The 57,671-nt window shown below is 56.4% G+C and carries 53 protein-coding genes (2 of these 53 only partly in view); 24 read left to right on the top strand and 29 right to left on the bottom strand.

Features of this window, described 5'->3' with window-relative positions:
* Both pstB and phoU read left to right on the top strand, forming a co-directional pair.
* A protein-coding gene (pstB, locus tag WHS88_02495) for a phosphate ABC transporter ATP-binding protein PstB (GenBank protein MEJ5259040.1) crosses the window boundary here: on the top strand, positions 1-247 show its end. It extends 608 nt beyond the left edge of the window; the window shows 247 of its 855 coding nt (coding positions 609-855); its start codon lies beyond the left edge, outside the window; its stop codon occupies positions 245-247.
* A 17-nt stretch (positions 248-264) separates the two neighbouring features.
* Complete coding sequence (phoU, locus tag WHS88_02490) at positions 265-930, top strand: phosphate signaling complex protein PhoU (protein MEJ5259039.1); 666 nt, start codon at positions 265-267, stop codon at positions 928-930.
* Between the two features lie 18 nt (positions 931-948).
* On the opposite strand, the gene WHS88_02485 is transcribed toward phoU, so the two are convergent.
* The 8 genes from WHS88_02485 to WHS88_02450 form a co-directional block, all read right to left on the bottom strand.
* Positions 949-2,718, bottom strand: coding sequence for a glycoside hydrolase family 44 protein (locus tag WHS88_02485; GenBank protein MEJ5259038.1), 1,770 nt, complete (start codon positions 2,716-2,718; stop codon positions 949-951).
* Between the two features lie 23 nt (positions 2,719-2,741).
* On the bottom strand, positions 2,742-4,640 hold the full coding sequence (locus WHS88_02480; GenBank protein ID MEJ5259037.1) for a cellulase family glycosylhydrolase: 1,899 nt from the start codon (positions 4,638-4,640) through the stop codon (positions 2,742-2,744).
* A gap of 109 nt (positions 4,641-4,749) precedes the next feature.
* A complete protein-coding gene (locus tag WHS88_02475; GenBank protein ID MEJ5259036.1) occupies positions 4,750-5,376 on the bottom strand; it encodes a PEP-CTERM sorting domain-containing protein in 627 nt (208 codons plus the stop codon).
* Positions 5,377-5,543: 167 nt separating this feature from the next.
* Positions 5,544-6,920 carry a hypothetical protein gene (locus tag WHS88_02470; protein ID MEJ5259035.1) on the bottom strand — a complete coding sequence of 459 codons (1,377 nt, stop codon included), beginning with the start codon at positions 6,918-6,920 and terminating at the stop codon, positions 5,544-5,546.
* 441 nt (positions 6,921-7,361) lie between these two features.
* A complete protein-coding gene (locus tag WHS88_02465) occupies positions 7,362-8,567 on the bottom strand; it encodes a glycosidase (GenBank protein MEJ5259034.1) in 1,206 nt (401 codons plus the stop codon).
* On the bottom strand, positions 8,564-9,799 hold the full coding sequence (locus WHS88_02460; protein ID MEJ5259033.1) for an AGE family epimerase/isomerase: 1,236 nt from the start codon (positions 9,797-9,799) through the stop codon (positions 8,564-8,566). The genes WHS88_02465 and WHS88_02460 overlap by 4 nt, the downstream gene beginning before the upstream one ends.
* 12 nt (positions 9,800-9,811) lie before the next feature.
* Positions 9,812-11,632: a sodium:solute symporter family protein gene (locus WHS88_02455; protein ID MEJ5259032.1), complete on the bottom strand. Its 1,821-nt coding sequence runs from the start codon at positions 11,630-11,632 to the stop codon at positions 9,812-9,814.
* 179 nt (positions 11,633-11,811) lie between these two features.
* Entirely contained in the window at positions 11,812-12,684 is an 873-nt protein-coding gene (locus WHS88_02450) for a type II secretion system protein (GenBank protein MEJ5259031.1), read from the bottom strand.
* Between the two features lie 379 nt (positions 12,685-13,063).
* Here WHS88_02450 and WHS88_02445 point away from each other — a divergent pair, with 379 nt between their 5' ends.
* Both WHS88_02445 and WHS88_02440 read left to right on the top strand, forming a co-directional pair.
* Positions 13,064-14,098 (top strand): LacI family DNA-binding transcriptional regulator, encoded by a 1,035-nt coding sequence (locus tag WHS88_02445; GenBank protein MEJ5259030.1) that lies wholly within the window; start codon positions 13,064-13,066, stop codon positions 14,096-14,098.
* A gap of 71 nt (positions 14,099-14,169) precedes the next feature.
* Positions 14,170-15,348 carry a glycoside hydrolase family 27 protein gene (locus WHS88_02440; protein MEJ5259029.1) on the top strand — a complete coding sequence of 393 codons (1,179 nt, stop codon included), beginning with the start codon at positions 14,170-14,172 and terminating at the stop codon, positions 15,346-15,348.
* A gap of 27 nt (positions 15,349-15,375) precedes the next feature.
* On the opposite strand, the gene WHS88_02435 is transcribed toward WHS88_02440, so the two are convergent.
* Entirely contained in the window at positions 15,376-16,254 is an 879-nt protein-coding gene (locus WHS88_02435) for a prepilin-type N-terminal cleavage/methylation domain-containing protein (protein MEJ5259028.1), read from the bottom strand.
* Positions 16,255-16,470: 216 nt separating this feature from the next.
* Between WHS88_02435 and WHS88_02430 the strand changes: the two genes are divergently transcribed.
* The 9 genes from WHS88_02430 (at position 16,471) to plsY (ending at position 25,601) form a co-directional block, all read left to right on the top strand.
* Positions 16,471-16,866 carry a class II SORL domain-containing protein gene (locus WHS88_02430; GenBank protein MEJ5259027.1) on the top strand — a complete coding sequence of 132 codons (396 nt, stop codon included), beginning with the start codon at positions 16,471-16,473 and terminating at the stop codon, positions 16,864-16,866.
* A gap of 176 nt (positions 16,867-17,042) precedes the next feature.
* Positions 17,043-18,125, top strand: coding sequence for an isocitrate/isopropylmalate dehydrogenase family protein (locus WHS88_02425; GenBank protein ID MEJ5259026.1), 1,083 nt, complete (start codon positions 17,043-17,045; stop codon positions 18,123-18,125).
* A gap of 24 nt (positions 18,126-18,149) precedes the next feature.
* Positions 18,150-19,226, top strand: a complete 1,077-nt coding sequence (gene lpxK / locus WHS88_02420; GenBank protein ID MEJ5259025.1) for a tetraacyldisaccharide 4'-kinase — start codon at positions 18,150-18,152, stop codon at positions 19,224-19,226.
* Complete coding sequence (gene rfaE2 / locus WHS88_02415; protein MEJ5259024.1) at positions 19,223-20,743, top strand: D-glycero-beta-D-manno-heptose 1-phosphate adenylyltransferase; 1,521 nt, start codon at positions 19,223-19,225, stop codon at positions 20,741-20,743. The genes lpxK and rfaE2 overlap by 4 nt, the downstream gene beginning before the upstream one ends.
* Positions 20,730-21,836, top strand: coding sequence for an HAD-IIIA family hydrolase (locus WHS88_02410; protein MEJ5259023.1), 1,107 nt, complete (start codon positions 20,730-20,732; stop codon positions 21,834-21,836). The genes rfaE2 and WHS88_02410 overlap by 14 nt, the downstream gene beginning before the upstream one ends.
* 27 nt (positions 21,837-21,863) lie before the next feature.
* Entirely contained in the window at positions 21,864-22,895 is a 1,032-nt protein-coding gene (locus tag WHS88_02405; GenBank protein MEJ5259022.1) for a glycosyltransferase family 9 protein, read from the top strand.
* Positions 22,892-23,740, top strand: coding sequence for a lipopolysaccharide kinase InaA family protein (locus WHS88_02400; GenBank protein ID MEJ5259021.1), 849 nt, complete (start codon positions 22,892-22,894; stop codon positions 23,738-23,740). The genes WHS88_02405 and WHS88_02400 overlap by 4 nt, the downstream gene beginning before the upstream one ends.
* Before the next feature lie 5 nt (positions 23,741-23,745).
* A complete protein-coding gene (locus WHS88_02395) occupies positions 23,746-24,942 on the top strand; it encodes a glycosyltransferase family 4 protein (GenBank protein MEJ5259020.1) in 1,197 nt (398 codons plus the stop codon).
* Positions 24,939-25,601 carry a glycerol-3-phosphate 1-O-acyltransferase PlsY gene (gene plsY / locus WHS88_02390; protein ID MEJ5259019.1) on the top strand — a complete coding sequence of 221 codons (663 nt, stop codon included), beginning with the start codon at positions 24,939-24,941 and terminating at the stop codon, positions 25,599-25,601. The genes WHS88_02395 and plsY overlap by 4 nt, the downstream gene beginning before the upstream one ends.
* On the opposite strand, the gene WHS88_02385 is transcribed toward plsY, so the two are convergent.
* The 5 genes from WHS88_02385 to WHS88_02365 are packed head-to-tail and all read right to left on the bottom strand — an operon-like array spanning position 25,586 to position 29,357.
* Positions 25,586-26,839 carry a valine--pyruvate transaminase gene (locus tag WHS88_02385; protein ID MEJ5259018.1) on the bottom strand — a complete coding sequence of 418 codons (1,254 nt, stop codon included), beginning with the start codon at positions 26,837-26,839 and terminating at the stop codon, positions 25,586-25,588. The two genes, plsY and WHS88_02385, sit on opposite strands and share 16 nt — an antisense overlap.
* A 5-nt stretch (positions 26,840-26,844) precedes the next feature.
* Positions 26,845-27,606 carry a DUF72 domain-containing protein gene (locus tag WHS88_02380; GenBank protein MEJ5259017.1) on the bottom strand — a complete coding sequence of 254 codons (762 nt, stop codon included), beginning with the start codon at positions 27,604-27,606 and terminating at the stop codon, positions 26,845-26,847.
* Between the two features lie 50 nt (positions 27,607-27,656).
* On the bottom strand, positions 27,657-28,187 hold the full coding sequence (gene tsaA / locus WHS88_02375) for a tRNA (N6-threonylcarbamoyladenosine(37)-N6)-methyltransferase TrmO (GenBank protein MEJ5259016.1): 531 nt from the start codon (positions 28,185-28,187) through the stop codon (positions 27,657-27,659).
* Positions 28,141-28,638 carry a peptidylprolyl isomerase gene (locus tag WHS88_02370; GenBank protein MEJ5259015.1) on the bottom strand — a complete coding sequence of 166 codons (498 nt, stop codon included), beginning with the start codon at positions 28,636-28,638 and terminating at the stop codon, positions 28,141-28,143. The genes tsaA and WHS88_02370 overlap by 47 nt, the downstream gene beginning before the upstream one ends.
* Before the next feature lie 14 nt (positions 28,639-28,652).
* Entirely contained in the window at positions 28,653-29,357 is a 705-nt protein-coding gene (locus WHS88_02365; protein MEJ5259014.1) for a peptidylprolyl isomerase, read from the bottom strand.
* 251 nt (positions 29,358-29,608) lie between these two features.
* On the opposite strand from WHS88_02365, the gene hydG reads away from it, so the two are divergent.
* The 4 genes from hydG to hydE are packed head-to-tail and all read left to right on the top strand — an operon-like array spanning position 29,609 to position 33,622.
* Positions 29,609-31,012 (top strand): [FeFe] hydrogenase H-cluster radical SAM maturase HydG, encoded by a 1,404-nt coding sequence (gene hydG / locus WHS88_02360; GenBank protein MEJ5259013.1) that lies wholly within the window; start codon positions 29,609-29,611, stop codon positions 31,010-31,012.
* 12 nt (positions 31,013-31,024) lie between these two features.
* Complete coding sequence (gene hydF, locus WHS88_02355) at positions 31,025-32,308, top strand: [FeFe] hydrogenase H-cluster maturation GTPase HydF (protein ID MEJ5259012.1); 1,284 nt, start codon at positions 31,025-31,027, stop codon at positions 32,306-32,308.
* A complete protein-coding gene (locus WHS88_02350) occupies positions 32,266-32,541 on the top strand; it encodes a DUF2798 domain-containing protein (protein MEJ5259011.1) in 276 nt (91 codons plus the stop codon). The genes hydF and WHS88_02350 overlap by 43 nt, the downstream gene beginning before the upstream one ends.
* Complete coding sequence (gene hydE / locus WHS88_02345; protein MEJ5259010.1) at positions 32,516-33,622, top strand: [FeFe] hydrogenase H-cluster radical SAM maturase HydE; 1,107 nt, start codon at positions 32,516-32,518, stop codon at positions 33,620-33,622. Before WHS88_02350 ends, hydE begins: the two co-directional genes overlap by 26 nt.
* Here the strand turns inward: hydE and WHS88_02340 are convergent.
* Genes WHS88_02340 through WHS88_02320 form a run of 5 tightly spaced genes read right to left on the bottom strand, consistent with a single transcriptional unit; the run spans position 33,580 to position 39,019 of the window.
* Positions 33,580-35,034: a sulfatase-like hydrolase/transferase gene (locus tag WHS88_02340; protein ID MEJ5259009.1), complete on the bottom strand. Its 1,455-nt coding sequence runs from the start codon at positions 35,032-35,034 to the stop codon at positions 33,580-33,582. The genes hydE and WHS88_02340 overlap by 43 nt on opposite strands.
* Positions 35,031-36,470, bottom strand: coding sequence for a hypothetical protein (locus WHS88_02335; protein ID MEJ5259008.1), 1,440 nt, complete (start codon positions 36,468-36,470; stop codon positions 35,031-35,033). Before WHS88_02335 ends, WHS88_02340 begins: the two co-directional genes overlap by 4 nt.
* A 14-nt stretch (positions 36,471-36,484) precedes the next feature.
* On the bottom strand, positions 36,485-36,694 hold the full coding sequence (locus tag WHS88_02330) for a DUF5989 family protein (GenBank protein ID MEJ5259007.1): 210 nt from the start codon (positions 36,692-36,694) through the stop codon (positions 36,485-36,487).
* 24 nt (positions 36,695-36,718) lie between these two features.
* Positions 36,719-37,138: an SxtJ family membrane protein gene (locus WHS88_02325; protein MEJ5259006.1), complete on the bottom strand. Its 420-nt coding sequence runs from the start codon at positions 37,136-37,138 to the stop codon at positions 36,719-36,721.
* 18 nt (positions 37,139-37,156) lie between these two features.
* Entirely contained in the window at positions 37,157-39,019 is a 1,863-nt protein-coding gene (locus WHS88_02320) for a carbamoyltransferase (GenBank protein MEJ5259005.1), read from the bottom strand.
* 338 nt (positions 39,020-39,357) lie between these two features.
* Between WHS88_02320 and WHS88_02315 the strand changes: the two genes are divergently transcribed.
* The 5 genes from WHS88_02315 (at position 39,358) to WHS88_02295 (ending at position 45,243) form a co-directional block, all read left to right on the top strand.
* Positions 39,358-40,071, top strand: coding sequence for a DUF1638 domain-containing protein (locus WHS88_02315; GenBank protein ID MEJ5259004.1), 714 nt, complete (start codon positions 39,358-39,360; stop codon positions 40,069-40,071).
* Entirely contained in the window at positions 40,068-41,057 is a 990-nt protein-coding gene (locus WHS88_02310; GenBank protein ID MEJ5259003.1) for a metallophosphoesterase, read from the top strand. The genes WHS88_02315 and WHS88_02310 overlap by 4 nt, the downstream gene beginning before the upstream one ends.
* The gene (locus WHS88_02305; protein ID MEJ5259002.1) at positions 41,054-41,629 is read left to right on the top strand and encodes a manganese efflux pump MntP family protein; all 576 of its coding nucleotides are present in this window, start codon (positions 41,054-41,056) and stop codon (positions 41,627-41,629) included. The genes WHS88_02310 and WHS88_02305 overlap by 4 nt, the downstream gene beginning before the upstream one ends.
* 57 nt (positions 41,630-41,686) lie before the next feature.
* The gene (gene thiE, locus WHS88_02300; GenBank protein MEJ5259001.1) at positions 41,687-42,766 is read left to right on the top strand and encodes a thiamine phosphate synthase; all 1,080 of its coding nucleotides are present in this window, start codon (positions 41,687-41,689) and stop codon (positions 42,764-42,766) included.
* Positions 42,767-43,068: 302 nt separating this feature from the next.
* The gene (locus tag WHS88_02295; protein MEJ5259000.1) at positions 43,069-45,243 is read left to right on the top strand and encodes a DUF4954 family protein; all 2,175 of its coding nucleotides are present in this window, start codon (positions 43,069-43,071) and stop codon (positions 45,241-45,243) included.
* On the opposite strand, the gene WHS88_02290 is transcribed toward WHS88_02295, so the two are convergent.
* Positions 45,244-45,699, bottom strand: coding sequence for a RidA family protein (locus WHS88_02290; protein MEJ5258999.1), 456 nt, complete (start codon positions 45,697-45,699; stop codon positions 45,244-45,246).
* A gap of 144 nt (positions 45,700-45,843) precedes the next feature.
* Here WHS88_02290 and WHS88_02285 point away from each other — a divergent pair, with 144 nt between their 5' ends.
* Positions 45,844-46,830 carry a bifunctional riboflavin kinase/FAD synthetase gene (locus tag WHS88_02285; GenBank protein MEJ5258998.1) on the top strand — a complete coding sequence of 329 codons (987 nt, stop codon included), beginning with the start codon at positions 45,844-45,846 and terminating at the stop codon, positions 46,828-46,830.
* Here WHS88_02285 and ribD read toward each other — a convergent pair.
* The 5 genes from ribD to WHS88_02260 all read right to left on the bottom strand — a co-directional run bounded on the left by ribD (position 46,816) and on the right by WHS88_02260 (position 51,209).
* Entirely contained in the window at positions 46,816-47,928 is a 1,113-nt protein-coding gene (gene ribD, locus WHS88_02280) for a bifunctional diaminohydroxyphosphoribosylaminopyrimidine deaminase/5-amino-6-(5-phosphoribosylamino)uracil reductase RibD (GenBank protein ID MEJ5258997.1), read from the bottom strand. The genes WHS88_02285 and ribD overlap by 15 nt on opposite strands.
* A gap of 21 nt (positions 47,929-47,949) precedes the next feature.
* Positions 47,950-48,957, bottom strand: coding sequence for an N-acetyl-gamma-glutamyl-phosphate reductase (gene argC / locus WHS88_02275; GenBank protein ID MEJ5258996.1), 1,008 nt, complete (start codon positions 48,955-48,957; stop codon positions 47,950-47,952).
* A 129-nt stretch (positions 48,958-49,086) separates the two neighbouring features.
* Positions 49,087-49,575 carry a 30S ribosomal protein S9 gene (rpsI, locus tag WHS88_02270; protein ID MEJ5258995.1) on the bottom strand — a complete coding sequence of 163 codons (489 nt, stop codon included), beginning with the start codon at positions 49,573-49,575 and terminating at the stop codon, positions 49,087-49,089.
* Positions 49,576-49,594: 19 nt separating this feature from the next.
* On the bottom strand, positions 49,595-50,023 hold the full coding sequence (gene rplM / locus WHS88_02265) for a 50S ribosomal protein L13 (GenBank protein MEJ5258994.1): 429 nt from the start codon (positions 50,021-50,023) through the stop codon (positions 49,595-49,597).
* Between the two features lie 130 nt (positions 50,024-50,153).
* Positions 50,154-51,209, bottom strand: coding sequence for a sigma-54 dependent transcriptional regulator (locus WHS88_02260; protein MEJ5258993.1), 1,056 nt, complete (start codon positions 51,207-51,209; stop codon positions 50,154-50,156).
* A 364-nt stretch (positions 51,210-51,573) separates the two neighbouring features.
* Between WHS88_02260 and pheT the strand changes: the two genes are divergently transcribed.
* Complete coding sequence (pheT, locus tag WHS88_02255) at positions 51,574-53,595, top strand: phenylalanine--tRNA ligase subunit beta (protein ID MEJ5258992.1); 2,022 nt, start codon at positions 51,574-51,576, stop codon at positions 53,593-53,595.
* Positions 53,596-53,599: 4 nt separating this feature from the next.
* On the opposite strand, the gene WHS88_02250 is transcribed toward pheT, so the two are convergent.
* The 4 genes in view from WHS88_02250 to WHS88_02235 are tightly spaced (at most 23 nt apart) and all read right to left on the bottom strand, a layout consistent with a single transcriptional unit that may run on beyond the window.
* Positions 53,600-54,241, bottom strand: coding sequence for an SGNH/GDSL hydrolase family protein (locus WHS88_02250; protein ID MEJ5258991.1), 642 nt, complete (start codon positions 54,239-54,241; stop codon positions 53,600-53,602).
* A 23-nt stretch (positions 54,242-54,264) separates the two neighbouring features.
* The gene (locus tag WHS88_02245; protein ID MEJ5258990.1) at positions 54,265-55,533 is read right to left on the bottom strand and encodes an ABC transporter permease; all 1,269 of its coding nucleotides are present in this window, start codon (positions 55,531-55,533) and stop codon (positions 54,265-54,267) included.
* Entirely contained in the window at positions 55,530-56,249 is a 720-nt protein-coding gene (locus tag WHS88_02240) for an ABC transporter ATP-binding protein (GenBank protein ID MEJ5258989.1), read from the bottom strand. Before WHS88_02240 ends, WHS88_02245 begins: the two co-directional genes overlap by 4 nt.
* A protein-coding gene (locus WHS88_02235; protein ID MEJ5258988.1) for an efflux RND transporter periplasmic adaptor subunit crosses the window boundary here: on the bottom strand, positions 56,246-57,671 show its 3' portion. 434 nt of this gene lie beyond the right edge of the window; 1,426 of the gene's 1,860 nt are visible here — the last part of the coding sequence; the start codon falls outside the window, past its right edge; its stop codon occupies positions 56,246-56,248. Before WHS88_02235 ends, WHS88_02240 begins: the two co-directional genes overlap by 4 nt.

Genomic DNA, 57,671 nt, shown 5'->3' with positions numbered 1-57,671 from the left:
GATGGACGAACCCTGCTCCGCCCTTGACCCGCTGGCGACCGCCCGAATTGAAGAACTCATTGCTTCTCTGAAAGGCACGTACACCATCGTGATTGTCACACACAATATGCAGCAGGCGGCACGCGTCAGCGACCGCACCGCCTTTTTCTGCCTGGGCAAACTCATCGAATACGGCCGGACCGATGTGCTCTTTACCAACCCCGCCAAAAAAGAAACCGAAGACTACATCACAGGGCGATTTGGATAAACGAAAGGAATTCGGATATGTCCGTTCATCTCAAACGGGAGATTGAGAATCTCAAGCAAATGCTTCTGGAGCAGTGCTCACGGGTCGAAGAACATCTCTGGAAAGCCGTCAAAGCCGTCGAAACCTGGGATGGAACGCTGGCCCGGCAGGTTGTTGACCGGGATACGGAGATTGACCGCAAGGAAGTCGATATTGAGGAAGAATGCCTGAAAATGCTGGCGCTCTATCAGCCCGTCGCCATCGACCTGCGATACATCATTACGGCCCTGAAAATCAACAATGACCTGGAGCGCATCGGCGACCTGGCCGTCAACATTGCGGAGCGGGCGGAATATCTGTCCTCGCAGGAACAGATTCAAATCCCGCCGAATCTGGAAGAAATGGCCGAAAAAAGCCAGTTTATGGTCCGCCGAAGCATCGACGCCCTGGTCAATCTGGACTGCCGAATCGCCCACCACGTCTGCCTGAGCGATGACGAAGTGGACGCCCTTCACAAACAAATGTATGCGTACATTCAGGACCGCATCCGCTCACATCCGGAACAGATGGAATTGCTGATGCATCTGCTTTCGGTTTCGCGGCATCTGGAACGCATTGCCGACCACGCCACGAATATCGCTGAAGATGTGATTTACCTCGTGGAAGGGCACATCATCCGCCACAAAAAGCAGGACCATCGATAAGGCCAAGAAAGGTCCGGGTTAGTGCAGCCAGCTGTCGGCTAAAAACCGCCAGTCGGCCCCGTCGATTACACCGTCCCGATTGAAATCGCCGCAGCTGCTTTGCGGTCCCAGCCCTTCTGCGAGCCACTGCCCGCAGAACAGGGCCAAATCCTCCAGCCCGACCTGACAATCCCCTGACAAATCCGCCAAAGGCCGCTCGGACTGAAGCACAAAATGGCATGCCGTTAGAGGCGGAATGCTGTAGGAAAACGCATTATTGACAATCGCGGAAACAGGTGTCCGCTCCGTAATGGAGGTGCTGGAGCCGTCAAAGGCCCACACACGACCGGAGGTATAAAGGCAGGGACTGTTGATGACGAAACTTCCGCTGATGGGTTCCGTCAGATGTTTATTCAAAACAATCAAATGAAGACGGTTGTTGAGTCCGGAAAACATCGATGCATAAATGGAACTGTTGACCTTATCCGACATCGAGGCGGATACCTTCACATCGCCGAACGTTGAGCCGTTGCCGTCATAATTGCGGTACAGATTAAACGCTGCGTTGGTATAAACTCCGTTGGCACCCCAGTACGCCGCCAGATACACACCGTATTTCCCGAATATTCCCAGCACATCCGCCTGAGCAATGCCGCCGGAGATATGGTTTTCGCCGCCGTAATTGTATTCTGTAAACGCCAGTTTGGTTCCCGGATAATACGTCTGAATGGAATTGAAAATCTTCGGCAGCAGGGGCAGATAACTGCTGAACCACTGACCAATCCAGCTGTTTTCAATATATCCGCTGTCCCACAGCGTTCGCGGCGCCTGCATTCGCGTGACATAATTGGTCTCCGTTGCCGCAAAATCGGTAATTCGTACATTGTTATTGTCGCGTGCTTCCGGATACCAATGCAAATCCAGCACATCCAAAAGCCGCCGGCCGGCCGATGTGCCGGCGTTTTTCATCTGAACCAGATAGTAATCGATGAACCAGGAGTAACTGCCCTTGACGCTGTTCCAGTCAGGGGCATCCTGCAGATGCAAAAACGCGGCAAAGCCATACAGGACCGGCCCGGTAATCTGTGCATACGGGTCCACATCCTTAACCGCCGACGCCAGGGCCGTACTTCTGTTAATCAGCTCCACACAGCCCACCTTATTGGGATGAATCCGGGGATGCGTATAAGCCCACAGGGCCGGCTCATTGTCCAGCGAATAAAACTTCACCCCTGTCGGAGTGTTGGCATTCCCGAAGGTTGTCACCAGATAATTGACAAACTCATCCATATACACGAAGTTGTCCGTCGTACTGGGGCTTCCCGCCGGTACACAAAACGGGGCATTTTTCTTATAGACCACTTCTTTCCAGCGGGAGGAGGGGGCCGTTTGGGCTTCCGTGACCGTCCCCCAGTCATCCGCCGCTACATAGCCGGCCATCTGCAGGGTCAACACCGATGCGCGTCCGGCTTGGATATCGGCCTGTCGAAAATCCGCATAGACCTTGCCGGGTATCAGCTGCTGATTCCACGGCAGATAAGCGGACATATACCGGTCGCTCGAATGATACCAGTCGCTGCCTGCATTGGAGAAATTGTTCTCCCAGTTATACCCCGTCGTGCGGTTTCCTCCCATTCGCCGTACCGTCAGATTCCCGCAGGTAACATGGTCGAAGTTGGCCCCGTAAATATAGGGACTGATCATCGCCCGCCCGCTTTCCGTGTTGATAGAATACTGAACCGAAATAGCCCCCCAGGCCGCTGCTGAAACCACACAGACCCCCCCAAAAAACCACTCTAACGGTCTCATCATCATCCTCCGCTCAACTGTTTTCAATTCCCCCAGTCGGACGACACGTCCGCCATCTCCGACATCTGATAGGGATTCAGCCATCCTGCCGCCAAAACCGCCAAATCCTCCAGATTGACCTGACAATCCTGATTCAGGTCACCGTACGCACAGAGAGAAGACGGTATAATCAGCTCCAGATAGTCAAAATACATCCAGCCCCAATATTTTTCAATCGCAAGAGTATTCTGCCCAGCATTCAGCGAAACCGGAATCGTTTTGGTCAGCCAGGTCTGCGTCTGAGCGTCATCAAAGACCACCGTTCCGGATGGGACACCATTGACACGCAAATATTGAGTTTTGGGGGTACCGTAAAAAAGATTATATCGGAAAACGGCCTGATATGAACCGGCAGACGGGACTTCGACCGTCCAGGTGATGGTGCCGGAGTCTCTCATATCCAGATAGGCACCGCCGCCGGCTGCTGTCGAACTTCGACGGGTAACTTCGCCGGTATAAACCGCGTTTTCCGCTTCATATCGAACTGTCTGCGGAACCGGACTGCCTCCGACATTCAGGACAGCCGGCGAGGAATACGTCCAGCGTCCGCTGTTGTCAACAGCTTTGACTTTCAGGGTATAAGTGCCGGCCGGAATGTCGGCCCAGAAAAACTCATAAGGACTCGATGCATCCTCACCCAGTTTGACGGTTCCCCGATAAAATTCGACTTTGGCAATGGCCCCATCCGGGTCCAAGGCCTCCGCCCGCAGCGTCAGATTTCTTCCGGAAGGGATTCGAACCGTCCCGGCAGGCCAAAGCAGAGAACAAGTCGGCGGAAGCCCCGTCCCTTCACTGGGCTGGTCGTCATTTCGCTTCTGATAGAGTCTGTTCTTCAAAAAACAGCCCATTTCCTCTTCGCCGCAGCGCAAGGTCCAATTTGGATAAAAAATCGACGGCCGCCAGTCATAACTGGCCACCCAGGCAGTCTGGCTGATTTTCAGCCCGTCCGCCCAGTCCAGCAGGGGCTGTCCGTACGTCGTAATCGAACCGGTCAGTCCCGTTCCGCCGGCGGCGCTGAAGCCCCATTCGGTCATAAAGACCGGATACACCGCCGCACAGGTCTGTACATGGTTTATGTACCACTGCGGATTGCCCCAGGTTCCGTCCAGATGTCCGGGATACAAATGCGAGACATACGCGATATTCTGCCCGCCGACCGGGTCGCTGACCGGATGGGTCGCTGCCGGCCCGATGATTTGCGAATAGCTCGGACCGGCCACCAGAATCAGGTTATTCGGAGCATAACTGCGGACAATATCAATCCAGGTCTGCATATCCGCCCGCACGCTCAGCCAGCGGTTCAAATCGGAGCTGCCCGGATTGATGGGCTCATTGAACAGTTCAAAAATCACATGGCTGTCATTGGCAAAACGGGGCGCCATATAGGCCCAGAAGGCCGAAGCCATTGGAACATGGTCATACGTATTGGCGATGTAGTGCAGATCGATAATCACATACAAATCTTTGGTTCGGCAGTAATCCACAACCGACCGAAGGAGGTTGTTGTAAAAGTGGTCGCTGCCGGGCACGAAGGTCCACGGGCTGGCAAAATCATCCTCATCCGACGGATAAATCGGAAGCCGAATGACCCGCGGATACCAGCCCGGCGAACCGCCCTGCGTATCCGTTTGATTCGTGAGCCGGTTAATCATATTGATAACGCCGCCATACCACAGCTGTGTGGCCCCCAGGTCCATCAAACTGACGCCTCGCAGCACCACGATATTGCCGGCCGGGTCTTTGAGAACATTGCCGTCCGCCCGCAGCCAAGGGGTGGCGGCGTACAGCGGCATCCCGTTCAACCCCAGTAGAAACCAGAAAGCCAAATAGAAAAGAATCCTATCTAAAGTTCCGATAATCCGGCGGACGGTCTTTGGGACCATAACACCCCCTTCGTCTGTATAGACAGATAGAAAGAAAGGGCCGGCGGGAAATCTTTCCGACCCTTTCTTTTTCTTTCAGCCGCATTCTGCCGCTTGATACCGGGCTTTTTCAGCGCCGTCTGCGGATTGTCAGCACCCCGCCCAGCCCCAGCAGAGCCATCGTGGTCGGCTCCGGAATCAGCTGGATATTGTCAATATAGAAATTCCCGGCGCCGTCCACAGGATTCTGCTGGAAAGAAATTACAATCTGGAACCAGTTCAGGGCGTTGTAGCTGGGAATTTCCAGCCGATACGTCTTGAAGGCATCGCCCGCCCAGGGCCCCCAGTCGGTCGAGGTCGGCAGTCCCGTCAGACGGTCCACGGCCGTCGCCGTCGTCCACTCCTGCCAGCCGCTGTCGCTGTTGAATGCAATCTTATCGGCAACCTTGGTCCAGTTATTGCCCGTCCACTCATTGGCATACATCGTCACATCGAATGTCAGAATCACGTTGTTCAGCTGTCCCGGGGCCGCAGGCGCACTCCAGAGCATCTTCCAGTATCCGCCGTCTGAAAGTTTTACGGCTACGCTGTTGTCCCCCCGCGTAACGGTTCCCGGCACCGAACCGATGGTGAATGTTGCTCCGCCTTCCCAGCTCGGTCCCCAGTTGTCCATTCCGGTTTCAAAGTCGCCGATGACAACGGCCTGGCTGACGGAGACAATCCCCATCGCAAACATCATCAGTAAACATTTCTTCATCTTATCCTTCTCCTTTCTGAAAACCTTATTGAATTCGAACTATTCTCAACTGACGTAAACACCCTCACACACTCTCACACGCACACTTTCTTAAAAACCATGAATCAAAAACACAGAAGGCGAGGGTCCTGCCTTTTTATCAGCAAGACCCTCGCAACATATTCTCCTTAATCACATGCCTCAAAGATGTTCGAGCAGCCCAGCCAGTTGACCGCCACTTCCGCCAGGTCATACAAATCCACCTTGCAGTCGCGGTTATTTCCGCCGGCGCCGTTCGGCCCGGCAATATCGCCGTAGAAATAATAACCGCCGGCTTCAATCGTTGCCCGGCACGAATCCGTATTCAGCGTCACCCGAACCGTATCAGAGGAGGTAAACTGCCCGTCATCCACCGTCAGCCGGAATTCGTACGGTTCCGCAGAACCTTCCTCTGTCGTATTCGCCAGTTCCGTCAGAGTTACAGTCGTTACGGCCGCATTCGGATTCGTAATCGTTACCGCAGGTCCCGCCGTCTGCTCCCACAGATAACTGAGCGGCCCCGGCTGACCGTCATCCGTCGAAGCACTTCCGTTCAGCGTCAGTACCACGCTCGGATTGCCGCCCAGCCACAGATATTGATCCGCTCCGGCATTTGCCGTCGGAGGTACATTCGTCGAAGCCGTGAATGTCCAGAACGCAAGAGGAATCGTGTTCGGGTCGCTTTCGATAACCCAAGTGTATTTGACCCCATCGGTCAGAGACGGCATCGGACAGCTGCTGGTGGCTCCCGGATTGATTTCTGTATAGATGTTTGTCAGGAGGTTTTTGTACGTGTCCGGTGAAAGGATTGTATTGGGGTCATTCGGATTCTCCACGGGCGCGCCGAACCAGACTTTCACCCAGTTCAGCGAATCCGTCGCATTCGTCCACGACAGTTCCGTATCATACCCAATCACCGCTACGCCGTTGTTCGCCGGATGCGGGTCATGCGGTTCATCGACAAATCGAACCGCATCAATATAATAGGGGCCTGCCGTTGAGCAGTTGAAAGACAGATTAATCTGGAAATAAGTCGCTCCCGTCAAATTATAGTTGGAAATATCAATCGTCACCGTGCGGAACATATCCCCATCCCAGGCACCCCAGTCCACCGGTGCCGGCTCGCCCGTCAGACGGTTGGTCCAGTTTGCCGTGGTGGTTGTATATTCCACCCATCCGCCGCCCGGAGCATTGCTCTGCAGGGCAATCTTCTCGCAGAACCGCGTCCACGGCTGAGTCGGCCAATCCGCCGCAAAGCAGGTAATATCAATCTGGAGTTTCCCCAACCGAGTCGGAACAGAGGGGGCTACCCAGCGCAGGGGCCAGAAGTTGGTCCCGTTATGATACACCCTCAAACATTGAGACCCCGACGTCACCGCTCCCTCTTGTGTACTCAGACTCAAAGTCGGAGCCGGCGTCCCCGTCGCCACAAAACCATCCAAGCCGGTTTCAAAATCCGCCAGCATCACAGCATATCCTGAAGCCGCCCAGCCCAAAAGCATCAACGCCGCCAACCATTTTTTCATAACCACTCTCCTTTCCTGAATTGCAAAAAGAACGTTGATTGGGAAAACTTTTGACTGACTTGACATGTCAATTTGGATGAAGTGCATTTGTCTTCCTTATTACCCTTCCCGTTTTGCTCTGATTATCCAAGAAACAACCCTTAAAGTCAAGCCAAAAACCGAAAAATAATATTTGCGTAAATATTTGCGGTCTTTTCAGAAGCACTCCAAAGGGTCCAGCAGATGCCGTTGAGACAGTTCGAGTCTGACCATTTCAAAAATCTTGAGAACATAACTCTCTGATATAGAACAAGTTGCATTTTCAATATTTTTTATCCGTAACAGACGGCCGTTATCGGACCCTTCGGACGTCCTTTCTGACCGGGGCCTTCATCAGCTCGAAAAATTTTTTTTGCGGTAATTTTTCCATACATCCCTTCCCCTCCAATTGCTCCCGGTTTTTCAACACCGTCCCTCCAAACCCGCCTTCCTGAGCCATTGTTCATTGCGTTCGATCAATTCGATGCGCTGCCGGACACACACACGGGTTCGTCCGCCGTCCTCCGGCGTGTTCAGCGTATAGTCCACCAGCGCCTCCAGCGAACAGGTCGCCACATGCAGCCGCGTATCCGACGAGCCGTAATAAAGATAAACAGTCCCGTCGTCATCCAGAATCCATCCGTTGCTGAACAGTACATTCGAAACATCGCCGACCCGCTCCGGCCCCCGCGGAGCCAGCACATAGCCGCCCGGACGATGTGTGACCTTCCACGGGCACTTCAAATCCGTCATAAACACGTACAAAACATACCGAAGCCCCGCCGCCGTATTCCGCACGCCGTGGGCCAGATGCAGCCAGCCGTATCGGGTTTTTATCGGCGCCGGGCCCAGTCCGTTCTTTACCTCTTTGATTGTATGATACCGCTTTTCATCGACAATGATTTCCTCCGTCAGAACGGCTTCTTCGATGTTCCTGCAGGTCCCCCAGCCGATTCCGCCGCCGGAGCCGGTCTGAATAAATCCGTCCTGCGGCCGCGTATAGAATCCATAACAGCCGTTGACAAACTCCGGATGCAGCACCACATTCCGCTGCTGCGGCGAGGGGGTTTTCAGATTTGCCAGCCGCTCCCATTTCTTCAAATCCTTCGTTCGTGCAATCCCCGCCTGGGCCACGGCGGACGAGGTATCCTCCGGCGGCGCTGCAGGGTCCTTCGACTCCACACAAAACACCCCGTAAATCCAGCCGTCTTCGTGTGCCGTCAGCCGCAAATCGTACAAGTTGGTCTCGGACTCCTCCAGTTCCGGCATCTCCACAGGCCGCTCCCAGAAGCGAAATCCTTCAATTCCCGATTTGCTTTCGACAATCGCAAAAAAAGACTTGCGGTCGGCCCCTTCCACCCGAGCCGCCAGCAGAAAGGAATCCCCTATTTTTATGGCGCCGGCATTGAATACGGAGTTGACCGCCAGCCGCTCCAGCAGAAACGGATTACGCTGCGGGTCGAATTCATAGCGCCACGACGGCGGAACATGCTCCCGCGTGAGCACCGGATACAGGTACCGCTGAAACAGCCCGTCCCGTTCTGCCGGACGATTTTTCCGCTCCAGCAGCCGGCGATGCTCGTTGTGAATCTGCTCGACCGCCCTTTGATACTCTCCCAGACTTTTCATTGCAGGGTCTGCCCGCTCAAAATACGCTCCTCCTGAATCATTTTCAGACGTCGGATGGCTTCCATGCAGGCCCGACTGTTGTGATAGGGACACTTCCACTCGGAAACTTTCGGCATGGACAGGTCAGGCTTGCGGCCGGCATCCAGCTTCCAGAACCATTCGCCGTATGTTCGGTCGATCTGGTAGTCTTCAATAAACCGCCAGACGTTCCAGGCGGCTTCGTAAAACTCCTGGCGTGCACTCAGCTGGTAGGCATTCAGCAAGCCCACAACAGCTTCCGCCTGGCACCAGAAATGCTTTTCGGCATTGACCTGCCCCTGTTCATCCCGTTCAAACAGCAGGCTGCCGTCCGTGTCGAGCCCCTCCCCCAAGACTGCTTCGGCTATGTTCAGCGATACGGGCACCACCCGCGGTCCCCATTTCTCCGCCCCCAGCACCTCTGCGGCCCGGCACAGCAGCCAGCTGCCTTCAATATCGTGCCCGAAGGAAACCCGCTGGGTCAGTCTTTCCCAGTTTCGCTCAAAAAACAAACCGAAATGATGCGAATGCTCATCCAGAATCTTCTGTCGGAATATCTCAACCAATTCCTCCAGACGGATGCCGATTCGCCTGTCCGGACGAACCGAATACAACTCAGCAAAAGCCTCCAGCAAATGCAGGTGGGCATTCATCGATTTGGGGGCCGTCATATCTCCGTCACTGAGCTGCTGTTTGGCCGCCAAGGTCCAGTCCCGCTCCATGACCTCCCAATATCCCCCGGCCTCTTCATCCAGAGCATGCTCTTCCAATCGCTCAAAAACCTCCATCGCCATGGCCAGCGGTTCGGGCCTTCGGGTCAGCCGGTAATACTCAGCCAAACTGTAAATCAAAAATGCCTGTCCATATGTTTTTTTCTGCGTCTGAAGAGGGCCTTGCGGCCCAACCTGCCAATACCCTCCTCCGTACTGATTATCCCAGAAATCTCTTCGGAGAAACTGATAGGCAAGGTGTGCCATCTTTTTGCATCGGTCGTCGTGGAGAAACAGGGCCAGCGACGAAAACGTCCACAAAAGCCGCGTACACAGAATCAATCCGTTCGGGGCTGTCTGATCCGCTACCAAATCATTGCTGAGCCGGCCGATAAAAGCACCGGTCTTTGTATCCCGCAGGTGGGTGAGCCAAAACGGCAGGATGTTCCCTTTGAGCTCCTCCTCCACCTGCTTCAAAAAATGTCCAACGGCTTGGTCATTCATCGCAATTCTCTTTCAGAAAGCAGCTGCTTCGGAAGACTCCGGTTCATCCTCCAGCCGGTCATACCAGTTCCATTTCAGAAAAAGCGACGTTGCCGCCAGAACCGCCGCCGACACCCAGAATCCTTTCCAATGCCGCAGGACGAAATAAAACGGCAGGGTGCACAAACTCAGCTGCCAGACAATTCCTACCGCCGCATTCACCATATCCTGCCGAAAACAGCGATTCGGCACAAAAGAGGCATTCTCCTGCTGAACGGCCTGCAGAACCGGGCCCCAAAATCCCCACGGACGCGTGCGGACATAAAACCGCTTCAGCACCTCCAGGTTATCCGGTCGGGTCATCAGCGAAACCCCGATGGAGGCCGCCAGACTGATGCCGAACAGCAGCGGGAACGTATACAAAGACGGCCTCCCCGGCAGAATCAGCGGAAAGAGAAGCGACGCCGCCAGACCGGCCGCCATCCCGGCAAAATACCCATACCCATTGAACCGCCACCAGTGCCACTTGAGCACATTCGGCGCGACATACCCGCCGTACAGTCCCGCCACAATCCACTCACAAATCTGATGAATCGACTTGGCCGTAAATCCCACCCCGATTCCCGCCAGTACAATCAGCAGGGAACTGAGATAACTCATCCGAACCAGCCGCTTGGACGAAGCATCCGGACGGATATACCGCTGGTAAAGGTCTTTGACTGCATAGGAAGCACCGGCATTCACCGTGCAGTCAAATGTGCTCATAAACGCCGCCAGCAGACCCGCCAGCATAAACCCCAGCAAGCCGCTCGGGACAAAATGGTTCAGCACATACGGCATCACCTGTTCAAAATCCACCTGCGTACCCATTTCATTCAGCGTCTGCCGATAAAACACAAGTCCAAGAACTCCGATGGAGGCCACCATCAGATACCGCGGCACAAAAAGCGCCACACAGGTAAACCAGCTCATCAGTCCGGCCTCGCGGGGGTTCCGCGTCGCCAAAATGCGCTGCATATCGTAATTCGGCGCAGGCCCCGCCATGCTGGCCGGAATCCCCTTAAACAGCATCAGCAGCACAAACACCGTAAAATATTCCCAGCCGTCCTGAGCAATCTTTGTATTGCCCGCCTCCAGCAGTCCCGACCAGTCCAGATTCAGTTTCCAGCCGAAAAACAAATCTGCCCAGCCGGCCGGAACAGCGGCCGCAATCTGTCCGGCCGTCGTCCGCGTCATGGCAATCCAGGCAATGCAGACGCCCGATGCAGTCAGAATCGCGTACTGAAGCAAATCCGTCACCACCACGCTGTACATTCCGCCGGCAATGACATACACCGTTGTAATTCCCATCAGGACTATCGCATAAACCGCCGGAGACCAATCCCACGGAAAGAAAACGGCCGCAAATTTGCCGATTCCCTGAAACGAATACGCCAGCATGCTCACCACACTCACCAGCGCAAAGACCACCACAATAATATGCGACAGCGCGGCTCCCACTCCCTGTCCGAAGCGAAAACCAATCCACTCCGCCCCGGTCATCACTCCCGAACGCCGCAGCCATCGGGCCAGATAAATCATCAGAAAGACCTGATTAAAAATCGGCCACAGCCACGGAATAAAAACGCTTTTCATCCCGTAAATGAAAAAGAAGGTCACCAGCCACATCGTGCCGGTAATATCGAACATCCCGGAGGCATTGGCAATCCCCAACAGCGGATACGGAATCCGATTGCCTCCCAGAAAATAGGAGTGAATATTCTGCGCGGCCCTTCGGGAGCAGAGAAACCCGATTGTCAAAACACTCACCAGATAGAAAACAATAATAGCAATGTCAATTGTTGTAAACTTCACTCGTTTTCCCTGACCCTTCCGTTCTCCGCCCCGGTTGCCCTAATCGAACTGCTTTCCGTCAAATCTCTCAAAGAGCATAACACTCTTCTTGCTGCCGACTCCTGCACAATTGTCCGCCCTTTCACGTCCGCACCAGTCGCTGCCGGCCCGCCGCATCCCGCCTCCCGGGGGCGGCCTGATTAAAACGGCCAGGAGTAAATCAGCGTCTCTTCCGGCAGCACATTCTGCAGATGCCCGTCCACAAAGACCGCCTTGGTATAGCCCAGATATCCGTCTGCATCTTTGGCTCGATGAAAACTGCCCAGACAGTCCACAAAGGTCGGGGGCACTTTATGCTTTCCGCCTGCACTATCAATTGTAGCTTTCGCCGCCGCCGGATTGATGCTGTACAGCAGACAGTCATTCAGCGGCGACTGCGAAGAAACCCGCACCGTAAACCCCGTATAAAGCGGACGCGGATTAGAGCTGGGAATCGTATAGGGATTTTCCTCCCCGTATGCAAACACCTGCGAGGGCGACTTGACCTGCGTAATCTTGCGGGCAAAGACAGGAGCCCGCCAGTATCCCAGCGGCCCGAGGAACGGATTTTGCGAATAGGTAAATTGCGGCACAATCGGAATCGCCGGATTGTGCGTACCCAGACCACGGGCACAGTTGCTTCGCTGCTGGGCAATCCGCTTAAAGGCCGGACAGGCACGAACCCGGTCATCCGTCAGATACCGAACAATCAGCCCGTCCGGAATCAGACTCGCATTGTGCCAGACACAGTCAAAATTCATGAGCGAACTCGAATTGACCGGATAGGGGCTGGCCGGGTCGTTCCGCACCAGATTCATCAATAGCCAGTCTTCCGCATCCGGAAATGTCCCATTGTTGTCATTGCAGTAGGCGTTCATTCCGACTCCGAACTGCCGCAGGTTGTTTTCGCAGAGAACCTCCTGTGCCCGCTCTTTGGCAATCTTCAAAGACGGCATCACAATGCTCAGCAAGAGTGCGATAATCGCAATCACCACCAGCAGTTCGATTAAGGTAAATCCCTTTGGGACCCTCATAAACAACTCCTTAAAATACAAGCCGTCTTCGGTTTCCTTATCCGCACACCCCTCTCCCTGGACATTCACTATAGACATCCCCGAAAACAAAGTCAACTAAAAATATTTGCGTTAATATTTGCAATTCTATTTTATTTTCAACAAAACCCGCCGGGCCGCCCCGGCAGCAGAAAAGGAGAATGTCTCATAAGAATCTGTCAATAAAAGATTTATGTTCCCTGTTTTTCTCATATTGCCCCGACGAACCTTCCGCGGTTTTTTGCTTTTGCGGGAAAAACCGCAAATTTCCACAAATATTTGTTTGTCTAAAAAGATGAAAAACATATCATAGATGATGAGAACAGAATAAAGACTGCATTGAGGAAATTTTCTAAGTCCTATGAAACCCAGAAGCCAGATAAGCTTAAAACAGATTGCCGCCGCAACCAATCTGTCGATTTCGACAGTCTCCCGGGTGCTGCGCAACAAAGGCGAAATCTCGGAAGAAACCCGCCAAAAAGTCCTCGAATGTGCCAAAAAATTCAATTACCGTCCTAACCTTCTCATCCAGGGAATCCAGACAGGGCGCACCGGAAACATCGGCATTATGGTTCCCCCCTTCGACGAACACTGGGCCCGCGTCATCGAAGGCATCCACGACACTCTGGTCGAATATGACTATGCCGGGATTATGCTCTGGGACAGCTGCTTTGGGAAAATCCTCTCCCAAAAGGAAAAAGAAGCCTTCATGCTCAAACAGATGCACCGTCTCATCGACCGCCGGGTGGACGGCGTCATCCTCTGGCCGCGTGTCAGTGAAGTCTATGGGGCCCACCTGGATGAGCTCGAATCCAGAAATCTTCCCGTCGTGACCATTGATCATGAGCTTGACTTCTCGGACTCTGTCATCACGGATGAACGGCTCGGAGCCGAACTGGTCGCTGAGCATCTCTATCAGCTCGGCCATCGGCGCATCGCCCACCTGTGCGGACATCAGGAATGGACGTGGGCCAAACTGCGCCGGCGCTATTTCGAAGAAGCCCTGTCTGCCTATCCCGATGTGACTTACATTCTCCAGACCGGCACCGATTTTGTGGAAGAAATCCCACCGCTGATTCGACAGATGCTCGAAAAAAGGCCGACGGCGGTCTTTTCCTTTTCCGACTGGGCCGCATTCGAAATCTACAAAGTTGCCGCCGAAATGGGGCTGCGCATCCCCGATGACCTATCCGTCGTCGGCTACAGCGACTCCAACCGATTTGCACAGCTGATTCCGCCCCCGCTGACCACCGTGCGACAGAAGTCCCGCCAAATCGGGATTGAAGCCGCCCGCATCCTGATGGAACGCATCAGCGGCAAAGAAAAATCCCCCAAGCGGGTGCGGACGGTGATCGACTGCGAATTGGTAGTGCGAAAATCCACGCGTCCTATTTAAAATCGTTCTTGCCCTCTTTGGCAAAACTCTATATAACAATGGATGAAAATATTTGCGTAAGGAGTTTTGCCATGAAAACTGTTCTTGCTGTTTTCTTCGTCTGCGGGCTGCTGTCCATCACGGCGGCTCAGAAATTTGAAGGGCTGGCCCCCACACCCCCGATGGGCTGGAATACGTGGAATACCTTTGCCGGCAACATCAGCGAATCCCTCATCAAAGAAACCGCCCAGGCTATGATTGATTCCGGAATGCAGAAGGCCGGCTACATCTACATCATCATCGACGACTGCTGGAGTGCCAAAGAACGCGATGCCGATGGAAACCTTATCGCCGACCCCGTCAAATTCCCAAGCGGAATGAAAGCCCTCGGAGACTGGCTCCACGAGAAGGGGTTTAAGTTCGGCATTTACGGCTGTGCCGGCCGAAAAACCTGCGGCGGCTACCCGGGCGGACGCGGCCATGAATTCCAGGATGCCCGTACCTATGCCTCCTGGGGCGTGGATTATCTCAAATACGACTGGTGTGAAACCGGAACCGCCGATGCCCGTGAAACCTATAAAATTATGCGGGATGCCCTCTATGCCGCCGGACGCCCCATCGTATTCAGCATGTGTGAATGGGGCCAAAATAAACCCTGGGAATGGGCTCAGGAGGTCGCCCACCTCTGGCGAACCACCGGCGATATCGGCCCCTGCTGGGACTGCAAACCCAAAAAAGAATGGGAAAACAGCATCAAAAGCATCCTCGACCGACAGGTCGGCCTCGAACAATACGCCGGTCCCGATCACTGGAACGACCCGGACATGCTCCAGGTCGGCTGTGAAGGACTCTCCCTCGAAGAATCCCGGTCCCATTTTACCCTGTGGTGCATCCTGGCCGCCCCGCTCATTGCGGGCAATGACGTCCGGAATATGAGTCCGGAAATTCGAGACATCCTCACCAGCCGTGAGGCCATCGCCGTCAATCAGGACCCTCTCGGCAAACAGGGGTTCCGATTCTTTTGTACCCCTGAAAAAGAAATCTGGGCCAAGGAATTGTCCAAGGGAGACTGGGCGGTCTGTCTGCTCAATCCCGCCGCTCAGCCTGTCGAAATGACCCTCTCGTGGAAAGACCTGACCTTCCTCAAAGGCACCTTCCGCGTCCGAAACATCTGGAGCAAAAAAGACCTCGGCACTGCCGAAGAGACCTTCCGCGGAAAACTGCCCCCCCATGGCGTCGCCTTCTTCCGACTGAGCCCTATCAGCCCGTAATTTCGGCCGGGCTAAAGATTATAAAGATTATTTCGTATTTCTGCCGGGAATATAGCCCCGGACAAGAAACCGAAAATCATCCGAGCTGGTGTTGGTATAGGAAAACCAGGTCCGTTTCGGGTCGGCGGCCGCTGCGATAATGTCCGGGTCTGTCCAGGTATGAATCTCCCCGTGCCCGTCTGCATAGCCGAATCCGCTGCGTTTGCGATGCCAGATGGCCAGCGTATCGCTCTGCGGTGGCGTCCGCTCCAAAAGAAAGTTCCAGCTGCCCATCAGCCATCCCCGATTGTCCGTCGATTCAATAAACACAAACTTGATGCCGGGATTGAGAATCTCCGTCATCTTCTTGACAGCCCGCCGGTCATTAGTCGGATTCCATGCGTTCAGCATATCCGAAACGGAATAGCTGCAGTAGGAATAGTTGTCCGGATGCGGATTGGCATCCCGTCCAGTCAGACCGTTGGGAACGAGAATTCGGCTTAAATCGCCCGGACAATGATAGGCCGCCGGGTCGCCCACATAATCAAACAGGGCGCCTCGCATAATCCCCAGCTTTTTGTGCTCCAGCGTCGGCGGACCGGGTGCCTGCGACGGCTCCCCTGTATATCGATAATTTTCATCCTGCGGACAGTCCACCCAATACGGCGGACGCCGACCGAGAGAGAGCAAATTGACACCCGACTGCTCCGGATAGCGCGGCACATCGCCGTTGACGAGGCGAGAGTCATGATTGTCCGCATAGGAATGATACGCTTTGGAAAGTCCGTTCAGATTGGCCAGGCAAACCGCCATATGCGCCTGAATCCTTGCCCCTTTCAGGGCCGGAATCACAATCGAAACCAGAAGCGACACGATGGCAATCACGACCAAAAGCTCTATCAGGGTAAAGGCCGCTCGTTTTTTCATACCATCTCCTTTCCCGACTGCCGCTTCCCATTTCTCATTTGGGTATAGAGCCTACTCTACCTTATTACCAAATATGTGTCAATAAAAATATTTGCGTAAGTATTTGCATTTTAATTTTTCCCCCAAAGCTTGATAGAATCGAATTCCTCTTCTATAATGCCGTCAGCTCAACAATGGAATCGGAGAAAACTTTTTTTTTACAGAAAGGATTAGAGTATGGCACGCCTGACCGAACAAGTCCAAACGGCGGATTGGAAAAGCGAAAAGCATGTCCCCGTCATCGAAGCCCCGGACCAGGTAAAAGCAGACGAAATTTTCCGTGTTACCGTCAGCATCGGCAAAGAAATTGCCCATCCGAACAAAACGGAGCATCATATCCGGTGGATTTCCCTCTACTATCAGGAGAATGGAGGCAAATACCCCCGCCAGGCGGCCCATGTCGAATTCACCTGCCACGGTGAATCCATTGAAGGCCCGGACAAAGGCCCCCTGTTCACGCACCACGAAGCAACGGCCGCCTTGAAGATTTCCAAGTCCGGCACACTTTACGCCCTGGCGTACTGCAATATTCACGGACTCTGGCAGTCGGAGAAACCCATTACGGTCGTTTAAGGTCCGCTTTTCGAGCTGCCTTTCCTCCTAAAAATAGGGATTCAAACAGGGATTCTCTGGTTGACAACCCGAGAAAAGATGGATACTTTTTCCAATTTACGGCCTGTTCAGGCCGTTTCTCATTGTATTCAAACCAAAAAACGCATTAGAAACCGACAAAAAGCAGGGAGTTTGAAATGCCGAAAGTGACACTGATTCGAGGGGATGGAACGGGTCCTGAATTGGCCGAGGCAGCACGCCGATGCATTGATGCCCTCGGGGCTCCTATCGAATGGGATATTCAGGAAGCCGGCACGGACATTATGGAAACAGCCGGGACCCCTCTGCCGGAAGCCACCATCGAATCCCTTCGAAAAAACGGCATCGGGCTCAAAGCCCCGATTACCACCCCGGTCGGTACGGGTTTTCGCTCTGTCAATGTCCACCTTCGCCAGCTCTTTGACCTGTATGCCTGCGTTCGTCCCTGCAAATCGTATCGGGGGGTCCGCAGCCGGTATGAGAATATTGATTTGGTGATTATCCGGGAAAACACCGAAGACCTCTATGCCGGCATCGAATTCGAAAAGGGAAATCAGGAAACCCTCGAACTGATTGACTGGCTGAACAAGCACAGCAAAAGAAAAATCGGTCCCAACACCGGCATCAGCATCAAGCCGATTTCTGTCGAAGGCACGCAGCGCATTGTGCGGTTTGCCTTTGAATATGCCCGGAAAATGAACCGAAAAAAGGTTACTTCCGTCCACAAAGCCAACATTATGAAACACACCGACGGTCTGTGGCTGGAAGTGAGCCGGCAGGTTGCCGCAGAGTACCCCGATATTGAGTTTGAAGACCGAATCGTGGACAACATGTGCATGCAGCTGGTGCAAAAGCCGGAACTGTATGATGTGATTGTCCTGCCGAATCTCTACGGAGACATCATCAGCGACCTGTGTGCCGGTCTGGTCGGCGGGCTGGGTGTGGCCCCGGGAGCCAACATCGGTGAAAAGGGGGCGATTTTTGAAGCGACACACGGCAGTGCACCTAAATACAAGGGACTCAACAAAGTCAATCCCACCGCAGTAATTCTCAGCGGAATGCTGATGCTCCGGCATCTGGGATTCACAAAAGAAGCCGATAAACTCGAACAAGCCGTCGCGGCCGTCATTGCAGAAGGCAAAGAGGTCACTTACGACCTCAAGCCCGATCGGGATGACCCGACAGCCGTCGGAACCCAGCAAATGGCCGACGCCATTATTCGAAAAATCCGCACAGGATAATCGAATACATTTGAGGGAACCGGTTTGAACGAAACGACATTTCGTCAACTTGTTTCCGGAAAAGCCGAAGGGGCTGGGGCTGCCGTTCTCCGCGCTGTTTTTGCGGCAGCCTCGCATCCGTACGGCTGGGCGGTTGCTCTTCGAAACCGGCTGTACGACCGGGGTCGGCTGGCATCACATTCCGTGCCGTCCGCCGTCGTCAGCATCGGAAACCTCACGACCGGCGGCACCGGAAAAACCCCGCTGGTCATCTGGCTGGCCAACCAGCTGCTGGCCCGGGGGCGGTCCTGCGTCATCCTCACGCGGGGATACCGAACTGCTCCGGAGCGGGTTTCTGATGAACCGGCGCTGCTGGCCAAGGCCTGCGGCGGTGCAGAAGTTCTTGTCAACCCCGACCGAGTTCTGGCGGCTCGAAAGGCCGTTGAAAAACATCATCCGGATGTGCTGATTCTGGATGACGGTTTTCAGCATCGACGTTTGAAAAGAGACCTGGATATCCTGGCCATTGACGCCTCCTGTCCCTTTGGATACGGCAGACTGCTGCCGGCCGGCTTGCTGCGGGAACCCGTTTCCTCCGTCCGGCGTGCTCACATCGCCGTGATCACTCGGTTTGACCTGGCAACGGAAGACCAGATTGCCAACATAGAAAAAACCCTTCGGCGATACCAGCCGAACCTTGCCGTCTTTCACGCCGTCCATAAACAGCGCCAGGCCCGCACGTTTCACGGCCGGTCGATTCCGGTTGAGCAGCTGGCCGGCAAGAAGGCCTTTGTCTTTTGCGGCATCGGAAACCCGCCGGCCTTCCTTCGCAGTCTCGAATCGCTCGGCATCCATCCGGTCGGACGGCTCCTGTTCCGGGACCATCATCCCTACACACAGGAGGACATGAACACCATTCTCCGTCAGGCCCGCAAAGTGAATGCTGAGCTGATTCTGACAACCGAAAAGGATTGGGTCAAAACCGCCCTTCTGGCCGGGCCGGAGGAGCCCATTCCTTTTTATTACCTGCCGGTTGAACTGGAATTTCTGACAGACCCGGAACCGATTGTTCAAGCCGTTCTCAGACAAATTGAGATCAAACTTCATCAGGAGCATCCATGACTTACTCACACCTGCTCAAAACCGTAACTCATCTGGGCTCACCAACGGTGCTGCTGGCCGGTGATTTTATGCTCGACAGTTATATTTACGGCGATGCTCTTCGCATCAGTCCCGAAGCCCCTGTGCAGGTTCTGAAAGTAGTGGACCGGCAGTACTGCCCGGGCGGAGCCGCCTCCGTTGCCGCCGACATCACCACGCTGGAAGCCCGCTGTCAGTGCATCGGAGCGGTGGGAGATGACGCCGAAGGACGCCGGCTGCTCGAACTGCTCAACCGCCTGAAGGCCGACTGCTCGGGTCTGCTGACCGTCCATGACCGGCCCACTATCAGCAAACAGCGCATCATCGGCCTGGCGCAGCACCGCCACCGCCAGCAGCTGCTCCGCATTGATGACGAATGCACCAATCCGTACACGGCAAGCCAGTATGAACAGCTTTTTGACATGTTCCAAAGCCGCTTGAATCAGTGCGATGTCGTCTGCCTGCAGGACTACAACAAAGGGCTCCTGGTCCCGGACTTTTGCCGCCGGCTGATTGAAGCCGCCCGAAAAGCAGGAAAAAGAGTCCTTGTTGACCCTCCGCTTCAGTCCGACTATTCCAAATTCACCGGCGCCACCGTCATCACCCCCAACCGCAAAGAAACGGCCGCCGCCGTGGGCTTTCCCATCGAAACCATTGCCGATGCCGCCCGGGCCGCCGCTTTGCTTCACAAACAGCTTCAGCTCGAAGCGGTTGTGATAACCCTCGACAAAGAAGGGGCCTACCTGCGCACCGACGAGCTGGACCAGCACATCCCCACCGTGCCGCGCGTCGTTTATGATGTCACCGGAGCCGGCGATATGATGCTGGCCGTTTTGGCGGTCACCCTCGCCGCCGGCTGCGACTGGGTTGCCGCCCTGCAGATTGCCAACATCGCCGCCGGACTGGAGGTGGAGAAATTCGGCGTGGCCACCGTCTCCATTGACGAAATCGTCAACGAAATCATCTCCCGCTCCAAAGGCAAGACCGGCAAAATCCGCGATGACTGGTCGGTTCTGCTCAAAGAGCTCGACCTGCGCCGCCGGCAGAAAGAAACCATCGTCTTCACCAACGGCTGTTTCGATGTGCTCCATCGCGGCCATATCGAGTACCTGAATTTCTGCAGGCAGCAGGGAGATGTTGTGGTAGTCGGCCTGAATTCCGACGCTTCCGTGCGAGCCCTCAAAGGGCCGGACCGTCCCATCAACAATCAGCACGACCGGGCCGCGGTTCTGGCCGCCCTTGAATCGGTCGATTATGTCGTTTTCTTCGATGACCTCGACCCCCTGCGCCTCATTCAGCAAATCCGGCCTGATGTCCTGGTCAAGGGCGCCGACTGGGCCCAAAAAGGCGTCGTCGGGCGGGAATTCGTCGAATCCTACGGAGGAGTCGTAAAACTGGCGCCTCTGGTTGAAGGCAAAAGCTCCACGAACATCATTCAGCAAATCCGCGGCGGCCAGGCCGGCAGCCGGCAGGAGGCAAACCCCCATGACGCAAAATAAAGCGGTCTTTCTCGACCGAGACCAAACCTTGATTGAGGACCCCGGCTATATCAACCATCCCAGCCAGGTGCGGCTGCTTCCCGGCGTCGCTCAGGCCCTCATTCAGCTGAAAAAAATGGGGTATCTGCTGGTTGTCGTCTCCAATCAGTCCGGCGTGGCACGCGGTCTTGTCACCGAAGAAACCCTCCAGCAGATTCACCATCAGCTCAAAAAACTCCTGGCCGATGAAGGGGCCTATCTGGATGCCATTTACTACTGCCCCTTTCATCCGGAAGGAGTCATCCCGAAATACCGTTGCGAAAGCGACCTGCGCAAACCGAATCCCGGCATGCTTCTGAAGGCCGCTCAGGATTTATCGATTGACCTGTCCCGTTCGTGGATGATTGGGGACTCCTTCCGGGATATTGAAGCGGGCATCCGCGCCGGCTGCAAAACCATCTTGATTGAATCTCCCGCCCGCCGCCTCCAGCCGGGTCCCTCCGACCCTGTCCCCGACCGAAAGGTCGCCAGTCTGCGCGAGGCCGCCAATCTGATTCGAATGCTCGAACAGTCCTCCAAGCCGGCCGCTGCACCGGCTGTTCAAACACCGCCGCAGTCCGAACCGACGGCGTTTTACACTCCCCCGACTCAAAAAACGGAAAAACCGGCTCCCGCCCCTGAACCGCAGCCGGTCTCTGAACCGCAGCGTGTTCAGCCCCAGTCGGTCCAGGCCGCCGTCGAAGAAACTCCCTCTTCCGATAACCAGGCACCTGAGATGACCTCCGAGGAAGAGAAGGAAAAATCAAATCCCCTTCCCGAACAGCCGCCTTCAGAAGAGGATATTCTGCCCCGGTCCGCTCATTCGGAATTTCGTTCTGTCCTTCAGGAAATCCTTCGGCTGGTTCGGCTGCAGCATCGCGAGCGGATGTATGAGGATTTCTCCTTTCCGCAGATGCTGGCGATGATCACCGGCGTTCTGTCCGTTTTTTGCCTGATTCTGAGCATCTGGTTCTGGTTCGACTCCGCCAAGTCCCCCCTTCCGGCCCAAATGACGCTTGGCTATGCCGTCGCCCTGCTGCTGCTGACCGTTGTCCTGCTGCTGATTCGAAAATAAAACAAACCTCCGTGAAAAGGTGTTCGGATGGCCGAAGAAAAAATGCTCATCTGGCTTCCCTCTCCGTTAGGCGATGCCGTCATGGCCACCCCCGCTCTTCGCGCCTTTCGTACCGGCTTTTCCTCGGCCCACATCACCTTTCTGGCCTCTGCTGCCGTCCGGCAGGTCTTGAGTCCCTCTCCGTTCTGCAATGACTGGCTCGACCTTCAGCCGTCCTTCCTGCAAAACATTCGTTCTATCCGCCGGGGACGCTTTCAGACCTGCATCCTGCTGAAAAACTCCTTCGGCTCGGCTTTGACAGCGGCCCTTGCGGGCATTTCCAGCCGCATCGGCTACGCCCGCGACGGACGCACAGGACTTTTGACCCGCCCCGTCCGGCCGCTGAAAGACTCTTCCGGCCGTTTTGTTCCGATTCCCGCCATTGATTACTACCTGAACATCGCCCGCTTTCTCGGCATCGAGGCATCAGACCGCACCATGGAACTTCCTCTCGACTTCAGCGACGAAGAACGCCTCCGCCGGAATCTGCCCGCCTTTTTTTCTCACGAAGGCCCCAAAGTCATTTTGGTCCCCGGCGGGGCCTTCGGCCCGAGCAAATGGTGGCCGCCGGAACGATTTGCCCAAACCGCCGATGCCCTGAAGGAACAATATGGAGCGATGGTCATTTTATCCATCGCTCCCAATCCCGCTGAACAATGGATTGCACAAACCATTCGTCAGATGGCCCGCAGCCCGATTCTCTGTACCGCTGATATTCCGCTGAATCTTTCGGACCTGAAGACCCTGATTGCCCGGGCGGATTTGGTGATTACCAACGACACCGGCCCGCGTCATATCGCCGTCGCCTTCAAACGCAAAGTCATCACCCTGTTCGGGCCCAACAATCCCCAATGGACGCAAACGGGCTGGTCCGAAGAAATCCAAATCATCGGCCAGGGCCCCTGCGTCCCCTGCGACAACCCCATCTGCCGGCAAAGGCAGCACTACTGTATGGAATCCATCACCGTCGAACAGGTATTAGAGGCCGTCCGGCGGCTCTGGAAGGAACCTTCCCGATGAACCGGCCGACTCTGACACAATTCGCAGAAAATTTTTGGGCTGACCCCGACTGGCATGAATCGCTTCGGCAGCTCGGCCTGACGACCTTCGACGCCGTCTTTTCCTACCGGGCGGGGCAATCTCTGGCCAAACCGAATCTGTCCCCCTTCCGCAGCCGGGACCGCATTCTCGTGCCCGGACGCAAGGCCCTTTACCTGAAGCGCTACAATCAGCCGCCGCTTCGGCATCAAATCGCCGGCTGGCTTCAATGGGGCCGACGCGTCTCCTGCGCCGACCTTGACCGTCTTCCTGCAGAGCCCCTGGCACACATCGGTATCCAGACTCCCAAAATTGTTGCCTATGGAACCCGCTGGGGCCGGCTGTTCGAGAAGCAAAGTTTCCTTATCACGGAAGAAATCTCCGGCTCGTCTTTGGAAAAACGTCTTCCGGACTGCCTGACCGATTTAAATCCTGTGCACAATCCCGCCCCGCGCCGGCAGTTTCTGAACCGGCTGGCGGACTGGGTGGCCGCCTTTCACGGCAGCGGTTTCTGTCATCGCGACCTGTACCTGTCGCATATCTTCCTGACGGAGGATGACCGGCTGGTCCTCATCGACCTGCATCGCACCTTTCGTCCTCGTCTTCTCCGGCAGCGCTGGCGTCTGAAAGACCTCACCCAGCTGTATTACTCGGCACCCGGACAATGGATTTCCCGCACCGACCGGCTTCGCTTTTATCTTCGGTATGTCGGCCGCAGCAAACTGACCGCCGCCGACCGCCGTCTCATCCGAAAAATCAAACGCAAGGCCTGGCGCATCGCCGACCGCGATATCCGTCGAGGCCGTCCTGTTCCCTTTGCCCAATAGACACGATGGAAACAAAACCCCTCCAAATCACTATCCTGGCTGAACAGGCCGACCCCGCACGCGGCGGCGCCGAACGCAGCGTTCGCGAGCTGACGGAAGAACTGAACCGACAGGGCGTCGAAACCACCCTGCTGACCGCCGCCGGAACCCCCGACGGCAGACACACCCAGTCCCTTTTTCCCGACAGCAGCGTCAAACGAATCCCCCTGTCCCGCATCGAAGCCGCCCTCGGGGAGTATCTCAAAACCCATCCGTGCAGCCTGCTCCACAGTACGCTGCCCGTCCGCGGGACCGATGTGTATCAGCCGCGCGGCGGCAGCTGGAAACAGGCCGTCCTCCAGCACGCTCAAAGTTATCCGGACCCCATCCGCCGTTTTCTGAAAAAACGCCTTCATTTTCTCAATCGCCGACGCACCCGGTACCTCCGTGCCGAACAGCGTCTTTTGACAACAGACAAGGAGGTGGTCGTTGCCGCCCTGTCCGAGAGTGTCAAAACACATTTCATCCGCCATTACAATCTCCCGCCGCAGCGCATCGCCGTCATTCCCAACGGCATTCGTCTTCCGGAAGCCCCCGCTCCCGAGACCGCCGCCGATTTCCGCAGCCGACTGCTTGCCTCCGCAGGATTAAACCCTTCCGCCGCAGCCGCTGTCTTCCTTTTTGCCGCCAACAACTTCCGCCTCAAAGGGCTTTATGACTTCATCACCCCCTTTGCCGATGCCGTTCGAAAAAGCCCCGTCCCGCTTCTGCTGGTCATCGCCGGCAGGGACAACCCCCGCAGGGCCCGCAATCTCGCCTGGCTGGCCGGCATCGAAAAAAACCTGATTTTCACCGGCCCGCTGCCGAACCTCACTGCGGCGCTGGCCGCCGCCGATGCCGCCGTCCTGCCCACCTGGTATGACCCCAGCTCCCGCTTTATTCTCGAAGCCATCGCCATAGGCAAACCCGTCCTGACGACCGCCCTCAACGGCGCTTCCGACTTTATCCAATCCGGCCGTCACGGCATCCTTGTTGAACACCCCCGCTGCCGCCGGCAAATCACCGACGGTCTCCTGCAGCTGGCCGATGCAAAAATCCGTGCTGCCTTTGCCCAGGCCGTTCTTGAGGATAACCTTCGAGAACAGGTCTCCATCACCCGACATGTCCGGCAGCTGATTTCTCTTTACAAACAGATTCTCACCCGCAAAAATACGTCCCTATGAAATGGCTGACGCTGATTGCCGCTGCGTATCTGCTCGGTTCGATTCCCTTTGGGCTGCTGATTGCCCGGCTTCACGGAATCGACCTTCGCCGTGTCGGCTCCGGAAACATCGGAGCCACCAACGTCGTGCGCGCTCTGGGCCGCAGGTGGGGAATTGTCTGTTTCCTGCTGGATGTGTCCAAAGGGCTTTTGCCGATGCTCATTCCGCCCCTGACGGGCCTGACTGGACCGTCGCCTTCCGACCGTCAGCTGCTCGGCTGGCTGGCAGTCGGCACCGCCGCCATCCTCGGCCACATCTTCCCAGTGTATCTGGGCTTCAAGGGCGGCAAGGGTGTCGCCACCAGTCTGGGGGTGGTTCTGGGGCTTTGGCCTTATTTTACGCTCTGCGGTCTGGCGGCCCTGCTTGTCTGGCTGGCGGCTGCCTTCATTTGGCGGTATGTGTCGCTGGCGTCTATCCTCGCGGCGGCGGCGTATCCGCTGATTCTGCTGGCCGCTGTGTGCCTGCTGCCCGGCTGGACGTTTGCCAATCTTTGGCCGCTCTTTTTGGTTGCGGTCCCGGTACCCGCTCTGGTGATTTGGCGTCATCGGGCCAACATCCAGCGGATTCGTGCCGGCACGGAAAGCCGCATCGGCCAAAAGAAGCATCAGCCGGCTGCATAAACCCGCCGAACCTCCTCGCCCAAAATCGCCAGCCCTTTTTCGACGGTCTGCTCATCGGCCGCATAGCTGATTCGAAGGCACTCCTGCCGGTGCGGCCACTCCTCCGAAAAACCCGGAAAGAAATAATGCCCCGGCACGACAATCACGCCCCGCTCCTTGAGCCGCCGATACAGCTGCTCCGACGAAATCGGCAGCCCGCGCAGCCACAGCCACAGGAAGAAGGCCCCCTCCGGCTTGTGCACCGCATACGGCAGCCCTTTCAGATGCTCCTGCAGACAGGACAGGGCGTGCCGGCACTTCCGCTCATAAAACGGACGAATCACCTCCCGGCTGAGCCGCTCAATCTGCCCGCTGCGAATCAGTTCCGTCCCAATGGAGGCCCCGATGCCGCTGGGGGTAAGCGTAATAATCGCATTCATCTCCGCCACCGCCGCTGTAATCTCCTTTTGCGCAATCACAATGCCGATTCGCGCCGACGGCAGCCCCAGCTTTGACAAGCTCATGCACACAATCGTATTGTCATTCCAGAACGGCGCCCCCTCCGTAAACAGAATATTCGGAAACGGCAGCCCGTAGGCATTGTCCAAAATCAGCGGCACTCTGCGCCGGCGGGCCAGTTCATCCAGCCGCCGCACCTCCTCATCCGTCAGCACATTGGCCGTCGGATTGGTCGGCCGCGACACACAAATCGCTCCCACCGTCTCATCCACCCGCAGCGAATCCAAATCCACCCGATACTTAAACTGATGCTCCCCGACAAATTCAATGCGCGGCCTGTACGAAACAAACAAATCCTCCTCAATCCCCAAATCCGTATAGCCGATATACTCGGGCACCATCGGCAGCAAAATCCGCTTCTTTACGCCCCCGTCAAACGTTCCGCCAAGAAGATTAAACAGCATAAAAAACGCCGTCTGGCTGCCGCTGGTCAGGGCAATGTTCTGGGGCTCCACCGCCCAGCCCAGCCGCCTTTGAAGCATTTCACAGAGCGCCTCAATCAGGGCGGGATTTCCCTGCGGCGGGTCGTATTCCCCTACCACCTTTTCGAATGCTCCGGCCTGCGACAAAATCCTCTCCGTCGCCTCATGACAGGCCCGCTCCACCTCCGGAATATGTGCCGGATTGCCGCCGCCCAGCATATACACCGGCCCCCGTCCGGTCCCCGCCGCCAGGTCCTTCATCAGTTCCCCAATCCCCGACCGGCACGCCAGTTTCTGTCCAAATCGTGAAAACCGCATCCGTTTTATCCTTTCAGCATCTCCATCAGCTCGCGGGCGTTCTGCACCGCATAGGCCTGATAATCGTTATTAAAATACGCATACACATCAAGACCCGCATCGATTTGCTCCCGGAGCCAACCCGTCCATTCCTCCAGCATCGCCTTTGTGTAAAGCGTCCGATACCGCTGTGCTCTGCCGTGAAAACGGACATAGACAAAACCGCCGACGGCCTGCCTGAGAAACACCGGCCCCAACCCGTCCGCCAGACACAGCCCGCATCCAAACCGCTCCAGCATTTCCGCCACCGGCTCGGCCATCCAGCTTTCATGGCGAAACTCAAAGACAAACCGAAACGTCCGCCCGAGTTTTTCCTGCAGCCCAGCCAGCCCCTGCAGATAGGCCTCCAGCCGTTCGTCCTCCCGATGCAGCCCCGGCGGCAGCTGAATCAGAATCGGCCCCAGATGCTCCCCCAGCAGCGCCGCCCGCTCGAGGGCACGCTCCGTCGGCTCCGCCGCATCCGCCAGCCGCCTGCGGTGGGTCACCTGCCGCCACATCTTCACCGCAAACACAAATCCCTTCGGGGCCTTCTCTCGCCAGCCCTCATATGTTGCGGCCTCAAACAAATGATAAAACGGGGCGTTCAGCTCCACCGTCGAAAAATGCCGCGCATAATACGCAAACCAGTCTTTCTTCGAAAGCCCCTCCGGATAAAACCGCCCCGCCCAATCCTCATACGACCACCCGGACGTCCCCACCCAAATCCGCCCTTTCTTCCTCCGGCTCATCACAGCCCACCCTTTGCCGTTCTGCTCATCCGCCTTGCCGCCTGTCGGGATTATTTCTCTCCCGTTCGCGAACCCGTCATTCCGTTCACCTTTCCGGTCATCCAGCCCACCTGCACATTCTCTCGGGGGTACAAGTCGGGCACATACGGTTTGATATCCAGCACGGGGCTTCCGTCCAGCATATCGACTCCGCGAATGGTCAGGAATCGCCCTTCCCGCTTTTCCAGCCGCACCACCGATACGCCGATCGGATTGGGCCGAAAAGGAGAACACGTAGCAAACACACCGTGGGGTTTATCGTCCCAGGGGGGACAGGCCGTCAAATCCGCCCGCTCAATCTGATGCAGATGGAAAAGCACCACCAGATGGCTGAAGCCATCCACATCCTTCAGCCCTTCCTGATAGTCCTCAAAGACCTCCAGGACAGCCGTGTATGCCTGCGCCCCCGCCGCCTGGCGAGGAATCCCTTCCCGCTGCCGAAACGGCGTATGCAGAACCCCAATCGGCTTAAAAACGATGGATTCCATAAAGGCCTTAAACCAGCCGCACCGATACAATCTCCACCGGCTCCAGCGGCACATCCTCATAGCCCTGTCTGCGGCCGGTCTTAACCGAAGCAATCCGGTCCACCACCTCCATCCCCTCAATTACTTTTCCGAAAACGGCATAGCCGATTCGGTCCGGCTGCGGTCCCCGGTAATTCAGAAAGTCATTGTCCCGATGATTGATAAAAAACTGGCAGGTCGCACTGTCCGGCTCCGACGTCCGCGCCATCGCAATCGTCCCGCGCTTGTTCTTGAGCCCGTTGGACGCCTCATTGACAATCGGCTCATAGGTCGGCTTGGGCCGCATGTCTTTCGTCAGCCCGCCCCCCTGAATCATAAAATCCTTGATAACCCGATGAAAAATCGTCCCGTCGTAATGGCCGTTCTGAACATACTCCAGAAAGTTGGCCGTTGTAATCGGTGCCGCCTCCTCATCCAGCTCCAGCTTTATATCCCCCAGCGTCGTCTTCATCAAAACCTGCTTCATATCCGCTCCGTTCGCTACCGCACTCGTTCCACACGCTCGATCACCACCGGCTCGACCGGCACATCCGCCATTCCGTTCGGCAGGCGGGTGGTCGCCACCGTCGCAATCCGGTCCACCACATCCATTCCGTCAATCACCCGGCCGAACACGGCATAACCGGGCTTGTTCGGCCCGTCAAAATCCAGAAACGGATTATCGACCTGGTTGATAAAAAACTGGCTGGTTGCACTGTTCGGCTGGCTGGTTCGAGCCATCGCAATCGTCCCCCGCAGGTTCCGCAGCTGCGGTCCGCACTCATTGACAATCGGACTGCGGGTCGGCTTCTGGACCATCTGAGCCGTAAACCCGCCGCCCTGAATCATAAACCGCCGAATCACCCGATGAAAGATCGTCCCGTTGTAAAAGCCGTCATCCACATATTTGAGAAAGTTTTCTACCGTCACCGGCGCCTTGTCCGGATACAGCTCCAGCACAATGACCCCCATCGACGTTGTCATCTTCACCTTGGGATAAGCCGGCTGAATGTCCTTCTTCTCTTGAACCGCCGCCTCCATAACCGGTTCCGCTGCGGACGGCTCAGCCGCCGGCTCCTTGGCGGGGGCAACCTCCCGCACCAACTCCTCTACCGCAGGGTCTGTTTTTACCTTGTCCTTTTCATTGCAGCCGACAATCCAAAGCACTCCAAGAAATGCTCCAATCCAAAAAACACTCTTTCTCATAGGCCCTTTCCTTTGAAAACAATTTTTCTCTCGCAGACGCATTATAACCGGTAAAATACACAGGACAAGGAAAACATAAATGAATATAATAGACAGAATATATTGTATTATATATAACATTATTTCACAATACCACATCACCAAAAACCTCTTTGGAAGTAATTATGTTCTTTTTTGTTGCAAATACAGAACACGTTCATTAAAATTGTTGTAGAAAATTAAAAAGTTTTTTTCTTTGAGGCACATTAACCATGAAAGCTGAACAAACAGTCGACCCGTTTATAAACGAACAGCAGATTGCAGAAATCCTTTCGTCTGCCTCAGCCAAAGATGCATCCTGTGTCCGCGACATTCTGTCCAAAGCCAAAGAGCTGCACGGCTTGGAACCGGAGGAAATCGCCGTTTTGGCTTCTATCAGTGACCCTGAACTCCTCGGGGAACTGTTCGACACGGCCAGATATGTCAAAGAAACTATCTACGGCAGGCGGCTGGTCCTCTTTGCCCCCCTGTATATCTCCAACCTCTGCTCGAATGAGTGCCTCTACTGCGCCTTCCGAGCCCGAAACAAAGAAGTCAAACGCCGTGCCCTCAATCAGGACGAAATCCGCCGAGAAGTTGAAATCCTCGTCAATCAGGGGCATAAACGAATCCTCCTTGTAGCCGGTGAATCCTATCCAAAAGAAGGGTTTTCTTATATTCTCAAATCCATCGAAACCATCTATTCTGTAAAAACCCCAACCGGCGAAATCCGCCGCGTCAATGTCAATATTGCCCCGCTTACCACCGATGAGTTTCGCCAGTTAAAAGCCGCCCGAATCGGGACATACCAGCTCTTTCAGGAAACCTACCACCGCCAGACCTATCAGAAGGTCCATCAGGGCGGCAAAAAAACGGATTACAACTGGCGGGTTACCGCGATGGACCGGGCGATGGAGGCCGGCATAGATGATGTCGGCATCGGGGTGCTTTTCGGCCTCTTTGACTGGCGTTTCGAAATCCTCGCCCTAATGCAGCATATCCGCCATCTGGAAGAGCGGTTCGGCGTCGGCCCTCATACCATCAGTGTCCCCCGGCTCGAACCGGCCGCCGGCTCCGATATGTCCACTCATCCGCCGCAGCCCGTCAGCGACATCGATTTTCGCAAAATCGTCGCCATCCTCCGCCTGGCCGTCCCCTACACGGGCATTATTATGTCCACCCGCGAGACCCCCAATATGCGGCGCGAAACCTTCGCTCTGGGCGTTTCCCAAATCTCCGCCGGCAGCCGCACCAATCCGGGCGGCTATGCCGAAGGCAAAGACGTCCTCGAAGAAGCCCAGTTCTCGCTCGGCGACCACCGCCCGCTGGACGAAGTCATCTGCGACATCACCCGGCTCGGCTATATCCCATCCTTCTGCACCGGCTGCTATCGGCTCGGACGCACCGGACAGGATTTTATGGATTTGGCCAAGCCCGGCCTGATTAAGCAGCACTGCGACCCCAACGCCCTGTCCACGTTTCTGGAATACCTTATCGATTACGCCTCCCCGCAGACCAAAGAAGCCGGACTGGTCCTCATCGAGCAGGCCCTTCGGCAAATGGAGCCGCTCACACGCCGGCGCACCGAAGCGATGCTCCAAAAAGTCCGCGCCGGTCAGCACGATGTGTATTGTTGAAAGGAACAACCGATGACACAGGCAGCCCCCAAAGGATTTCGACTTCATATCGGTATCTTCGGCAGACGCAATGTCGGCAAATCCAGTCTGCTGAACGCCCTGACCCGACAGCAGGTCTCCATTGTCTCCGACCAGGCGGGCACCACCACCGACCCCGTCGAAAAACCGATGGAGCTGCTGCCGCTGGGGCCCGTCCTCTTTATCGACACGGCCGGCATTGATGATGTCGGGGCGCTGGGGCAAATGCGTATTGGAAAAACCCGTCAGGTCTTCGACCGAACGGACATCGGCCTGCTTGTCACGGACGGCATCTGGGGCGAATTCGAAGAGCAGATTGCCCGGGAACTGTCCGCCCGGAAGATTCCGCTGATTGCCGTCTTCAACAAAACAGACCTGACCGAGCCCGCCCCATCGATTCTCGAGCAGCTGCAGCACCGTTCCATTCCGTTCGTCCAAACGGCCGCCGCATCCGGCTTGGGCATTGAGCCGCTTCGGGAAGTCCTTATCCGCACCGTCCCCGCCGACTTTATCAATCAGCCCGTGATTGCCGCCGACCTTGTCGGGGAGGGCGGCCTGGCCGTGCTGGTTGTGCCGATTGACAAAGAGGCCCCCAAAGGCCGGCTCATCCTCCCGCAGGTCCAGACCATTCGCGACCTGCTCGATCACAGTGCGATGTGCATTGTCACGACGGAACACACTTTGTCGGAGGCCCTCGAAAAACTGAACACTCCGCCGGCCCTGGTCGTCACGGATTCTCAGGCCTTCGCCAAAGTCGCCGAAATCGTGCCTGCCGGCGTTAAAATGACCGGCTTTTCCGTCCTTTATTCCCGACTGAAAGGAGACCTGACCACCCAGATGCTCGGCGCATTAGCCGTCGATACTCTTTGCCCGAACGACCGCATCCTTATCGCCGAATCCTGCACGCATCATCCAATCGGCGACGACATCGGACGCGTGAAAATCCCCAAATGGCTCACCCGTCGAGTCGGCGGGCCGCTGCAGTTTACCACCGTTCAGGGCCACGACTTTCCGGAAGACCTTTCGCCTTACAAACTCGTTATCCACTGCGGCGCCTGTATGTGGAATCGAAGAGAAATGCTCACCCGCATCCTCCGCTGTCAGCAGGCGGGTGTGCCCATCACCAATTACGGGCTGGTCATTGCCTACACCCTCGGCCTCTTCGAACGCGCCCTCGAACCGTTTCCGGAAACGCTGGCTCTTTATCGAAAAACGATTCAGGAACACCGGAAGAAATGTCTGCACAGAGAAACAATGCCCTCCTGCGGCGGCTCCTGAACGGCTTTTTTATGTCGCTTCTGATGGCCGCCGTGATGTCCGCCGTGATGACGCTGGTCAACACCGGCACTGGTCCCGGCTTTCTGCTGCGCTGGATGCGGGCCTTCTGCATCGGTTTTGCCGCCGCCTACCCAACTGCTTTTCTATGTGCACCGCTCGCCCAGCGGCTGACCAACAGACTCCTCCAGAACAACGTTCCAAAAGAAAATGAAAGCGGAACTGACAAAATCTGAAATCGAATTCTGGCTCCGCCAAACCGACCCGGCAGCACTCGAAAAACTCTGGCAGGCCGCCGACCGGGTCCGCCGAGAAACAGTCGGCGACGCCGTCCACCTTCGCGGTCTTCTCGAAATCTCCAATTACTGCCGCCGCGCCTGCGCTTACTGCGGCCTGTCCCGACACAATCCTTCTTTACCCCGCTACCGGATGACCGCAGAGGAAATCCTCGAGGCCGCCCGGCAAATCGCCGCCTTCGGCTACGGGACTGTCGTCCTGCAGGCCGGCGAGGACGACGGCATCGAGGCCGCCTGGCTGGCGGACATCATCCGCATCATCAAACAAACAACCCCGCTGGCCGTCACCCTCAGTCTGGGCGAACGTTCCCTGAATGAATTGCGTCTCTGGCGGCAGGCCGGCGCCGACCGCTACCTTCTGCGGTTTGAAACCTCCGACCCGGAGCTCTTTCGGCTCATCCATCCGCCGGTTCCCGGACAGATGCTTTCCCGCATCGATATCCTTCGGCAGCTGCGTTCACTGGGCTATGAAGTCGGCAGCGGGGTAATGGTCGGCATCCCCGGCCAAACCTACCGCCGGCTGGCTGAGGATATCGATTTATTTCGGCAGCTGGACCTCGACATGATCGGCGTGGGCCCCTATATCCCGCACCCCCACACCCCGCTGGGGCAAGGCCGACTCAAGCCCTCCGTCAGCCCTGCTGAACAGGTACCGAACACCGAAGAGATGACCTACAAAGTAATCGCTTTGACTCGACTTGTCTGCCCCGAAGCCAATATCCCCAGCACAACCGCACTGGCGACGATCAATCGGGAAAGCGGACGCGAGCTGGGGCTTCAGCGCGGCGCCAATATTGTCATGCCCAACTGCACCCCGCCGCATTATCGGCAGCTCTATGAAATCTACCCGGGCAAGGCCTGCATCAACGAAACTGCTCAGGCATGTCAGTCCTGTCTGGCCGAACGCATCCGCTCTATCGGACGCACCATCGGCACCGGTCCAGGCAGCCGGCAGCACCGGACAAACTCTCCCGACACTCAATCCGACTCAGCCGCCGTCCGTTCCGCACCGAACCGATAATCCGGCGATTCGGTTCTGGCCGTTTGAAAAAGCTGCTGCATCTTTTTCGCTATAGGCAGATAGTCTCGGGATACATCGCGGCTTTCCATCGGGTCCAGTTTCAAATCATACAGTTCAATCGGCGGATTCGATTCACTCGCCAGATTCCGCCGAATGGCCTTCCATCGGCCCATCCGAATCGCCTGAATGCCGCCCGCCTCATGCAGTTCCCAATACAGATAAGGATGTTCTTTCTGCCGGTTCTCCTGGCCCAGCAGGACCGGCAGAAACGAGATGCCGTCCAGTCCCTCCTCCGCTTCTAATCCCGCCAGCTCCAGACAGGTCGGGTAAAAATCCCAAAACGCACTCACATGCTCCGTGCGCCCGCCCGGGCGAATCACCCCCGGCCAGCGGACGAGCATCGGCACCCGAATGCCCCCTTCATACAAATCCCGCTTAAATCCCCGCAGCGGCCCGCTGCTTTGGAAAAACCGCGGGTCGGCTCCGCCCTCCTGATGCGGCCCGTTGTCGCTCGAAAAGAACACAATCGTCCGTTCATCAATCCCCAACTCCTTCAGCACCGCCAGCAGCCGGCCGATTCCCTCATCCATCCGCGTAATCATCGCCGCATATCCCTTTTGCGGCTCGGGCCAATCTTCCTGTGCATAAGGCCCCCAGTCCGGCACTTCCATCCCCTTGACCCCCGCTTCATTGTTCGCATGCGGAATCGTTAAGGCCAGATACAGGAAAAAAGGCCGGGAGGCATTCTGCCGGACAAAACGCTCCGCCTCCTCCATAAACAAATCATGCGAATAAACCGCCCGATTCGTCGAAACCCCGCCCGGGTGATTCGGTCTTCCGGCCGGCCGCTCGACGACATTCGGCAGCGGCACCTTCTCTTCGTTCCGCCACAAAAACTCCGGATAATAATTGTGGGCATGCTGCTGATTCAAATAGCCGAAGAAATAGTCAAAGCCTTGTCGAGTCGGGATTCCGGTCGAACCGGCCTCCCCGAGCCCCCATTTGCCGATGACTCCCGTTGTATAACCCGCCTCCCGCAGCCGCTCGGCAATCGTCACATCCTCCGGCAGCAGCGGCCTTCGGTCGTTGCCGCGTATCCGCGCATGTCCCGTGTGAAACCCCGTCAAAAGACTGCATCGCGACGGCGCACAAACCGCACTGCCCGCATAATGCTGTGTAAAACGAAGCCCTTCCTGCGCCATCCGGTCCAGATTCGGCGTCTGAATCCGCCGCTGACCGTAGCACCCCAAATCCCCGTATCCGAGGTCATCCGCCAGAATGAACAGAATATTCGGCCGCTGGATGGGGAAACGTTCCGGCCCGCGTTTCCGTTCAGCACAGCCGGCCAACCCCATCGCTCCTCCGCAAGCCGCCGCCGACAGGGCCTGCCGAAGAAAATCTCTCCGATTCACTCCGCCTTCCTCACACCAAATACTGTTTCCGCCAGATAGTCCGCCGCAATCCGATGCCCGTCTGGACTCCAGTGCTGGTCATAGGTGTAATACGCCCAGACCCCTTCTTCAATCTTCTGCCGCAAAATCTCCGTCAAGCTCACAAACCGAATCCCCTCGCTTTGACAGAACCCCTTCACCACCTGTTCAAAGACATCCATCGAGGGGACAAGCTCCTCCAGCAGGGTTTCCGCCGGCGGCAGGTTTTTGCGCTTCAGGGCCAAAAACGCCCGCACCTGTTCTGCACAAAGCCGCTCCCTGACACTCTGCAAAAGCACGTGCGGCTTATCCGGCGCGTACACCACCACCAATTCCGCTCCCTGAGCGGAACAGAGTTCCTTCATTCGCCGCAGAGCCGTTCGCGTGTGCTCAAATGCAGACGACCGCTCAAACTGCTCCGGACGCACCCAATGGTCCAGCACCCGCTTGAGTTCAAACGAATAAAAATGCCCGGAACCGGCCGGCACTTCCAGCGGCAGCCACGCCACCGGATACATCGGGTGAGAGGGCTGATTGAGCTTTTCCGGTGCATCCCAAAACCGCCGGCTCCCCACCGGCCCCAGTGTCCGAATCAAAAACGTCTGAATCCGCCGGCGCAGCGGCGAGCCCTTGAAAATCACATCCCCCAAAGAGACCCGCCCGGGCCTTTCGTCCCGCTGGAAATTGCTGTCCCGAAAATCATTGCCCTCGTACAAAAGACACAGCACCCACCGGGGTTTCAGCCCCAGTCCGAACCGTTCGAGAACCTCCAGATACCCCGCCGCACTCGTGCCGGACATCCCCAGATTATACACCGTTTTGCCCGTCGCTTTCCCCAGCAGCACCGGCCAGGCCTGCTCATCCGAGACACTCGACCCTTCTGCAAACGAATCGCCCAGCACCACTACATCCGCCTTGTCTATCGAAGCGGGATTGCGGAACCCTCGAACGTCTGTGGAGAACACATAGCGCACGGGAGGATAGCCGCTCGGGGCATTCGGATAGGTAAAGGCCGAGACCGGCTCATCCTCGAACACCCCCTCAATCCGCTGGTGCGGCGGACGATGATAGCTGGCCCCGAGCTTCTGATACGAACTTCGCTGCACAATCCGCAGCAGAACATCCGCAAATACCACACAGAGAAGAATGGAAAGAACAACGGTAATTGTCTTAAAAGCATCCTGCCGACGCTGGGTTGAGTCCTTGGCTTTGCTCATCCAAATCCCCCACAGCAGCCAAAGACAGACAGGTGTCAAAATCAGCTGCGCCGTCACCTGCCCCACACTGTAGCAGCCCAGCAGAACCTCCCGATGCTGTGCCACCCAGTAGGCCAGCGGCACCGGCTTTAAATACAGAACCGCCAGTCCCCCCGCAATCACCGCCGTCCAAAAGAATCTCGACAGGGTCGGCTTGTTCATCCTGCCTCCGCCTCCTAAAAGAGCGGATACAAAAACGGCGCCACGGCCGTGCCGCTCAGCAGAACAATCAGCCCCAACAGAAGCAGCATCAGCAGAATCGGCAGAAGCCACCATTTTTTGTTGTGCTTGAGAAAATCAAGAAACTCCGCCAAAAGCGTGGTTCGGCCCTGCCGAGCCTGCTCCTCAAACTCTCTGCGTACCGACGAACCGCTGGACTCTGTCATAAAATACCTTCCGAAATCGTCCTGTTAAAACTGGCGAAAATAGCGGCGGGCTGAAACCGAATGCGTACACCGCACCCAGTATGTCTCGGCCTGTTTGTCCCATCGGCGGTGCAGCACATCCCGTCCCATCAGCCGAAACACCAGCCCAATCGGGGTCAGAATCCCGAAATAAAACAGAATCATCACCGTATGACTGATCAGCCAGCCGATTGGAAAGCCGACCGCCGTCAGCAGGACATAAAACGGCCAAACCGCTTTGGGCACACTCAACCCGGCTGCAAACAGCAGCACCCCCGCTGCTGCCATTCCCCAGGCCGCCTTCGCAGGCAGTCCAAACCGCCAATGCAGCAGATATCCGAGCACCGGCAGCATCACCAGACACCCGAAGCCGAACTGCCGCAGCGTCTTGTCCGACGGCTTCCAGTTGAATTCCATCATCGCCATTGCCGCGTATCCTTCCGCTCAATCCAAAGCAAACTTTGCCAGATATTCATCGACCTCGTAGGACTTGGCCTGCGGCTGCCGTTCCTTTCGCAGCACCACATTTTCCATCACCAGCATATCCATATTCGTTGCCATAAAACACCGGTACGCATTCTCCGGCGTACAGACAATCGGCTCACCCCGCACATTGAAGCTCGTATTAATCACCAGCGGGCAGCCCGTTTTTTCCTCAAACCGCTTCAGCAGCCGATAATACCGTCCGTGCCGCTCGGCATCCACCGTTTGAATGCGGGCCGAATAATCCACATGGGTAATCCCCGGGACACAGCTGCGGCGCACCTTCAGCAAATCCAGCCCAAACAGCCCATCCGTCTTTTCCGCCGCAATCCGCTTTTCCTCCCGCACCGGTGCTACCAGCAGCATATACGGACTGCTGCACCCGTCGCCCAGCCCGAAATACTCCGACGCCCGCTCCGCCAGGACACTGGGGGCAAACGGCCGGAAGGATTCGCGGAATTTAATCTTCAGATTCATCTTTGACTGCATCTGCTCATTCCGGGCATCGCCCAGGATGCTTCGCGAGCCCAGTGCCCGCGGCCCGAACTCCATCCGCCCCTGAAACCAGCCGACCACTTTCTGGTCAATCAGGGCATCCGAAACCACCTCCAGCAAATCCGATTCCTTTTCGTAAACTTCGTAAACCGCCCCCTGCGAATCCAGATAGGCCTTGATTTCCTCCGTTGTAAAGGCCGGCCCCAGAAGCGAGCCGTTCTGCATATCCTGCGGGACGGGCTTTCGCGGATTTTCCAGCAATTGATGCCATACAAACAGCGCCGCCCCCAGCGCCCCGCCTGCATCTCCCGCCGCCGGCTGAATCCAGATATGCTCAAACGGCCCCTCCCGCAAAATCCGCCCGTTGCCCACACAATTCAGCGCCACCCCGCCGGCCAGCACCAGATTCTTCATTCCCGTCTGCCGGTGTGCATACCGGCTCATCCGCAGCATAATCTCTTCCGTCACCTTTTGAATTGAGGCCGCAATATCCATCTCCCGCTGGGTAATCTGCGTTTCCGGCTTGCGTCGCGGCCCGCCGAACATCTCCTCAAATTTCGGGCTGACCATCACATCCGAATAACAATAGGCAAAATAATCCAGATTCAGCCGGAACGAACCGTCCTCCTTCAAATCCAGCATTTCGGACATGATTTTGTCATAATAAATCGGCCTGCCATACGGCGCCAGCCCCATCAACTTGTATTCCCCCGAATTAACCCGAAAACCGGTAAAATAGGTAAAGGCCGAATACAGCAACCCCAGCGAGTGCGGAAACCGCAGCTCATACAACATCTCAATCTGATTGCCGCGTCCGGCACCGATGCTCGCCGTCGCCCACTCCCCTACACCGTCCATCGTCAAAATCACCGCCTCCTCGAACGGCGAGGGGAAAAACGCACTGGCCGCATGCGATTCGTGATGCTCGCAGAAAAGATACCGGCCCTTGTATTGGAAGTTCAGGGCTCGGTCCATCTCCCGCGGCAGATGCAGTTTCTGCTTCAGCCACAGAGGAATGCTCATCAAAAACTGCTTAAATCCACGCGGGGCATAGGCAATATAGGTCTCCAAAATCCGCTCGAACCGAACCAGCGGCTTCTCATAAAAAACCACATAATCCAGCTGCGAGGCGTCAATACCTTCTTCTTTCAGGCAATAATGGACTGCATTTATCGGAAAGTTGTGGTCGTGCTTTTTCCGCGTGAAGCGCTCCTCCTGCGCAGCAGCCGCAATGCGTCCGTCCACCACCAGCGCCGCCGCACTGTCATGGTAAAACGCCGAAATCCCCAAGATTCGAATCGGTTTCTTATCTTTTTTCTGTTCCGCCATATCTCACCTGCAAGACGGCTGCTTTTGAAACATACTATATCCGCTCTATGATTTCCAGTCCGGATTTGTTTCCTAAAAACCTTTTTATTTCCGAACAAGAGCTTCTTATTTTACCTAACAGACAGAGTATGTCTTGTTTGTTTTTCCTTCTTTTATTTCCCTCTCTTGACAATTACAAACGATTATGCCATAATAAGTGTATTCAAATGCTCCTTCTGCCGCCTGCGGTTAGCCCTGCCAGGCCTCCCCGGCCTGGTCCTCCTTCTCCGCAGGCGGTTTTTTTCTGCCCTCAATTAGCCCTTTTCAAAAATTCCTTTTCTTTTACAATAACGCGTCTTATGGCTCATTATTACGCAATTGCCTGTAAAGCCCTGAAACCTGAAATCGAGTTTTGCCTGACCAAACAGCCGTCTCAAAACTCGCTGACGGTCGATTGGATGCAGCAGGGGCTCCACAACACTCCGGAGGAGCTGCGGACCCAACTCCAGAAAAAACTGGACACCGTTCCGGATGCGGATGCGGTCCTGCTGGCCTACGGCCTGTGCGGCGGGGCCCTTCGCGGCCTTCACTGTCGTCGGACCCTGGTTATCCCCCGCGCCCACGACTGCATCAGCCTGCTCTTCGGCTCGCGAGAGACCCACGAACAATATGTCCGGGAATACCCCGGCTCTTACTTTTTCAGTGCCGGCTGGCTTCGGGAGGCCCCTGTCCCCTCCGCCCAGAACGACCGCCGTCGGCTGGAAGAATACACCGCCCTCTACGGACCGGACAACGCCGACTACCTCCTCCAAACCGAAACGGCCTGGCGAAAAAAATACAAACAGGCCGTCTATATCAGCTGGAACCTGCCGGACAGCCCCCAAGACCGCCGAATGGTTCAGGATTGTGCCGCCTATCTGGGCTGGAACTATACCGAAATCCAAGGCAGCCCCGACTGGCTCTGCCGGCTCCTGAACGGCCCGTGGAATCCGGAGGACTTTCTCGTTTTAAATCCCAACCAACCGGTCCCGGAGGACCTTTCCGGACTTTGCCTGAGAGAAACCCAGCCATGACGTTCAAATACTTCCTTGTCTGCAAAATTCCGGCCTTTCTGTTTATTTCCGCCGCCGTCTGCATCTTCGGTCTGGAAATCCTCCTTCTGACCTGTCGGCTTCGCCGTCTGAGCCCGCCTCGATTTCTCACCCGCCGCCGCATCATCTTCCTGCACCTTTTGACCCTCATCGGCCTGCTGTGCATCCTGTGGGGATTCTTTATCGAGCCCTACCGGCTCCAAACCACCTTCATCACCATTCCGACCTCGAAGCTGCACGGCACCTCCATCCGCATCGTGCAGATTTCCGACCTGCACTGCGACCGCAAACCGCGGCTGGAGCCCCAGCTGCCGGAGGCAGTCAACCGACTCAACCCCGACGTGGTGGTTTTTACCGGCGATGCCCTCAATGACATCCGGGCCCTGCCGCTGCTGCAGCAAACGCTTTCGGCCATTCAGGCCCCGCTGGGCAAGTTCGCCGTCCGCGGCAATGTGGACAACCGGCTCTTCCCGCAAGTCCCGCTGTTTGAAAACACCGGTTTCGTCGAGCTGTCGATGGATGTGCGGATTCTCGAAAAAGACGGCCAATCCTTCGGTCTGTGCGGAATCGACCACGCCGAAGGCCGCCGCAGCTGGGAGGCCCTTCGGCATCTTCGGCCCGACCTGTTTAACATCCTGCTCTTCCACAACACCGACCTGGTGGACTATCTGGAGAAAACACCGGTCGATTTGTACCTGTGCGGCCATACCCACGGCGGACAAATTGCCCTGCCGCTCTGGGGGGCTCTCGTGACCCAGTCCATCCACGGGAAAACTTACGAAGCCGGTCTGTACCGCAAAGGTCGTTTCTCTATCTATATAAATCGCGGGATTGGAATGACCGGCGGCTGGGCACCGCGCATCCGCTTTTTAGCCCCGCCGGAAATCACCGTCTTTGACATCGTCCCCGAGAATTCAAATCCGGCGATAAAAACATTCGAACCCCTTCAAAGGAAGTCTGTCCCGTGAACTGCTGTGAATTTTTTACGATTGCCGCCATTGCCGTCGCCCTGGCAATGGATGCTTTTGCCGTTTCGATTGTCAGCGGCTCGGTCTTTCGCCACCTGCATATCCGCCACGGCATCCGGATGGCCGTTTTCTTCGGGGCCTTTCAGTCCCTGATGCCGCTGCTGGGCTGGGCGGCGGGCAAAGGACTCCAGACCCACATTCAGCCCTTCGATCACTGGCTGGCCTTCGGCCTGCTGACCTTCATCGGCGGAAAAATGGCGATTGAATCCCTCAAAATCGAAAAAGCAGAAAGAACCCCGTCCGACCCGTCCAATCTTATCGTCCTGCTGGCTTTGAGCGTCGCCACGAGCATCGATGCCCTCGCCGTGGGACTGACGCTCTCACTGGTGACGGAACACATTTTCTCCGCCGTCCTGCTGATCGGCCTGATTACCTTCGTCATTTCCCTGCTCGGCTGGGAAATCGGCAAACGCATCGGACGCTTCTTTGAAACACAAATCGAGCTGGCCGGCGGTCTGATTCTCATCGGCATCGGCCTCAAAATCCTCTTCGAACACCTCCTGTCCTCCTGAACGGGTTGAAATTTCCGCTTTATCCGCGTTTTTCGACTGCGTATAATCACAATTCCTATGGAGCGACGAATCTATCGAATCATCGACGCCGATTTCAATCGTGCGAGGGAGGCCCTCCGCACGATGGAGGAGTTCTGCCGGTTTGTGCTGGACGATTCGGCCCTGTCCGCCCGAGCCAAACAGATGCGACACCACCTCTGCGCACAAATCGCCCGGCTGGATACCGAAAAACTGCTCGCCCAGCGCGACAGCCAAAACGATGTCGGCCGGACCCTGCAAATCGAATCCCCCCAGCAGCGCCGCACGTTCACCGATGTCTTTCTGGCCGCCGCCAAACGTGCCTCGGAAGCCCTGCGGGTCCTGACTGAAACGGCGCAGCTGGCCTGTCCGGATATCGCCGGCCCGCTCGAACAAATCCGATTTGACGTCTATACGCTCGAAAAAGATGTTCTCGGACGTCTGCCTGCGGTGCGATTCCGCGACGTGCGGCTGTATGTGCTTATCCCGGCCCGCAAAGACCTGCCCGACAGCCGCACGCTCGAATTGGCCGAGCTGTGCCTGCAGGGCGGGGTCGACGCCCTTCAGCTTCGCGCCGAAGACATCCCCGACGCGCGGCTCTTTCGACTGGCCGAACAATTTGCCGCTCTCTGCCGCTCACACGGCTGCATCAGCATCATCAATGACCGTGCGGACATCGCCGCCGCCGCAGAGGCCGATGGCGTCCATCTGGGCATCGAGGACCTGCCGGCCCCTCAGGCCCGCAAGCTCTTCCTCAAACCCGCTCTCATCGGCCTGACCGCCCACAGCGAAGAGGAGGTTCGCCAAGCCGTTGACGCCGGCGCTGACTATGTCGGCATCGGCCCCTGCTTTCCCAGCCCCACCAAGCCCCAGCTGACCCCCGCCGGGCCGGACTATATCCGCCGAGCCCTAGCCATCCTGAAGGATACCTCCGTCGCCCACGTCGCCATCGGCGGCATCACGCTCGACAACCTGCCCGGCCTGCTGCAAATCGGCGTCCGCGCCGTCGCCCTCTCGTCCGCCGTCTGCGCCGCACCCGACCCGCTGGCCGCCTGCCGACAATTTAAATCGCTCCTGAAGAATGGAAGGGAAACCACAGATTTCACAACAAGTTTATAACCACAGATTTCACAGATTACACAGATTAAAAAAAAGCAAAGGGGAGGAAGGCCGGACGGTAAAAAACAGCCCCGCCCGCAAGGGCGGGGAAAAAGAGAATGAAAACCCTATCCCCATCTTCCCCGGGCTTATCGCCCGGGGCTATTTTCCACGTTATCCCCTCGTATCCCCCATTCCCATGAAGGCCTCCGTCATTGCCGCGCAGACCCCCGTCATTGCCGCGACTTGTTCTCCGAAGCTTCAGCGAAGGAGAAAGGCGGGCAGCATCGAATAGCCCCGCCCGCCAGGGCGGGGAAAAGAGAATGAAAACCCCATCTCCTCTCCCCGGGCTGCCGCCGGGGCTGTTTCCTTCACTGAGTTTTTCCGCTGAGCGCCGGCGGCTGTCCGGAGGCATTTGGTCTTTTTCGTTTGCCAGCCGGCAAAACAGCCGCTACAATCCTGCCCGACAGGAACAAAAAGGCAACTGTTTAAGATGGGATAAATTTATGAACCAGCCGAGTCCATACAGACCCCTGCAGGAGAAAGAAATTGAGGTCCTCACCGCTCAGGGCTGCACAGCCCTGAACTGGAGCCAAGTGGAGGTTCTGGACGGATTTCATCCTGCTTTTGTTCATCATGTTCACTTTTCCGGCCCTGTACGTCTGGGGGCGTTCGAAGCGGTCTCGAAGGAGGATACCGGCATTGCCCGCCCCGTCGGACTCTACCATGTGAGTCTTTACAACGTAACTATCGGTAGCAACGTCCGCATCAGCGGGGTTCGGGATATTCTGGCCAACTACGTGATTGAAGACGACGTCTGGATAGAAGATGTCGCCTGTCTTCAGTGCAGCGGACAAAGCACCTTCGGCAACGGCACGCCGGCCTGTGTGGTAAACGAAAACGGCCGACGCGCCATCCCGCTCTTTGAGCGGCTCAGCAGCCAGCTGGCCTATCTTCTGGCCTTTTACCGGCATCGTCCCCTGCTCATTGAGCGATTAAAACATCTCATCGAAGATGCGATTGAGGAAACAAAAACTCCCTTTGGGTGGATTCGCAAAAATGCCCGGATTCTTCACTGCGGAGTCCTTCACGATGTCTGCGTGGGACCGTCAGCCCGGATAGAGGGGGCGGTTCTGCTGGAAAACGGCACCATCCGAAGCGACCCGTCGGACCCGACTTATGTCGGGCCGGGTGTGATTGCGAACGATTTTATTCTCTGTGAGGGCAGCCGCGTGCGGAACTTCGTGATTCTGCGGCGATGCTTTATCGGTCAGGGCACAGAACTGTCCCGTTCGTTTACGGCGCAGGATTCGGTGTTTTTTGCCAACTGCTCAATGGGACAGGGCCAGGCCTACTCGCTGTTCGCCGGTCCATTTACGGTCAGCCAGCATAAATCCACCCTGCTCATCGCAGGTTTGTGCAGTTTCTTCAATGCCGGCAGCGGCACCAACCAGGCCAACCATATGTACCGGCTCGGCCCCAATCAGCAGGGCATCTTCGAACGCGGCGTAAAAACCGGTTCCGGGGCTTTCCTCGCCTGGCCGGCCCGAATCGGCGCCTTTTCCATCGTGCTCGGACGGCACAATGAACACTTCGACACCTCCGACCTGCCTTTCTCTTACATCATTGAGCATCCGGGCGGCAGTGTGCTGTATCCGGGACAGAATCTGGCAAACATCGGGCTTATCCGTGACCAGATGAAATGGCGTCAGCGGGATATACGCAAGGCCCCAACCAAACTCGATGCGGTCATCAGCGATGTGATGACTCCGTACATCGCCCGCAAGCTCAAACGAGGAATTCAGCTCCTTTCCAAACTGCTTGCACAGAATCCTTCCGGGTCCGAGTCTGTCTCTTATCAGAATCTGAAAATTTGTCTGCCTCAGCGGGGGCTTGAACTCTATCAATGGGCCCTTCAACAGTATCTCGGACGCGTACTCATTCGCCGTCTGTCTTCACAAAAATTTATTTCCCTGATTGACCTCCGTGATAAATTGACCGGCTCAGTCAATCTGGGCGAAGGGGACTGGGTGGACTGCGGCGGCCTGATTGTACCCTCGGCTGTACTCGAAACACTCCTGCTCGATATCGAAAACGAACGCATCGATACCATCCACGCCGTCGAAGTGCGTCTTCAGTCTCTCTTTAAAAACTTCGCCGAATATGAATGGGCCTGGGTCAAGGAATGCCTCGAATCAGAATTAGGCAAACCCGTCCGCCAGTGGACGATTGAAGACCTCCTGTCCATTCTCGAAAACACGGGGAATGCATCCCGTCAGATTGTCCTGGCCCAAACGGAAGATGCCAAAAAAGAATTTGAGCCCGATATGCGGATCGGCTGCGGAATCGACGACCCGGACCGGTTTGCGTCGGAGGATTTTGCCGCCGTGTGCGGAACGCTGGAGCAGGATCCGATTATTCAGAAATTCCAGTCGCAGCTGGACCAGGAAAAGAACACCATCGAGCAGCTGACGGAAAAACTCAAAGCGCTGCAGTAATCAAAGGTATTCTTCCGCATACGGATGCTCAGCGGCGCGAGCGGCGGAAAGGCCCGGACGCCGCAGGGAAACGCCGGAGGATTTCTGCGCCACCGCCAAAATCTCAATGCGTGCCCCCGCAGGCAGCCCGGCCGCCTGAACGGCTGCACGGGCCGGATACGGTTCCTGGAAAAAGGTCTTGTACACCTCATTGACACTGGAAAAATCGGCCATATCCGTCAGAAAAATCTGAACTTGCACGACATCCTGCATGGAAAAACCGGCTGCCGTGACAATTGCCTGAATATTCAGAAGGGCCTGACGGGCCTGGTCGGCGGTCCCGCCGTCCACCAGCCGTCCGGCAGCCGGGTCAATCCCCAGCTGCCCCGATACGTATAGGGTTTGTCCGACCTGAACCGCCTGCGAATACGGGCCGAGTGCTTTCGGGGCCCGCTCCGTCTGAATCGCTTTTCGCATCGAGTCAACCTTTCCGTTTCAAACCGTTCTAATGATGACAAACCAGACCCTCCGGGTCAAGAGATTTCAGCACCTTGTCATCTTCCGTTCGAACCGATACAATGCCCGTCAACAAACCCTTTGAATGAAAGTCGAGTAAACCGCATGAGAATTCTTTCTGACGCAGAAATAAAAGAGCTGGCGCCCAAAGGGGCCGTTTTGACAATCGGAAACTTCGATGGGGTTCATCGGGGCCACCAGGCTATCCTTCGGACGGCACGGCAAGCCGCAGACCGGTTCGCTTCTCCGCTGGTTGTGATAACGTTCGACCCCCATCCGGCCGCTGTACTGCATCCGGAGAAAAGCCCCGGGGTCCTGACCCCCCTGCCGCTGAAGGCCGTTCTGCTGGAGCAGTGCGGTGTGGACGTGCTGATTGTGATTCGAGATACCCTTTCGCTTCTGAATCAGTCGCCGAAGGACTTCGTGAGCCGCTTTCTCGTACCTTCTTTGGCCCCGCGCACCATTGTGGAAGGCCCTAATTTCACGTTCGGCTACGGGCGAAGCGGAACCCTCCAGATACTCCGACAGCTCGGACAGGAATATGGTTTTGAAGTGCTCGAGGTACCGTATACCACCGTTCATCTGAATCAGGACCAGCGCAGCATCATTTGTTCCAGTTCCACCGTTCGCCGGCTCCTCGAAGACGGCAAGGCGGCCCACGCCGCCCAAATTCTCTCACGCCCGTATCGTCTTGTCGGAACAACCATCCCAGGACGAGGCATCGGCAGAACCCTTGGTTTCCCAACCGCTAATCTCAAGCCCGCAGAACAGATTATCCCTTCTGAAGGGGTCTATGCCGGCTTTGTCGCCGTGGGAGATTCTCTGGAAGAGGTCTGCCGGCAGCCGGCTCGAAGACCAGCGGCCTTCAGCATCGGACGGGCCAAGACTTTTGTGACCGACCACCCTCTTCTGCTGGAAGCCCATCTGCTCGAGTCGAATGTTGAGGACCTAAGCCGAAAATATTTAGCGATGGACTTTGTCGAATGGCTGCGCAATCAGCAGCGTTTTGAATCGCGGGAAGAGCTTATCCGGCAAATCGCCCTCGACTGCCAAAAAGCCCGGCAGATTTTGTCTGATTCAGCCGGACGATAAACGGGCGGAAATCAGAACATTATCCTCCATAATCTGAAGAGTCGGCTGTCGAAGTTCCAGCGGCCCAAGCGAGGATATCGCCGCCGACAAATCCGCCGTGCCCCCCTGCCCGAGCAGAAGCGAAGCCACATAAACATACACCTCATCCGCCAGATTTTGCCGGAGAAACTCCGTCAGCAGGGTCGGCCCGGCCTCCACCAGAATCTGCTGAAGCCCCCGTTTGCCTGCCTGCTCCAGCACATCTGCCAAATCACACCGCTGCTCTTTCTGCTCGGCCTCGAGGACCTCCACCCCTGCCTGCCGAAGCTGAAGGATCTTCTGCGGCTCTCTCTGGAAGGAAGCACGGGTTGTGAACACCCACGTCGGGGCTTCCTGAACATTCAAAAGCCGGCAATCCAGCGGAATCCGCAATCGGCTGTCCAGTACAATCCGGACCGGCGGTCTTCGAACCGGCTCATCCAAGCGGACGGTCAGTTGGGGATTATCCTGCAGAACGGTTTGAATTCCCGTTAAAATCCCCTGCACTTTTCTGCGGAGCTGATGCACATGCCGTCGGCACGCTTCGTTGGAAATCCACCGGCCAGATTGGGACGGATTTCGGCGGGCGAGTTTTCCATCGAGACTTTGGGCCCATTTGAGAATCACCCAGGGCCGGCCGGTTCGGATATGTTTCAGATAGGGAGCGTTGAGCGATTCGGCCTCTTTTCGGCACAGCCCCGCCTCCGTAAAAATCCCCGCCTGCCGAAGTTCTTGGAATCCCCGGCCGCTGACCTTCGGGAACGGGTCTTCCATCGCGGCAATTACCTTGGCAACCCCGGCTTCTATGAGGGCTTTCGTACAGGGGCCGGTTTTGCCGGTAAAGCAGCAGGGCTCGAGGGTCACATAGACCGCAGCCCCCTTCGGGTCATTTCCCCGCCGCAGGCAATCCCGAAGGGCCTCGATTTCGGCGTGCGGTCCCCCAAATTCCCGATGCCATCCTTCGCCAATCAGCCGGCCGTCTTTGACAATCACACACCCGACAGCCGGATTCGGCTCGACCCGGCCCAGTCCCTGCCGCGCCAGCTCCAGTGCCCGCCGCATGGCCTGTTCTGCATCCATCCGGCACTCCCGGAATAAAAGTTATTTCAGTCCGAGGGTCTCTTCAAAACCGTACAGCAAGTTCAAATTCTGAATGGCCTGACCGGAGGCCCCTTTAATCAGGTTGTCGATAGCCGAGAAAATCACAAGACGGCCCTTTACAACCGTGGGGAAAAGATGGCAGTAGTTGCTCTTGGCCACGTGTTTGAGCGCCGGCGGCTTGGAGAGAACCTGTACAAACGGCTCTTTCTGATAAAAAGTCCGATAGAGTTCAAGCAGCTCGGAAGACGAGACGGCCTTTGTGGGTTCGGCGTAAACCGAGGAAAGAATGCCGCGGTCAAACGGTCCGACATGGGGCTGAAAGAGGATTTCCACGGGCTTGCCGGCTGCATCCGAAGCCACCTGCTCCATCTCCGGCATATGGCGATGAGTCCCGACGCCGTACGGCAGCAGGTTTTCGTTCATCGCCGGAAAATGAAACACAGGGCTCGGATTTTTGCCGCCGCCGGAGACACCCGTGACGGCATTCACGATGATTCCCTTGGGCTCAATCAGGCCTTCGCGGAGCACCGGCAGCAAAGCCAGCAGGGCGCCGGTCGGAAAACAGCCGGGGTTGGCAATCAGTCGGGCGGAGGGAATCTGCTTTCGATTCATCTCCGGAAGCCCGTACACGGCGTGAGCCAGGTTTTCCTTATCCGTATGGGGCACATAATATTTTTCATACACGGCCGCATCGCGCAGGCGGTAGTCGGCGCTGAAATCCACAACCTTCAGCCCCGCCGCCAGCAGCTTGGGAACGAAACTCATCGAAACCTTATGCGGCAGACAGCACAAAACCGCCTCGGCCTTTTCCGCCAGTTTGTTCATATCCAGCGGCTCGATGGGCATATCCAGACGTCCCCGGAGCTGTCCGAAAACTTCCGCCGCCGGCCCGCATTCCTCCGGCAGCGCAGTTAAATATGTCAGTTCCGCTCGAGGATGACGCAGCAGAATTTCAATGGCTTCCAGCCCTGTGTAGCCGCTTGCACCGATAATCGCAACACGAACCATACAAACCCCATTTCCCTTTTTACTCAAAACCTGAATTGTATCGTACGTCGTTTCCGTCAGAGAAACAAACATAAAAAAACCGCCGAATTCCTGCTCCGGCGGTTTTGAAAAGTCGAAACAACAAAGCCGTTAACGCTTGGAGAACTGGAAACTCCTGCGGGCACCGGGCTTTCCGGCCTTCTTTCTTTCCACCATTCGGCTGTCCCGCGTCAGGAAATCGCCGTCGCGGAGGACTTTCAGCAGGGACGGGTCATAGTCCTTCAGCGCCCGGGCAATTCCGAGCTTGACGGCATCGGCCTGACCGGTCGTCCCGCCGCCTTTGACGTTGACAATCACGTCAAACGATTGGAGACCGTTGACCGCCGCCAGCGGAGAGCGAACCGACTCGCGGTCCTTCTCGAGCAGAAAATACTCTTCGAAGGGACGCCCGTTCACCTCAATCTTTCCGGTACCGGGTTTAAGGCGAACCCGCGCGACGGATGTTTTTCGGCGCCCTGTTCCCCATACAAACCCTGCGGCATCGCGCTTGGCGGCAGCTGCCGGAGCCGTCGAGGTCAGCGCCGAGGCACTTTTCTCCAGAATCTTCGGATCAATCAGGTACGTTTCGTTTTCAGCCATAGCTCTGCCTGAATCGCTGTTACAATTCTAATTTCACCGGTTTCTGAGCCGCATGCTCGTGATGAGGCCCTTTGTAAATCTTCAACTTCTTCAACATGTGCTCACTGAGAGGATTTTTCGGCAGCATGCGCTGGACGGCTTTCTGAATCACCCGCTCCGGATGCCGCTGAATCATCCTCGAAAACGGAATAATCTTCTGGCCGCCCGGATAGAGACTAAACGTAGTGTACGTCTTGGTTTGGGGCTTCCGTCCGGTCAGCCGAATCTTTTCCGCATTCACGACGATTACATAATCCCCTGTATCAACATGAGGAGTATAAATGGGCTTGGTTTTGCCCATCAGAATCATCGCCACTTTCGAGGCCAAGCGTCCGAGCACCTTGTTTTCCGCATCCACAAGCCACCATTTCCGCTCGACTTGGCCTTTTTTTGCCAAAAAGCTTTTCATATCAATTCTACTCCCGTCATTTCTCAGAAAGCGAGATATTATAAGGGCAATCGCCCCCCTGTCAATGCCATTTTCCTGAAAAAAGCAAAAACATTAAGAAGACAAATATGCTCTACAATGACGTTATCCGTCAGTGGTCTTTGAACTTGGCGGGCTCAATATTCAGCTTTTCGAGGAGCCGATTGAGACGCCGGCGTTCGATGCCGAGAATCCTGGCCGCTTCCATTTTGCGTCCTTTGGTGATGCGAAGCGCCTCCTGAACCAGCCGCTGATTGGCCTCATCCAGCGTCGGCAGCGGCGAGTCCACACGGGTGAAACCGCCCATGAAAATCTCCGGCGGCAAGACAGACGGCTCAATCACCATCCCGCGGCTGAGCACGTAGGCCCGTTCCATCGCGTTGGACAATTCCCGAACATTGCCCGGCCAGCGATAGCGAAGCAGCAGATGCTCCGCTTCCGAAGAGAGCTTTTTGAGGGGCTCTCCATAAAAACGGCTCAGATTCTCCAGAAAATAATTGGCCAACGGCAGAATGTCTTCCGGCCGCTGACGCAGGGGCGGAATCTGCAGATTAATCACATTCAGCCGATAAAACAGGTCCGCCCGGAACTGGTTTTTCTCGACCATCTGCCGCAAATCGCGATTGGTTGCACAAATCACCCGCACATCAATCTTGTAGGACTGCGTGGAGCCCAGCGGCGTGACGGTGCCTTCCTGAAGGACCCGCAGCAGTTTGGCCTGAAGTTCGAGGGGAATTTCGCTGATTTCATCCAAAAAAATGGTTCCGCCGTCGGCGGCGCGGAAAAAGCCGAGCGTGTTTTCAACGGCACCGGTAAAACTGCCGCGTACATGACCAAACAACTGACTTTCGAAAAGCTGTCCGGTCAGGGTCGTGCAGTCCACTGGAATAAAGACCTTGTCCGAGCGGTCCGAAAATTCGTGAATCTTCCGGGCAACCATCTCCTTGCCGGTCCCCGTTTCCCCCGTGATGGTAATACAGCATCGCCGCGCTGCTACGGAACGGATGGTCTCTACAATCGCCTGAAAGGCCTGGGACTGCCCGATGAAAGCCGTCTTTTCTTCGCCCATCAGACGGCCGTCTTTTCGGAGCGGCGGCACACTGTCAGAACAGACTTTTCCCTTAGCGGCACGTCCCTGTGCGCGGTTGGTTTCGTTGGCACTGGTCATGAAACTACCCCGCCCATCTGAAACACACGTTCAAAACCCTTCTTTCCAGATGAGCGTTCTCTAAAAACAATGGGTGAGAAAACTGATAGGCCTTTTCCCCGCAACAGTTTTCCTCACGCCTCCAAAACCATATTCTAATAAGGCATTTTGGCAAAATCAAGGTGTTTTATAGGACATTTTCGGCTGCTTGCAATCCAAATAGTTCTATCTCTTTTCAAAATAAAGACTTGCACACCCATGCAGGCTGGGTTTTCTTTTCGGAATCCCCTGGCTTTTATTGACACCGCAAGCCAATATCGCTATTGTACGTGTTTTGAATACCGGAACAGAAAAGAACAAAACGCCCCGGAAACGAGAAATCAGAATGAAAATCTCATTGGAATGGCTGCAGGAGTACGTTGACCTCAAAGGTATCCGCCCGGAAGAAATCGCCAAACGGCTGAGCGACTTGGGGTTTCCGACCGAAAGCATCGAGAAGATTGACGGCGATACAGTCATCGACATAGAAATCACAAGCAATCGCGGGGACTGTCTGAGCCACATTGGTATTGCCCGAGAACTGGCCGCCGCGTATGGAAAACCCCTGCGGCTGCCGGATGCATCGATTCAGGAGTCCGACAGTCCCGTTCAGAATTGGGTGAGCGTGCAAATCGAAGAGTCGCAGTTATGCTCCCGCTATACCGCCCGGATTATCACGGGGGTGAAAGTCGGGCCTTCTCCGGACTGGATGGTTCGCCGCCTTCAGGCCGCCGGAATGCGAAGCGTCAATAATGTCGTGGACGCCACCAACTATGCCATGCTCGAGCACGGCCAGCCGCCCCATGCCTTTGATTACGACAAAATCCGCGGCAAAAAAATCATTGTTCGAAAAGCCCGCCCCGGAGAGCGGCTCATCAGCATTGACGGCACAGATTGTCAGCTGCAGGACTGGATGCTCGTGATAGCCGATGCGGAACGACCGGTGGCCGTCGGCGGCGTCATGGGCGGGCTGGAAACCGAAGTGACGGAGCAGACCGCAACGATTCTGCTGGAAGAGGCCTCGTTTGCACCGGTGAGCATCCGCCGGACTTCGCGCCGGCTCGGACTGCCTTCGGAGGCCTCCTTCCGATTCGAACGGCAGGTGGATACGGACAACATCGACTGGGCCTCTCGACGATGCGCTCAGCTGATTGTTCAGGTCGCCGGCGGACAAATCGCCCGGGGGGTTGTGGACTGCTATCCGGGAAAAACGGCCGCTTCACCGGTGCGGATGCGGCTGTCACGGCTCAAACACCTTTTGGGGATTGAGATTCCTCTCGAAAACGTGCTTGCGATTTTCTCCGGCCTGGGGCTGAATCCTCAGCGGGAAAACAGCGATGTGATTGTCTGCACCCCGCCGAGCTGGCGGCACGACTTGAGCCGGGAGGCCGACCTCATCGAGGAAGCCGCCCGATGCTGGGGCTATGAGAAGGTGCCGGTCGAAAACAAGATTCGCATCACCGCCGTGCCGATGGATGCACGCGAAAAAGTCTGCCAGAAAATCCGCACCTATCTGAACGGCTGCGGATTCTTTGAAACCATTAACATTACCTTTATTGATAAACAGACCGCCGAGTGCTTCTCCCCCGCACCGGCGTCGGAGCATCTGGCGGTCAGCGATGTGTCCCGCAAAAACACCAACCTGCTCCGCCAAAATCTCATCGGGTCGCTCCTGAATACGATGCAGACCAACTACCACGCAGGCAATATCCCCTGTCGGCTCTACGAAATTGCCGATACATTTCTTCCTTCCCGAGAAAAACAGGTTCTTCCTCTCGAAAAACCGAAAGTAGCCCTGGCCGCCGATATGGAGTTTCAGGAGATGCGGGGGGTTCTGGAAGGGCTTCTGGAGCGGCTGACCTACCGGGAAGCCCGTTTCCAGCCCGCCGGTGCAAAATGGGCTCAGGGCGGTACGGAGATTTTTGTCGGCGACCGCCCTGTCGGCTTTGTCGGTGCGGTGGAGGATACCATTGCCCGGCGTCTGGATTTGGACAAGGGTATGGTCTGTGCGGCGGAATTGGACCTTGAAACATTGATTGAGCTGGCTGCCGACGCCAAACCCTCCGCCCGGCCGCTGCCGCGATTCCCCGCCATCCGACGGGACCTGTCCCTGATTCTCGATGAGCCCGTCCGCTGGGCGGAGATTGAACAGGCCGTTCGTTCGGCTGCCCCGGAGGAACTGGAGGAAATCCGATTCGGCGGACTCTATCGCGGCAAACCGATTCCCGCCGGCAAAAAAAGTCTGACGGTCTCCCTTCGATTCCGGGATGATGACGGCACGCTGCGGCACGAACAGGTGGACCAATTCGAGGCTGGGATTTTAAATGTTCTGAAAGAAAAATTCCGCGCAGAGCTCCGAACAGTCTAAGTGGTTAAATCTCCCCATCCAGAACCGCCGACAGCCACTGGCGGGCAATCCAGGCATGGGCCCACATCGACGGGTGGACTCTGTCCTCCGCCCAGCGTTCGTCCGGCACCTGACTGCTGAGCTGCTCATAGGCCTTCTGCAGAGGCACCAGAAGGGTCTGATAGTCCCGAGCCAACCGGTGCACGACGTCCAAGTAGGCATCCAGGCCCTGCCGCATCGGCTCCTGCAAATCCCGGCAGAAATAAAACGGCTCCATCAGAATCAGACGGCTGCCGAGCCGCTGAACACCTGAAAGCATCTGCCGAAGGTTGTTCTCGTACTCCTCCGGCGGAACAGGAGTTTTGTGCGGCTCAAGCACCGGTTTGTATCCACGCCACAAATCATTGATGCCGACCAGAATGCTCACCACATCGGGCCGAAGGTCCAAACAGTCTTCTTTCCAACGGGCCAGAAGTTCTCGAGTGGTATCCCCGCTGACGCCGCGATTTTCAACCTGCAAATCCAGTTCAGGAAACCGGGCCTGTAAGAAATATCCGGCAAAATGAACATACCCGCAGCCCAGGGGCGCATACGCCTGCTCCCGCCGCAGGGCATCTGTGATGCTGTCTCCGATGAACAAAATTTTCTGCCGATATTTCCACTCCATCTGAAGAAACCTCTCTTTTGACTCTATTCGTGCCGAAGGGCCACGATGGGGTCCACCTGCGCGGCGTGAATGGCCGGATACAGGCCGAACAAAATGCCGATGAGCATGCTGATCAGCAGCGGCAGGAGAATTCCCCACATCGTCAAAACCGTGGCCATCCCGCTGACTTTCGTAATCACAAAGGGGATGAAAATCCCGACACCCAGACCGATAATGCCTCCGGTCGTGGACAAGACAACCGTCTCAATAAGAAACTGAACGATAATTTGTCTGCGTTTGGCCCCGATGGCCCGCCGAATGCCGATTTCGCGGGTGCGTTCGGTCACCGAAGCCAGCATAATATTCATAATCCCGATGCCCCCCACCAGCAGACTGATGCCCGCAATGGAGCCCAGCACGATATTAAACCGGCGTTTGGTGGCCTCCGCCTGTTTGAGCAAAGCCAGCGGAACACTGATGGTATAATCTTTTTTCTTATGAAAGCGTTTGAGCATCTGTTCAATGGCGGCAGCCGTCGGCTCCACATGCTCGGTGGAATCAATCTGGACAATCACCTGATGGAGTTCGACCTTTTCGCGCTCCCGGGTGCCGGCGGACACACGGGTCTGAATATCCCCAAAATAGCGCCGCGCCACCTCAATCGGGATATAAGCGTCCACCTCCTGGTCCGGAATCTGGATGTTCCCCGCCTGGCCGCTTTCGCTTTTGACGATTCCAATCACCTGAAAGGCATCGCCGCCGATGCGGAGGGTTTGCCCGATGGTATGTTCGGCCGCCAGCAGCCGCCGGGCTCCGTATTCCGTCAAGACCGCCACAGGGGCCTGCTTTTCGATGTCAATTTCCGTCAGCACCCGTCCGGCGATAATATCCCGCGGCACCAGTTCAAACCAGGCAGGCGTGGTGCCCACCACCCGCAGCTCGAGGGAGCGTTCTCCCAGCCGCGATTCCCGGCGGATGATTTTCACCGGCGCTGTCTTCTGAACGTTTTTAAACCCTTCCGAAATCCGCCCGTAATCCTCGTAAGTCAGGCCGTACACGCTCATAAACACACGGGTATTGGTGATGGACTCATCCTCCACAGCCTTTACGGAAGAGATGATGATGTTGTTGCTGCCCAGCTTGCGAATCTGTTCGAGGGCTTCTTTGCTGGCCCCTTCGCCGACGGAAAGCATGGCCACGACGCTGCCGACGCCGAAGACGATGCCCAGCATCGTCAGAAACGACCGGAGCTTGTGGAGCAGCAGATTCTCAACCCCCAGTGCAATATTGCGAATCAAACGGGTCTGCCTCATTTGTTTCCTCCGTCGATTCGTTCAATCTTTCCATCCCGCATATGCATCTGATACTGGGCGAAGGCCGCAATATCCGGCTCGTGGGTCACCATAATAATGGTCTTGCCGTCCTGATTGAGCTTCTGGAGCATATCCAGAATCTGAAGTCCCGTCTTCGTATCGAGATTTCCCGTGGGTTCATCGGCGAAAATCACCTGCGGGTCATTGGCCAGGGCTCGTGCAATCGCCACCCGCTGCATCTGCCCGCCGGACAATTCGGTCGGACGATGATTGAGCCGTTCCGCCAGCCCCACCTGCTCGGCCAGATACCGGGCCCGTTCACTGCTGCGGCGGGCGTCCCATCCGAGATAATACAGCGGCAGTTCGATATTCTTCTGCACCGTCAGCTGCGGAATCAGATTAAAACTCTGAAAGATAAAGCCGACTCTGCGCAGCCGCAGGTCGCTGAGTTCATCATCGCTGAACGTGCTGATATCCTGCCCGTCAAAGTAATACCGCCCTTTCGTAAGCCGGTCCAGGCAGCCCAGGATATTCATCATGGTGCTTTTGCCGGAACCGCTGGGCCCCATAATCGCCCAAAAACTGCCCTTGGCAAAGGAGGCATTCACACCCGCCAGCGCATGAACCTCCTGACGGCCCATTTTGTAAATCTTCCAGGCGTCCGTCAGCCGGATCATTTCGGAATTGCCGGTTGGGCTGGACATCCCCGAGCTCATGGCCGCCCTTCTCCAGACGAGCCTGTCTGCGACTCCGGCCAAGAGCGGTTTTGCTCGGCGGGCGCCCCTTCCTGCGGTCTCATCTGCTCGAACCGTCGGCGCATTTCCTCCCGCTGCTCCGGCGTCATATTTTCAAACCGGCGCCGCATCTGCTCCCGCTGTTCCGGAGTGAGGTTTTCAAATCGGCGCCGCATCGACTCCGGCGAAGGCGAGGTCTCCGAGCCGTCCGGTCTGCTGCGGCGGCGAGTCCCTCCGTTCTCCGAGCTGTCCGGAAAAGCCCTCACTTCTCCGGCCTCCGGACGGACCACATTGTCCAGCCGCTGACGAATCTCTTCGGAGACTTGTCCGCCCGGCTGGCTCGCCCCTGTCGGTGTTTCCGCCTCTTTGAGCGGCGGATTCAGCAGCACCTTTTCCCCCTCTTTGAGCCCTTCGAGGATGTGAATCATCCGATTGTTATCCAGCCCGACCTTGACCGCACGGCGTTCGATGACGGGACCATTGACCACATACACCGTCGGCTGGCCGCCGACCTGAAGGACTGACTGCACCGGCACATACAGCGCATCGTCATAATGAGCCACAATGATTTCCACACGGCAGCTCATTCCCGTCCGCAAAGCCGGCTCCTCCCCTTCAATAGAAATTTGGGTGTTGTAGACCTTCAAATCCGGATTCATCCACATGCTCTGCGCATCGGGCAGCGGAGCGATAAAATCCACTTTGCCCATAAACCGCCGGCCCGGCAGCGCATCCACTGTAATTACCACCGGAAGGCCCGGATGCACCTTTTTGAGACTAGCTTCGTGAACCATCACCTCCGCAATGGCTGAAAACCCCAGCGGCAGATAAATCAATTCCTGCCGTTCGCGCACTTCCTGGCCCTCCATCAGCGGCTCCTGCCCGCCGCGGAAACCGCCCCGCTGAGCGCTGGTGGCATAGATCACCAGACCGTCCGCCGGTGCATACAGTTTGGTTTTTCGCAGCTGGTCTTCCAGTTTCGCCAGACGGTCTTTCTGCTGATTGTACTCGGCCTGACGGGCCTTCAGCTCCGCTTCCGCCTGCACCACCGCCGCATTGGCCTTGCGAACAGTTCGTTCATAGGCCATCTCGGCCTGGCGAATATCACTTTCCAGCTGTTTGATCTTCCGCAAGTAGGTAAAGTTTTGAAGCAGATTCAGATTGTTAATCGCCAGGTCCAAATCCAGCCGACGGCGGGTCACAGCCAGCTGATCGGCTTTGAGCTCATTTTGCGAAATGTATTTTTCCTCCCAAAGCTTCTGGGACCAGGTCAGCGTATCCTGCGCCCGCTCCAGTTCCTCCTCGGCCAGTTTGATTCGGGCCTCCGCATCCCGGAGCTGATTGGGGAACTCTCCTTCCTTGTACTGCTTAAGGTCTTCGCGGGCAAACTCGAGGGCCAACAAG

The sequence above is a fragment of the Anaerohalosphaeraceae bacterium genome (assembly GCA_037479115.1).
Taxonomy (GTDB): Bacteria; Planctomycetota; Phycisphaerae; order Sedimentisphaerales; family Anaerohalosphaeraceae; genus JAHDQI01.
The sequence above is the reverse complement of the archived record's forward strand: the minus strand, read 5'-3'. Positions and strand labels throughout refer to the sequence as shown.

Bases quoted from the DNA above. Each gene is read 5' to 3' on its own strand.
- phoU (MEJ5259039.1), top strand. From the start codon at position 265: ATGTCCGTTCATCTCAAACGGGAGATTGAGAATCTCAAGCAAATGCTT.
- WHS88_02485 (MEJ5259038.1), bottom strand. From the start codon at position 2,718: ATGAGACCGTTAGAGTGGTTTTTTGGGGGGGTCTGTGTGGTTTCAGCA.
- WHS88_02480 (MEJ5259037.1), bottom strand. From the start codon at position 4,640: ATGGTCCCAAAGACCGTCCGCCGGATTATCGGAACTTTAGATAGGATT.
- WHS88_02475 (MEJ5259036.1), bottom strand. From the start codon at position 5,376: ATGAAGAAATGTTTACTGATGATGTTTGCGATGGGGATTGTCTCCGTC.
- WHS88_02470 (MEJ5259035.1), bottom strand. From the start codon at position 6,920: ATGAAAAAATGGTTGGCGGCGTTGATGCTTTTGGGCTGGGCGGCTTCA.
- WHS88_02465 (MEJ5259034.1), bottom strand. From the start codon at position 8,567: ATGAAAAGTCTGGGAGAGTATCAAAGGGCGGTCGAGCAGATTCACAAC.
- WHS88_02460 (MEJ5259033.1), bottom strand. From the start codon at position 9,799: ATGAATGACCAAGCCGTTGGACATTTTTTGAAGCAGGTGGAGGAGGAG.
- WHS88_02450 (MEJ5259031.1), bottom strand. From the start codon at position 12,684: ATGAGGGTCCCAAAGGGATTTACCTTAATCGAACTGCTGGTGGTGATT.
- WHS88_02445 (MEJ5259030.1), top strand. From the start codon at position 13,064: ATGAAACCCAGAAGCCAGATAAGCTTAAAACAGATTGCCGCCGCAACC.
- WHS88_02440 (MEJ5259029.1), top strand. From the start codon at position 14,170: ATGAAAACTGTTCTTGCTGTTTTCTTCGTCTGCGGGCTGCTGTCCATC.
- WHS88_02435 (MEJ5259028.1), bottom strand. From the start codon at position 16,254: ATGAAAAAACGAGCGGCCTTTACCCTGATAGAGCTTTTGGTCGTGATT.
- WHS88_02430 (MEJ5259027.1), top strand. From the start codon at position 16,471: ATGGCACGCCTGACCGAACAAGTCCAAACGGCGGATTGGAAAAGCGAA.
- WHS88_02425 (MEJ5259026.1), top strand. From the start codon at position 17,043: ATGCCGAAAGTGACACTGATTCGAGGGGATGGAACGGGTCCTGAATTG.
- rfaE2 (MEJ5259024.1), top strand. From the start codon at position 19,223: ATGACTTACTCACACCTGCTCAAAACCGTAACTCATCTGGGCTCACCA.
- WHS88_02410 (MEJ5259023.1), top strand. From the start codon at position 20,730: ATGACGCAAAATAAAGCGGTCTTTCTCGACCGAGACCAAACCTTGATT.
- WHS88_02405 (MEJ5259022.1), top strand. From the start codon at position 21,864: ATGGCCGAAGAAAAAATGCTCATCTGGCTTCCCTCTCCGTTAGGCGAT.
- WHS88_02400 (MEJ5259021.1), top strand. From the start codon at position 22,892: ATGAACCGGCCGACTCTGACACAATTCGCAGAAAATTTTTGGGCTGAC.
- WHS88_02395 (MEJ5259020.1), top strand. From the start codon at position 23,746: ATGGAAACAAAACCCCTCCAAATCACTATCCTGGCTGAACAGGCCGAC.
- plsY (MEJ5259019.1), top strand. From the start codon at position 24,939: ATGAAATGGCTGACGCTGATTGCCGCTGCGTATCTGCTCGGTTCGATT.
- WHS88_02385 (MEJ5259018.1), bottom strand. From the start codon at position 26,839: ATGCGGTTTTCACGATTTGGACAGAAACTGGCGTGCCGGTCGGGGATT.
- WHS88_02380 (MEJ5259017.1), bottom strand. From the start codon at position 27,606: ATGAGCCGGAGGAAGAAAGGGCGGATTTGGGTGGGGACGTCCGGGTGG.
- tsaA (MEJ5259016.1), bottom strand. From the start codon at position 28,187: ATGTGCCGCTGGAGCCGGTGGAGATTGTATCGGTGCGGCTGGTTTAAG.
- WHS88_02370 (MEJ5259015.1), bottom strand. From the start codon at position 28,638: ATGAAGCAGGTTTTGATGAAGACGACGCTGGGGGATATAAAGCTGGAG.
- WHS88_02365 (MEJ5259014.1), bottom strand. From the start codon at position 29,357: ATGAGAAAGAGTGTTTTTTGGATTGGAGCATTTCTTGGAGTGCTTTGG.
- hydG (MEJ5259013.1), top strand. From the start codon at position 29,609: ATGAAAGCTGAACAAACAGTCGACCCGTTTATAAACGAACAGCAGATT.
- hydF (MEJ5259012.1), top strand. From the start codon at position 31,025: ATGACACAGGCAGCCCCCAAAGGATTTCGACTTCATATCGGTATCTTC.
- WHS88_02350 (MEJ5259011.1), top strand. From the start codon at position 32,266: ATGTCTGCACAGAGAAACAATGCCCTCCTGCGGCGGCTCCTGAACGGC.
- hydE (MEJ5259010.1), top strand. From the start codon at position 32,516: ATGAAAGCGGAACTGACAAAATCTGAAATCGAATTCTGGCTCCGCCAA.
- WHS88_02335 (MEJ5259008.1), bottom strand. From the start codon at position 36,470: ATGAACAAGCCGACCCTGTCGAGATTCTTTTGGACGGCGGTGATTGCG.
- WHS88_02330 (MEJ5259007.1), bottom strand. From the start codon at position 36,694: ATGACAGAGTCCAGCGGTTCGTCGGTACGCAGAGAGTTTGAGGAGCAG.
- WHS88_02325 (MEJ5259006.1), bottom strand. From the start codon at position 37,138: ATGGCGATGATGGAATTCAACTGGAAGCCGTCGGACAAGACGCTGCGG.
- WHS88_02320 (MEJ5259005.1), bottom strand. From the start codon at position 39,019: ATGGCGGAACAGAAAAAAGATAAGAAACCGATTCGAATCTTGGGGATT.
- WHS88_02315 (MEJ5259004.1), top strand. From the start codon at position 39,358: ATGGCTCATTATTACGCAATTGCCTGTAAAGCCCTGAAACCTGAAATC.
- WHS88_02310 (MEJ5259003.1), top strand. From the start codon at position 40,068: ATGACGTTCAAATACTTCCTTGTCTGCAAAATTCCGGCCTTTCTGTTT.
- thiE (MEJ5259001.1), top strand. From the start codon at position 41,687: ATGGAGCGACGAATCTATCGAATCATCGACGCCGATTTCAATCGTGCG.
- WHS88_02295 (MEJ5259000.1), top strand. From the start codon at position 43,069: ATGAAAACCCCATCTCCTCTCCCCGGGCTGCCGCCGGGGCTGTTTCCT.
- WHS88_02290 (MEJ5258999.1), bottom strand. From the start codon at position 45,699: ATGCGAAAAGCGATTCAGACGGAGCGGGCCCCGAAAGCACTCGGCCCG.
- WHS88_02285 (MEJ5258998.1), top strand. From the start codon at position 45,844: ATGAGAATTCTTTCTGACGCAGAAATAAAAGAGCTGGCGCCCAAAGGG.
- ribD (MEJ5258997.1), bottom strand. From the start codon at position 47,928: ATGGATGCAGAACAGGCCATGCGGCGGGCACTGGAGCTGGCGCGGCAG.
- argC (MEJ5258996.1), bottom strand. From the start codon at position 48,957: ATGGTTCGTGTTGCGATTATCGGTGCAAGCGGCTACACAGGGCTGGAA.
- rpsI (MEJ5258995.1), bottom strand. From the start codon at position 49,575: ATGGCTGAAAACGAAACGTACCTGATTGATCCGAAGATTCTGGAGAAA.
- rplM (MEJ5258994.1), bottom strand. From the start codon at position 50,023: ATGAAAAGCTTTTTGGCAAAAAAAGGCCAAGTCGAGCGGAAATGGTGG.
- WHS88_02260 (MEJ5258993.1), bottom strand. From the start codon at position 51,209: ATGACCAGTGCCAACGAAACCAACCGCGCACAGGGACGTGCCGCTAAG.
- pheT (MEJ5258992.1), top strand. From the start codon at position 51,574: ATGAAAATCTCATTGGAATGGCTGCAGGAGTACGTTGACCTCAAAGGT.
- WHS88_02250 (MEJ5258991.1), bottom strand. From the start codon at position 54,241: ATGGAGTGGAAATATCGGCAGAAAATTTTGTTCATCGGAGACAGCATC.
- WHS88_02245 (MEJ5258990.1), bottom strand. From the start codon at position 55,533: ATGAGGCAGACCCGTTTGATTCGCAATATTGCACTGGGGGTTGAGAAT.
- WHS88_02240 (MEJ5258989.1), bottom strand. From the start codon at position 56,249: ATGAGCTCGGGGATGTCCAGCCCAACCGGCAATTCCGAAATGATCCGG.